The following is a 56,037-nucleotide window of genomic DNA, read 5'->3' on the forward strand; positions in this document are numbered from 1 at the left end:
CCTATACCAATAACTCTTTTGGTCGTATCCAGTTGGGTGCCGTCAAGGGTGATGCCATCCACAGCGGCATTCCCTCTGCTGGTGCGCCAGTGATCGATATGGACGGCAAGATTTTTGAAATTCGCTCCAGCAGCGATTTTATTAGTTATGCAGCCCCCATTGGCCCAGTGATTTTTGTTTACAAAATCTCTGAGTCCTCCAAGGGCCTTGGCCTCGGCGTAGGCTCCGCTGGAGCAGCTGGCACCGTGGTAGGTCAACGCACCAGCGATTTGGCTTTGGTGTATTCTTCTGGCCCCGTGAAGTTAGTCGGCGCATACCGCTCCTACGACAATCGCAACCCCACAACCATTGCTAATGGGGAAGGCCTCACCAAAGACAACGTGGTTTCTTTCCAAGCTGGTTATGACGCAGGTTTTGCCAACTTCGGCTTTGGCTACAACGTTGCTACCGCTTCGATTGGCCCCAAGGTGGATGACATGTTGATTGGCGTGTCTGTTCCTGCCGGCGCTTGGACATTTGGTGCAACCTTTGGCATGGCGAAGGCCTCTGGTGTCGCTGACGCGCAATCCACTGCCTTTCCAGGTGCCAATGCCAATCAACAGCAAGGTTTCAAGGATTTGATGAAACTTGCAGACGGAACCGCAAACAGCGTGAGTGTTGGAGCCAAGTATGACTTCAGCAAGCGCACTAACCTGTCGGTCAAGTACGCTACCTGGACGCGCAGTGGCTACGAGCAGTTTGAAGCTTGGGGTGCCCGTGTTGCCGCCGGAACCGCCGCTCAAAATGCGCTAAATGAATTCGGCTACACCGACAAGGCCAGCCAAACCAGCATTCTGCTGGCACATTCCTTCTAAATTGCCACTGGCTTAGGCCAGTGCGTTGGAATGATCCAAAAGCCGCTTGGTGCAAACCAAGTGGCTTTTTTCACGCGTAGCGCTTGCTGCGCAGGTTGTTCTTCATCTCCTGCAGCAAGGGCTGCAGCTTGCCACCACCAATGCGCAGCGCGACACACGTGGCAAGGATGTCGATGATCATCAGGTGAAGCAGGCGGGAGACCATGGGGCTGTAGCGGTCGAAACCTTCGGGGTGGTCGGCGCTCAGGTGGATGTGGCCGGCGCTGGCCAGAGGTGAGCCGCTGGCGGTGATGACGATGGTGGTGGCACCGTTTTTACGGGCAATGTCACAAGCGTCCATGAGGTCACGGGTACGGCCTGAGTTGCTGATGACGATGACGCAGTCGCCCGGCCCAAGGATGGACGCGCTCATGACCTGCATGTGGCCGTCGCTGTAGGCGGTGGTGTTGATGCCCAGGCGGAAAAATTTGTGCTGCGCATCCTGCGCCACGATGCCGGAATTGCCCACGCCAAAGAACTGAATCTGCTTGCCTGATTTGTAGGCTGCGACCAGAGCCAGAACGGCGCGCTCGATGGCTGCATTCGAGGCTTCGTTGCGGTATTTCAAGAAGGCGGCCACCGTGTTGTCAATGACCTTAACCATGACATCGCCGGTTTTGTCGTCGGCATCCACGCTGCGGTGAATAAAAGGTACGCCTTCATTAACCGTGCCAGCCAGTTTGAGCTTGAAATCCGACAGTCCGTCATACCCAACGCTGCGGCAAAACCGCACTACTGTGGGCTTGCTGACGTGCGCACGGTCTGCCAGTTCAGTCACCGGCAGCTTGGCAAAGGCACGTGGATCGGCCAGGCAGAGCTTGGCAACCCGTTGTTCGGCAGGGGCCAGCGAGGGCAGGGATGCCTGGATGCGGTCAAGCATAAACAGGTGCCCGCCCTGTTCCACAGCCGTTCAGGCTGAGCTTGTCGAAGCCTTGCGAGCCCTTGGACAGGCTCAGGGGGAACGGTATGTGTTGTGTCATGTTTCCAGTTCAGTGACTAGTTCACGATTCTTCAGACCAGCAGAATCCGTCGCGCGCAATCATCGCGCTGGAAGCACTGGGCCCCCAGGTGCCTGAGGCGTAAGCGCGTGGGCCTTGGGTATCTGTGGCCCAGAAGTCCAGAATCGGTTCCACCCAGCGCCAGGCCTCTTCTTGCTCATCGCTGCGCACAAACAGGTTTAGGCGGCCGTCAATCACGTCCAGCAGCAAGCGCTCGTACGCGCCCACACGCTCGGAGCCGAAACGCTTGTCGAAGTCCAAGTCCAACTGCACGGGGGCCAGTGCCTGCGCCGCCGAGCTGCGTGACTGGCGGTTGTTTTGGCCCTGCGCCAGCAAATGCAATTCCAGCCCATCCTTGGGTTGCAGGTTGATGACCAGGCTGTTGGTCATGGCGCTGTGGGTGTTGAAAATCGCATGCGGGGTCGGGCGGAAATTGATGACGATGCGCGCATCACGTCCGGCCAGGCGTTTGCCGGTGCGGATGTAAAACGGCACGCCGGCCCAGCGCCAGTTTTCAATCTCGGTGCGCAGTGCCACAAAGGTTTCGGTGTGGCTGTTGGGGTTGACGCCGGTCTCCTCACGGTAGCCCGGAACCTTGCCGCCACCGCTGGTGCCGCTGGCGTATTGGCCGCGCACGACATCCTGCGACAAAGACTCTTGCGTCCAGGGTTTGAGCGAGCGCAATACCTTGAGTTTTTCGTCGCGGATGGCATCGGCGTGCGAGTTGATGGGTGGCTCCATGCCGATGGCGCACAGCAATTGCAGTGCGTGGTTTTGCACCATGTCGCGCAGTGCGCCGGTTGTTTCGTAAAACGCGCCGCGGCTTTCCACGCCCAAATCCTCAGCGATGGTGATCTGGATGTTGGCGATGTGTTCACGGCGCCACAGCGGCTCAAACAGAGCATTGCCAAAACGCAGTGCAAACAGATTTTGTACCGCAGGCTTGCCCAGGTAATGGTCAATACGAAAGACCTGTTTCTCTTCGAAGAAACGGCGCACGGTGTGGTTGATCGCGCGGTTGGACGCGAGGTCATGGCCCAGCGGTTTCTCCAGCACCACGCGGGTGTGTGGCGTGTTCAGTCCGGCGGCAGCCAACTGCTCGCAGACGGTGGTGAACAGTGATGGAGCGGTGGCCACATACATGACGACAGTCTCTGCATTGCGTGCCTGCAACGTGGCTGCGAGCGTGGCGTAGTCGTCTGGCTTGGACAGGTCCATGCGCACAAATTCGAGGAGGGCGGCGAAGCGGGCAAACTCTTCGGCGCTGGGGCGTTTGGCCAGGTCCACCTTGTCAAAGCGCGACCGGATCAGTGCGCGGTACTGGTCGTGGCTCAGGTCATCACGGCCCACGCCGATGATGCGGCCGCCTTCGGGCAAAGTGCCGTGGCGAAACGCCTGAAACAGGGCGGGCATCAGCTTGCGCCATGTCAAATCGCCAGTGCCGCCAAACAAGACCAGATCAAAGCTCATGATTTCAAGTTACATAAATAATGACGTTGTAATGTAACTTTGTTTCAAAGATAATTCAAGCATGAACCAACTCGACGCACTCAAACAATTCACCACGGTTGTCGCTGACACCGGCGATTTCAAACAGCTCAGCGCTTACTTGCCGACCGATGCCACGACCAACCCGTCGTTGATCCTGAAGGCCGTGCAAAAGCCCGATTACGCGCCTTTGCTACAGGACACTGTGAACCAGTTTCGCGGCCGCGCGCTTGACGAAATCATGGACCGGTTGCTGGTGCGTTTTGGCTGCGAAATCCTCTCCATCATTCCTGGCCGTGTGTCCACCGAAGTCGATGCGCGCCTGAGTTTTGACACCAATGCCACCGTGGCGCGTGGTGAACGTCTGATCGAGCTGTACCAGGCGCAGGGCATCCATATCGACCGCGTGCTGATCAAGGTGGCGGCGACGTGGGAAGGCATTCAGGCAGCGCAACAACTCGAGCGCAAAGGCATTCACACCAACCTGACGTTGCTGTTCTCCTTCTGCCAAGCCGTGGCGTGTGGCCAGGCCAAAGTGCAATTGATTTCGCCTTTTGTCGGCCGCATTTACGACTGGTACAAAAAGTCGGCGGGCGCGGCGTGGGTGGAGGCGGACATGACTGGTGCGAACGACCCTGGCGTCCAATCGGTCAAGCACATCTTCAACTACTACAAGAAGTTTGGCATTGCCACCGAGGTGATGGGCGCGAGCTTTCGCAATGTGGGCCAGATCACCGCTTTGGCCGGTTGTGATCTGCTAACCATCAGCCCCGATTTGCTGGCCACCTTGACTGCCACCGATGCGCCGCTGACCCAAGCGCTGAATGCCGACGCTGCCAAGGCCGCATCTATCGAACACGTGAGCTACGACGAGGCGACTTTCCGCCTGGCCTTGAACGAAGATGCCATGGCGACCGAGAAGCTCGCCGAAGGCATACGCGCTTTCTGCGTCGACGCCGTCAAGCTCGAAAAACTGCTGCTGGCCGCATAAAGGGGCGTTCTCATGGCACGTACCCGTTGTGATCGCACGCCTGCCTGGGCCCAATTGCAGGCGCATTACCAAAGCCACGGTAAGCAGCTGGACCTGCGCGATGCGTTTGCGCAGGACGCACAGCGTTTTGCGCGCTTCAGCCAGGAAGCGCCTTATGTGTTTGCCGACCTGTCGAAGAACCGCATAGACGCCACGACGGAGGCGTTGCTGCTGGATCTGGCGCGCCAAAGCGGCGTGCAGGAGCACCGCGATGCGATGTTTGCGGGTGAGAAGATCAACAACACCGAGCAGCGCGAGGTGTTGCACGTTTTATTGCGAAATCCGGCTGCAGTTCAATCAGGGATTGCGCAAGAAGCTACACTTTTTATAGCAACCGAGCAGGCAAAGGTACATACCACGCTGGACGCCATGTTGGCCTATGCCGAGAAAGTGCGTGCTGACAAGGCGATCACGGATGTGGTGAACATCGGCATCGGCGGCTCCGACCTGGGCCCGCAAATGGCGGTGCTGGCGCTGGACGCGTTTGCCACCACCGGTAAGCGTCTGCACTTTGTGAGCAACGTGGACGGCCACGAACTCGCCGCCAAGTTGCCGCATCTAAAAGCCGAGAGCACGGTCTTCCTGATTGCCAGCAAGACCTTCACCACCATCGAGACCATGACCAACGCCGCCTCGGCCAAGGCCTGGTTCGAGGCGCAGGGCGGTACCGACATTGCGCGTCACTTTGCCGCGCTGACCACCAACGTGCCCGCGGCGAATGCCTTTGGCATCACCACCACCTTTGGTTTCTGGGACTGGGTGGGTGGGCGTTATTCGATGTGGTCGGCGATTGGCCTGCCCTTGGCGATTGCCATTGGCGCTGCGGGCTTCCGCGAATTCCTGGCCGGCGCGCATGCGATGGACGAACACTTCCGCACTGCACCGCTGGAAAGCAATCTGCCGGTGCGCCTAGGTCTGTTGGATGTCTGGTACCGCAACTTCCATGGCTTCACCAGCCGCAGCATTGCGCCGTACCACAGCGCGCTGCGCCGTGTGCCGGCTTACCTGCAGCAGTTGGAGATGGAGAGCAATGGCAAGCGCGTGGATGCTTCGGGAGAGGCACTGCCTTTTGGTACATCGCCCGTGTTGTGGGGCGAGCCCGGCACCAACGGCCAGCACGCTTATTTTCAGATGTTGCACCAGGGCACGGACGTGGTGCCGGTCGAATTCATCGCCGTTAAAAAAGCGCGCCATGATTTGAAGGGCCACCACCCCATGCTGTTGGCCAATGTGCTGGCGCAGGCGCAGGCCTTGATGGTGGGCAAGAGCGACGCGGGCGGGCACAAGCATTTCACCGGCAACCGGCCCAGCACATTCCTGTTGCTGGAAGATCTGACGCCGGCCTCCTTGGGTGCGCTGATTGCGCTGCAGGAGCACCGTGTGTTTGTCAGTGGCTCGCTGTGGGGCATCAACAGTTTTGACCAGTGGGGTGTGGAGCTGGGCAAGGTGTTGGCCAAAGACATTGAGCCACGGCTTGCGTCGGGTGACGCGACGGGGCTGGATGGTTCGACTGCGGGTTTGTTGGCCCGGTTGCGGGGTTGATGGTGTTGTTTTGGGTGGGGCGAAGCGCGAGGCCGTTGCGGCGGGCTCATGGTGCCAAACGCGCACAAATCGCCCGCCACAACGGCCACGCACTCCGCTTCGCGTGCGATTGAATGGCTAAAGCCACGTCACTTACGTTGGCGCAGGCGCGGTTGTTGCACCTTGCTGCGCAGGGCTTACTTACTCGGCCCGAAAAAACGGCGACACGTGCCGCTCTGCGCCAGAGCATTGCCCGCATGCAACTGCTGCAAATCGACACCATCCACGTGGTGTCGCGCAGCCCGTACCTGGTACTGCATTCCCGGTTGGGGCACTACCCGCGCGAATGGCTGGAGGAGACGCTGGCTGCGGGCCATGTGTTTGAGACCTGGGCGCATGAGGCCTGCTTTGCGCCCATGCCGGACCTGCATTTGCACCGCACCTACAACGCCGCCACACGCCGGCACTGGGGCCTGGCAAATGCTGAGCGCCATGCCAAATCACACCGCAAGCAGTTGGACCAGTTGTTGGCCCATGTGCGTGATAACGGGCCGGTGAAGTCGTCAGACTTTGAGCGCACCGATGGCGGTGGCGGCGCATGGTGGGGATGGAAGGATGAGAAGCGCTGGCTGGAGACGCTGTTCGCGCAGGGCGAGTTGATGGTGGTACGGCGGGAGAATTTTCACCGCGTGTATGACATTGCCGAGCGGGTGGCGCCGCAACTGGCGCAGGCCAGCAGTGCTTGGGCTGCGGAAACGGTGCACACCCACTTTATCGAGAAGGCAATCGCCGCGCTGGGTGTGACGCAAGCCCGCTGGATCAATGACTACTTCCGCCAGAAGCCGAGGCTGAAAGATGCCGATCTGGACGCCTTGGTGGCGTCGGGTGCCGTCGTACGTGTGCAGGTGGAGGGCTGGGATGCGCCCGCCTATGTGCATGCCAGCAACAAGGCGCTGTTGGGCAAAGCACGCACCAACAAGCTGGAAGCCAGCCACACCTGTTTGCTCTCGCCGTTTGACCCCGTGGTGTGGGACCGCGAGCGTGGCTCGACGCTGTTTGACTTTGACTACCGGTTGGAGTGTTACACGCCCGAAGAGAAGCGCATCTACGGCTACTTTGTGTTGCCCATCCTGTGCCGCGGTGAACTGATTGGCCGCCTCGACGCCAAGGCACACCGGGCCGATGGCGTGTTTGAAGTGCGCGCACTGCATGCCCAGCCCGGCACCGTGTGGAGCGAAGGGCAGATCATGGACGTGGCGCAGGCCATTGTGCAAAGCGCCGTCTGGCACGGTACGCCCAGCGTGCGCATCACGCGCACCCAACCCGCCAAACTGGCCGCCCCATTGCGGCGCGCCATCAAGACATTTCAACTGGAAGGAAGTTCGCTGTGAACGTGGTGTTTGACTTTGGCGCGGTGCTCTTCACCTGGCGCCCTGTGGATCTGATAACCGAATGTTTCCCCGCACGCGCGGGCACGCCTGCACAGGCCGGCCACTTGGCGCATGAAGTGTTTGGCCATGCCGACTGGCAGGCATTTGACGCAGGTCTGATGGCCATGGATGTGGTGGTGGCGCGCACCGCAGCGCGTCTGGACCTGGATGCCCAAGTGTTGGGCGACCTGGTCGGCAGCATCGACGACCGGCTGGAGCCCATGGCCCCATCCGTCGCGCTACTGGAGCAACTGCACGGCCTGCCAGACGTGCACTTGTACTTCCTCTCCAACATGCCCGAGCCCTATGCGCGTGCACTGGAGCAGCGCCACAGCTTTCTGGACCGCTTCAACGGCGGCATTTTTTCCGGAGACGTGGGCCTCGCCAAACCCGACCCCGCCATCTACCAGTTGCTGCAAACCCGCCACGCGCTGGTGCCCGCGCAAACCGTGTTCATCGATGACCTGCTGGGCAATATCGAGGCCGCACAAACGCAAGGCTGGCACGGCATCCACTTCAAGAGCGCTGCGCAAGTTACCCAGGCGCTGCAAGCGTTGGGCGTGGCCGTCTAGGCAGGACCTCGGTCAGGCACGCAGAGGGCCTGGCATGGTCTGGCGGACCATCAGGCGTCCTTGAACAGGGCCGCCATCATGGTGCGCAGCCACATGTGCCCAGGGTCGCGTTGCATGCGTTCATGCCATTGCTGCCGCACCTGGTAGCCGGGAATTTCCACGGGCAAGGCCAGCACGTGCGTATTCGAACCCTGGCACAGGATGTGCGCGGCACGGCTGGGCAGCGTTGCAATCAGGTCTGTGCTGCCGACGACGGTGGCCATGCCAATGAAGCTGGGAATCTGTGCGCCGATCTGTCGAACCAGGCCCTTGCGTGCAAGGTGCCTCTCGATGATGACGTGGCCGGTTCCGGATGTCTCGACCACCACATGCTGCTCGTCTTGGTATTGCCGTGCGGAAAGGGTGTTGGTGATGCGCGGGTGTCCCTGCCGGACCAGACACGCAAAGGTCTCCTTGAAGATTGTCTGCTGGACAAATCGACCCTCCAGATCGGGCAGGAAACCCAACGCGATGTCCAGCGCTCCCTGTTGCAGATGGTCTGCAGTATCCGCAGAGACCTGGCTGATATCCACCCGGATGTGGGGCGCACTCTGGGCGAGTGTGTTGAGCAGCCGGGGCAGGATGACGATCTGGCCGACATCGGTCATGGCGATGCGGAAGTTACGCTGATCGCGCGCGGGATCGAAAGAAGGCTGGAACGCCAACAGGGCTTCGAGCATCGCGATGGCATGGACTGCCTGGGGGTGCAGTGCCGCTGCCATGGGCGTGGGCTCCATGGTGCCGCCCACCCGCACAAACAACGGGTCTCCAAAATGCAGGCGCAGGCGCCCCAACGCCAGACTGACAGCGGGTTGTGTCAGCCCCACGAGTTCGGCTGCCTTGGAGAGGTTGCGCAGCCGGTACACATGGTCAAAAAGTTGCAGCAGCTTCAGGTCCAGATTGTGCAGCTTTGCCATTAATAGTGCTTATCAAAACTATAAAAATCATTATATTGATTAAGTTTCATGGCCTTGGAAGAATCATGGTGTGAGCAAGCCCCATGCGTTTATTCCCCTGCACCGACCAGCGGTCAGGTCTTTCCAAGGACACACCACAATGCAATTCAATCTGGATGGCTTCCGGCCTGGCGATCCGCACGTCGCGCCTCTCTCCCCTGTGGCCGCGCGGCATGAAGACACGGCTCCGGCGCAGGTGGATGTGCTGATCGTTGGCTGCGGCCCCGCGGGGCTGACTCTGGCGGCGCAGTTGGCGGCGTTTCCCGACATTCACACCTGCATCGTGGAGCAGAAGGACGGGCCGCTGCAGCTGGGGCAGGCCGACGGCATCGCGTGCCGGACCATGGAGATGTTTGAGGCCTTTAACTTCAGCGAGCGTGTGCTCAAGGAGGCCTGCTGGATCAACGAGGTGACCTTCTGGAAACCCGACGAGCAGCAGCCCCAGAACATCGTTCGCCATGGCCGGGTGCAGGACACCGAAGACGGCCTTTCCGAATTTCCCCATGTGGTGCTGAACCAGGCACGGGTGCACGACTTTTATCTGGAGTTGATGCGCCAGTCGCCCAGCCAACTGGAGCCGCACTATGCACGCAAGCTGTTGGATGTGGCGGTGGACCATGCAGCGGTGGACTTTCCGGTGACAGTCCGTATGGAGCGTACCGATGCGGGCCACGTGGGCCAGGTGGAAACGGTCCGTGCACGTTACGTCGTGGGCTGCGACGGTGCGCGCAGTGCGGTGCGCAAATCCATCGGTCTGCAACTGGTGGGTGATTCGGCCAACCAGGCCTGGGGTGTGATGGATGTGCTGGCGGTGACGGACTTTCCGGACATCCGCCACAAGGTGGCAGTGCAGTCCGCCAATGGTGGCAACCTGATCGTGATTCCGCGCGAGGGGGGCTATCTGTTCCGCATGTATGTGGCCATGGACAAGCTGGGCGAAGACGAGCGCGTGGCCAACCGCAATATCTCGCAGGACCAACTCATCGCTGCGGCACAGCGCATCCTGCACCCCTACACACTGGATGTGAAGGAGGTGCCCTGGTGGTCGGTCTACGAGATCGGCCAGCGCATCTGCGATAGCTACGACGACGTGCCGACGGCAGAGGTGGGAACACGCCAGCCACGCGTTTTTATTGCCGGTGACGCCTGCCATACCCACAGCCCCAAGGCGGGACAAGGCATGAACTTCTCCATGCAGGACACCTTCAACCTGGGCTGGAAGCTGGCCTCCGTGCTGCGCAAGCAATGTGATCCGCAATTGCTGAACACCTACACGGTCGAGCGCCAGTCCATGGGGCAAGCCTTAATCGACTTTGACCGCGAATGGTCCAAGATGATCAGCGACCGTCCTAGCCAAGGCGGGGGGGAGGGCGGCGTGGACCCCAAGGAGTTTCAGACTTATTTTGAGCGCCACGGCCGCTTCACCGCGGGCATGGGCACGCAGTACCAACCGTCCACCCTGTGTGGTCCCGCCACGCACCAGCACCTGGCGACAGGGTTTGTGGTCGGCACCCGATTCCATTCGGCGCCCGTGGTGCGCATCACGGATGCCAAGCCCCTGCATCTGGGCCATGTGGGCAAGGCCGACGGGCGCTGGCGACTCTATGCGTTTGCCGGGGCCAACGACGCTGCAGACGCCACACGGGGCGTGCGTGCGCTGTGCCAGTTTCTGCAAGAGTCGCCCGACTCCCCAGTGCGCAAATACACCCGGCCGGGGCAGGACATAGACGCCGTGTTTGACGTGCGCGCCATCTTCCAGCCGCACTGGCGCGAGCTGGCCATTGAGTCCATGCCCGACTTGCTGCGGCCCTGCAAAGGACGTTTGGGTTTGCGCGACTACGAAAAAGTCTTCTGCCCAGACATCAAAAACGGCCCGGACATCTTTGACCTGCGCGGCATTGATCGCACGCAAGGGGCGCTGGTGGTGGTACGCCCGGACCAGTACATCGCCCATGTCCTGCCGCTGGAAGCCCATGCGGCACTGGCAGATTTCTTTGCGGGTTTCATGCTACCCAACGCGTGAAGACAAACCGCAAAAATTTAAGCCAAATAGGCCCCTAGCCCTCGCAGATATTGCGCAAGCAGCTATCAAAAGCATAGTGATTCGCCCAAAGAAAAACCCCGCAAGGCAAGCCTTGCGGGGTTTTTCTTTAGGTTTCCAGTCGAGAGCAATAACGCTACTCGACGCAGCATGAGGGTGCAGGGCAAGGCGCAAACGCGCTGACAGTACCGACTGGTACGGCAAGTGTTTGCAACGCCGCCATGCGCCCTCAGGCAAGGAGCAGATTACATGCCCATGCCGCCCATGCCGCCCATTCCACCCATATCAGGCATACCGCCGCCAGCAGCGTCATCCTTCGGCGCTTCAGCAACCATGCACTCGGTCGTCAGCATCAGGGATGCCACGGATGCTGCGTTCTGCAGGGCAGTGCGTGTCACCTTGGTGGGGTCCAGGATACCCATTTCGATCATGTCGCCGTAAGTTTCGTTGGCAGCGTTGTAGCCGTAGTTGCCCTTACCGGCCAACACAGCTGCTACCACCACGGAAGCTTCGCCGCCGCCGTTGAACACGATCTCGCGCAGGGGCGCTTCGATGGCCTTCAACACCAGCTTGATACCGGCTTCCTGGTCAGCGTTGTCGCCCTTGATGGCGCCAGCAGCTTGCTTGGCGCGCAGCAGAGCCACGCCACCACCAGCCACAATGCCTTCTTCCACAGCAGCGCGGGTAGCGTGCAGGGCATCTTCCACGCGGGCTTTCTTTTCTTTCATTTCGACTTCGGTGGCAGCGCCAACCTTGATCACGGCAACACCGCCGGCCAGCTTGGCCACGCGCTCTTGCAGTTTTTCACGGTCGTAGTCGGACGTGGCTTCTTCGATTTGCACGCGGACTTGCTTCACGCGGGCTTCGATGTCAGCAGCAGCGCCAGCACCGTCGATGATGATGGTGTTTTCCTTGCCCACTTCGATGCGCTTGGCGGAGCCGAGGTCAGCCAGGGTCACTTTTTCCAGCGACAGGCCGATTTCTTCAGCGATGACCTTGCCACCGGTCAGGATGGCGATGTCTTCCAGCATGGCCTTGCGGCGATCGCCGAAACCAGGAGCCTTCACAGCCACAACCTTCAGGATGCCGCGGATGGTGTTCACCACCAGAGTTGCCAGGGCTTCGCCTTCGACATCTTCAGCAATGATCAACAGAGGACGGCCAGCCTTGGCGACTTGTTCCAGGGTAGGCAGCAGGTCACGGATGTTGCTGATCTTCTTGTCGAACAACAGCACGAAGGGGTTGTCCAGCAAGGCGGCTTGCTTTTCGGGGTTGTTGATGAAGTAAGGGGACAGGTAGCCGCGGTCGAATTGCATGCCTTCAACGACATCCAGTTCGTTTTGCAGGGACTTGCCGTCTTCCACGGTGATCACGCCTTCTTTGCCCACTTTGTCCATCGCGTTGGCGATGATTTCGCCGATGCTGGAGTCAGAGTTGGCGGAGATGGAACCGACTTGGGCGATCTCTTTGGAAGTGGTGGTGGCCTTGGAAGCCTTCTTCAGCTCTTCGATCAGGGCAGTCACTGCCTTGTCGATACCGCGCTTCAGGTCCATGGGGTTCATGCCGGCGGCAACGTACTTCATGCCTTCGCGCACGATGGCTTGTGCCAGCACGGTAGCGGTAGTTGTACCGTCACCAGCGTTGTCAGAAGTCTTGGAAGCAACTTCCTTGACCATCTGCGCGCCCATGTTTTGCAGCTTGTCTTTGAGTTCGATTTCCTTGGCCACGGACACACCGTCCTTGGTCACGGTAGGGGCGCCGAAAGAACGCTCCAGAACCACGTTACGGCCTTTAGGGCCCAGGGTCACTTTGACCGCGTTGGCCAAAATGTTCACGCCTTCAACCATGCGTGCGCGGGCTTCGCCGCCGAAAATTACGTCTTTTGCTGCCATGTTATGACTCCAATAATTTCAAAAAAATGAGGGATTTGTGGTGGGGGAAGAAAGCGTAGCGAGCAGGTGTCAGGCTAGGCGGACGGAGCGGAGGAGCCGGAACGCACTTCTGTACGTGAGGATTCCGAGCACCGCCCAACGACGCGTGGCGCCTGCGCAGTAGCTTTATTTCTCCACTACGGCAAACAGGTCGTCTTCCTTCATGACCAGCAGCTCGTCGCCGTCGACCTTGACGGTCTGGCCGCTGTACTTGCCGAACAAAACGCGGTCACCGACCTTGACGTTCATGGCGATCAGATCACCCTTGTCGTTCTTCTTGCCAGGGCCCACGGCCAGCACTTCGCCTTGGTCCGGCTTTTCAGCCGTGTTGCCGGGCAGCACGATGCCGCTGGCGGTCTTTTCTTCTGCTTCGAGGCGTTTAACAATTACGCGGTCTGCCAAAGGGCGCAGTTTCATGAGGAATCTCCTAGGGTTTGAAACGAGGGTAAACAAAGGCCAACCCAAACAAGTTGGCGCTCATTAACTTGTGCAGTGGGTGCTGTTAGCACTCAACTACTACGAGTGCTAATGATAAGGCCATTTCAGGCCATTTCAAGTCTGGGATAACTAGAAGTCGACGGCGGGGCGGAGTGCCGCCGTTTTGACAAAACGCCACTGCCCTACGGTACAGGCGACGATGGCCGCCACCAATCCGGCTGCAGCCACGTGCAGCAGAGGCTCACCCCAGGCGCCTCCGTACGCCCCAAACAGGGTGGCCTTGAGCGCCCGCACCTCCCAGGTCAATGGCAACCAGGGGCTGAGGTTGATGAACCACTTCCCGCTGAGTTCGATCGGCAACACCCCGCCCGAGGAGGTCAGTTGAATGGCCAGAAACAGCATGGCCAGTCCCTTGCCCGCATCGCCCAGTGCACGTGTCAGTGCAAAAACGATGAGCAGGAATGTCAGGGATGCCGTCACCAGGGTGAGTAGGAAGGCCGGCAGATGAAGTATGTGGATGTTGAGCGCAAAACGCACCGTCAGCAGTACCAGCAACGCTTGCACCACCACCACCAAAGCAGGTATCAGCATCTTGCCCAGCAGTTGTGCCAGGGCAGAAAAGAAGCGCGCCTGCCGTGGCATGGCCCGCACATTGAACAAAAAGGCCACGATGCCTGCACCCAGCCACAGCGCTGCGGGGATGACATTAGGGGCAAAGCTGCTGCCATTGTTTTGCACCGGGGCCTCAACCTCCATTTGGGGCCGCACGGAATTGGCCAGTCCTTGGGCACTTCCCTCCAGTCTGCTGACGGATGCAGGGAGCGCGTCGGCCAGCAGGTCCATGCCCGCAGTGAGGCGTTGCGATCCGCTTTTGACTTTTTGCGTGCCTTCGGCCAGCGCGGCCGTGCCTTCGGCAAGGTCCACCGCGCCATTGCCCAGCGCATCCAGCTGGCGGTCTTCCGGCAGCTTGCCCACCGCGGTACGCAAGCCAGCATTCAGCGCACGCAGGCCGTTGGTCAACTCCCCTACGCCCGCGCTCAGGCGGTTGGCACCGTCCGCCAACTGCTGTTCTGCGCTGCGGGCGCTTTGCAGGCCGGTGTCGAGCTGGGTCACCCCTTCCGCGAGTTGATCCAAACCCTCGGTCACCTGGGCGCTGACCAGCAGGCTGTTCTTGGCTTCATCGCGGTACTGGTTCACGCCCGTGCGCAGCTTTTGGCTGCCGGTTTGCAGTTCGACCAGTCCCTTGCCCATCTCCGCATGGCCGTTGGCCAGGGCCTCGGCCCCGGTCTGCAGGCGGGCCAGGTCGGAATTGCGGGGGCGCTTGGCGTCCATGGTGCGCAGGCCTTCGCCCAATTGCTTGAAACCGCTGCTGAGTTGCCCCACACCTTCGCTGAGCTGGTTGGCGCCGGTGTGCACGGTTTTGGCACCAGACGCCACTGCATTGGCTCCGCCACTGAGTTCTTTGGCACCTTGCTGCAATTCGTGCACACCTTCGCGCAGGCGCTCCACACTGCGCTGGGAGCCTGCCGCATTGGCCAGCACCAGCGCCCAACGCCGCTCGTTCAGGCGTTCATTGACCTGGTGCCCCAGCTCTTCCGCGAAATGGCGTGCCAGTGCCGCACTTTGGTAGTTGTTGCCTTCGGAGGTAAACACCACCAGCTTGCCCCCGCCGGGTTCGGCGCCTGGGAGTGCGTTGGAGCTGAAGTCTTCAGGAATGATCAAGGCAAAGGCGACCGTACCCTCGCGCACCATGCGACGGGCGTCTTCCGCGTCCAGCACGCTGCGGTAGCCGAACCGGTTGCTGGTGCGCAGGTTGGCCAGTACTTCCCAGCCGATGTTGAAATTGCTGTCGTGGTATTCAACCCCGCGGTCCAGATTTACCAAGGCCACCGGCAGTGCGCCGGTTTTGGCGGCTGGGTCCCAGACGCTGGACAGGTAAATGACCGCATACAGCGCGGGTATCAGGGCGACCACCAGGCTAGCCACCAGCATGCGCGGGAACCGTATCAGAAAACGCGCCTCAATCTGCGCGATAAACAAGATGTGGGCGATCTGCTTTCTGAAGCCCCCCTTTCGGGTGGCGACCAACGGGTGGGTCATAGAGCGGTTCTCCCTGATGCCTTGGTTTTTCGGTGGTATCCAGCTGGAATTTACTCCAGTACGGTTGCTCGGCGGCGCCGTTGCCGCTCCAGGGTGAAAGAAAAAGACACAGACCGCCACTGGGCCATTGCCGCGCACGTGCGCGTGTTGACCTATGGAGCACGGGCGCCGATACTTTCTGCCCATGAGCACACTGACCGAAGACCAAGCCCGCGCCTACATGCACAAACTGCTGGCTGCCATGCGCCAGGCGGGGGGCTCCGACCTCTTTATCTCGCACGACTTTCCACCCAGCATGAAGGCCAACGGCAGCATGCAGCCGCTGTCGGGCCAGAAACTCAATGGCGAGGTGACGCGCACCTGCGCCCAGTCGCTGATGAACGAGCGCCAGCGCGAGGAGTTCGCCAAGGAGATGGAATGCAACTTCGCCATCTCCATTCCCGGCATCTCCCGGTTTCGGGTGAATGTGTATATGCAGCAGCAAAACGTGGCCATGGTGGTGCGCACCATTGCTTCGGAAATCCCCAATTTCGAGAAACTGGAACTGCCGCCCGTCCTGAAAGACGTGATCATGAACAAGCGCGGGCTGGTGCTGGTAGTGGGCGGCACGGGGTCGGGCAAATCGACCTCGCTGGCGGCCATGATCGACTACCGCAACAGCAGTTCGGCCGGCCACATCATCACCGTGGAAGACCCGGTGGAGTACGTGCATATCTCCAAAAAATCACTCATCAGCCACCGCGAAGTGGGCGTGGACACCCACTCCTGGCACCACGCGCTGAAGAACACGCTGCGCCAGGCGCCAGACGTCATCCTGATTGGCGAAATACGCGACCCCGAGACCATGGAGCACGCGATTGCCTTTGCCGAAACCGGCCACCTGTGCCTGGGCACGCTGCACGCCAACAACGCGAATCAGGCAATCGACCGCATCATCAGCTTCTTCCCCGAAGAGCGGCGCAACCAGTTGCTGATGGACCTGTCGGCCAACCTGCGCTCCATCGTGTCGCAGCGCCTGGTACGCACCGAAGACGGCAAGGGCCGCAAGGCCGCCATCGAGATTCTGCTGAACACCCCCACCATCGCCGAGCGCATCTTCAAGGGCTCGTTTGGTGACATCAAGGGCATCATGGAAAAGTCGCGCGAACTGGGCATGCGCACGTTTGACTGGGCGCTGTTTGAGTTGTACGACGCAGGACACATCGGCTTTGAAGAGGCCATCCGCAATGCCGACTCTGCCAACGAATTGCGCCTGGCCATCAAGCTCAAGAGCAAACGCGGTGAGCCAGCCGGCGCCTCCGGCCCTACGCTGTCGTTCGACAAGGAGCCGACCGCCGAAGAGCTGGAAGCCCTGCGTGAGGAAGAGCAGCGCAAACAGGCGCAGCGCAGGCGCGAGCTGGAAGACGCGGAGCTGGAGCGCAAGATGAAAGAAAAAGGCATGGACAGCCGCTTTGGCGACAGCCAGATGCGGACTGGCTGATAGGGGCGATCCGCGCTCCAGAGGGCTTCTTGCTGTCGAACTGGGATACTCGCAAATCCTCTTTCATCTGAAAACGCCATGAATGCCCCAGTGTCCCCTTCCGGGTTGTCGACCGAACCCCGCCTGACCTCGTTGTCGCATGGCGGCGGCTGTGGCTGCAAGATCGCGCCCGGCGTGTTGTCGGAGATTCTCAAGACCACCACCGCCATGCCCTTGCCCCCCGAGTTGCTGGTGGGCATAGAGACAGCAGACGACGCCGCGGTCTACCGGCTCAACGACAGCCAGGCGCTGATCGCCACCACCGACTTTTTCATGCCCATCGTCGACGACCCGTACGACTTTGGCCGCATTGCCGCGACCAACGCCATCTCCGATGTGTATGCCATGGGCGGCACACCCATCATGGCGCTGGCGCTGGTGGGCATGCCGATCAACGTGTTGTCCACCGAAACCATTGGCAAGATCCTGGCCGGTGGTGCGGCAGTGTGCAAGGCGGCTGGCATTCCGATTGCCGGTGGCCACACCATCGACTCGGTCGAACCGATCTATGGCCTGGTCGCGCTGGGACTGGTGCACCCGGACCGCGTCAAGCGCAATGCCGATGCGCGGGCGGGCGACTGCCTGGTACTGGGCAAGCCGCTGGGCGTGGGCATCCTGTCCGCCGCGCTCAAGAAAGAAAAACTGGACGCGGCAGGCTATGCCCGCATGATTGCCGTGACCACGCAGCTCAACACGCCGGGGCCGGATCTGGCGGCGCTCGATGGCGTGCACGCCATCACCGATGTGACCGGCTTTGGCCTGGCTGGGCACGCGCTGGAAATGGCGCGCGGCTCAGGCTGCACGGTAGAACTGGACTGGTCGCGTGTGCCGCTGATTGAGGGTGTGCGTGCGTTGGCGGAGCAGGGTATGGTTACCGGCGCGTCGGGGCGCAACTGGGCGGCTTATGGGACGCAGGTTGCTTTGCCGGAAGGCTTCTCTTCCGTTGACCAGGCTTTGTTGAGTGATCCGCAGACCAGTGGGGGGTTGCTGGTGAGTTGTGCGCCTGAGGCTGTTGATGACGTGTTGGCGGTTTTTGCGCGGCATGGGTTTGGGGGGGCGGTGGAGATGGGGCGTGTTGTTTCTGCTGACGGCATGCCCGGTTTGTTAGTGCGTTGATAGGATTACTTCTTTTGTGACAAGCCGGGTCTCGCCCCGGCGGGCGACTCACTTTCTCTTGCTTCGCCAAGAGAAAGTAAGCAAAGAGAAGGCGACCCTACTGTCTGCGTCCCTCCGCTGCGCTACGGGCAACCTGCGGTGCTCGAAGCCGGTGGGGTGCGCGCAAACTCGCTTCGCTCAAACATGCACGCCCCTTGATCCACCGCCTTCTGCGCTCCTCGGCGCAGCCAGAAGGGATGAGGGCGACTTACGGGCCGTCGCTACGCTCGGCCCAGTTAGATGAATATCCGTCCGCGCTACGCGCGGACGAAGTTCGGTATTTGGTATCCGGCTGTTGGATTGGCGGTAGCGCCGTAATGAGGAAGCGAGTAGCGCAGGTTTGGGCGGATCAGGGCTGGCGATTGTTTGAGCCGAAGGCGAGTTCGAGCCAGACCCCGCCCAAACCGAGCAACGCAGCGTGCCCGTAGCGAAGCGAAGGGCCGACGAATCCGGCTCGCCTTCTTTTGCTTACTTTTCTTGGCGAAGCAAGAAAAGTGAGGCGGCCGCCGGGCCGAAACCCGGCTTGCCAAAAAAACAAACCATTCCGCCGAAAGCAAAACCCGACTAAGGCAAGCAATTGCTCTTAAGGCAACTTTGTATATTGCGCTACAAACCGCCGATCAATCCAGTTCTTCAACCACCACACCCAACGCCCCTGCGCGCTGTAGTTCCCCCAACTGGCTACGGCGTAACGCTTGCCGCAGGACAGCAAGCTGAGGGTGAACATCGGTGGTTCGTGGGACTCGGGCTCGCGTCCGGCCACCGCAGCACCGAGATTGCGCGCCAGTGCCGGGCCAGCGCGCACGGCGTAGACCCCGCTGCGCGCCAGGTTGCGGTCGATGCGCGTGCTGACGTCGCCCGCGGCAAACACCTGGTGGTGGTTGGTGGAACGCTGGTATTTGTCCACTGCAATGAAGCCCTGCTCGTCCAGACGCAGGCCGCTGTCCGCCAGCCAGTCGGGTGGCTGGGTGCCGGTGGCAATCAGGGGCACGTCGCAGGCCAGTCCGGCGCCGCAGGCCAGGCGCACTTCATCGGCCTGTATGCCCACGGCCACGTCCTGCAGCACGGTGATCTTGTGCTTCTTCAGCAGCACCAGCAGGCGCTTTTGCACCGCTTCGGGGTAGTTGGCTGCCACCGGTGTGGTGCCGGTGACCAGGGTGACCGCCGCGGTGGGCAGGCGGTGGCGCACGGCAAAGGCCAGCTCAATGCCCCCGGCGCCAGCGCCAATGATGGCCACGCGCAGCGCGCGTGTGGCTCCCATGTCGACCACCTTGGGCCACAGCGCGGCAAAGGCTTCCACGGGGCGCACAAACAGGCCGTGCTCGCGGATGCCGGGCATGCTGCGTTCCAGTTGGGTGCGGCTTTGTACCGGGCCGGTGTTGACCGAGAGCCAGTCGTAATGCAGCGTGCTGCCGTCGTCCAGCGTCACGGTTTGTGCGCTGGCGTCCAACGCCTTGACGCTGCGTTGCAGCCAACGGATGCCGCCGCGGCGCACCAGTGGCTCCAGTGGAATCACGCAGTCATCCAGCCCGTAATGCCCCGCCACGTAACCGGGCACCATGCCCGAATACATTTGCAGCGGGTGCGGCGTCACCAGCGTGATGCGCACGCCGGGCGGGTTGGCCGCCAGCGCCTTGAGTACATGGACATGGGCATGCCCGGCGCCCAGCAGCACCATCTGGCGGGGCTGGTAACCATGGCTGGGACCGAAGTGGCTGGGTTCGGCAAAGTTGGGCGCGGCGGCGTCAGTCATGCGCCTATTGTTCCATGGTGCGATGTTTCAACCGCGCCGCCAGGTGTGGAACTTGCGGACCCACTCCAGCAGCGCATGCGGCTGGTGCGCGCGTTTCCATTCGCCGGCCGCGTATTTGTTGGCCTCGGACAGCGTGGGGTAGGTGTGGATGGTGCCCAGAATCTTGTTGAGTCCCAGGCCGTGGCGCATGGCCAGCACGTATTCGGCCAGCAGCTCGGCCGCATGGCTGCCGACGATGGTCACGCCCAGAATCTTGTCCTTGCCGGGCACGGTGAGCACTTTCACAAACCCGTGCGCCTCGCTGTCGGCAATGGCGCGGTCCAGGTCGTCAATGCCGTATTTCGTCACCTCATAGGCAACCCCTTGTTCCTTCGCATCCTGCTCATTCAGTCCCACACGTGCCACCTCGGGGTCGATGAAGGTGGCCCAGGGGATGACCGAGTAGTCGGCCTTGAACTTTTTGAAGTCGCCAAACAATGCGTTCACCGCGGCATACCAGGCCTGGTGGGATGCCGTGTGGGTGAACTGGAACGGCCCGGCCACATCCCCTGCTGCATAGATGTTGGGGTAAATGGTTTGCAGGTACTCGTTGGTCTGCACGGTCTTGTGGGTGGGGATGCCCAGCTCTTCCAGCCCGTAGCCGGTGAGGCGCGCGCTGCGGCCCACGGCGCACAGCAACTGGTCAAACGCGATGCTTTTTTCCGCGCCACCGTGTTCCACCACCAGGACCTTCTCGCCACCAGTGCGCTCGCAACGCAAAGCCTTGTGGCCAGTGAGCACCTGTACGCCGTCTTTTTGCAGCGCCTCGGTGGCCAGTGCGGACACTTCAACGTCTTCGCGCAGCATGATGCGCGGCGCCATCTCGACTTGCGTGACCTGTGCGCCCAATCGTGCAAAGGCCTGTGCCAGTTCACACCCAATCGGACCACCGCCCAGCACCACCAGCCGTTTTGGAATCTCATCCAGCTTGGCAAAGGCGTCCCACAGCGTGTCGCTGGTGACATAACCCACGTCATCCAGCCCAGGAAGTGGCGGCACAAAGGGGCGGGCACCTGCAGCGATGACGATGCTGCGGGTGGTCAACACCTGCTTGCCGCCGCCGTTGAGCGCAATCTCTACTGTCCACGGGTTGACGATCTTCGCGTAACCCTGCAGCACTTCCACACCCAGGCCGGTGTAGCGCTCCACACTGTCGTGCGGCTCGATGGCGGCAATGATGGCGTGGATGCGCTGCATCACCGCCTTGAAACTGAAGGTCGGCTCTGCGTTGTGCAGGCCGTAGGTCTTGCCGTTGCGCATCTGCTGCGCCAGCTTGGCGCTTTTGATCAGTGCCTTGCTCGGCACACAGCCGTAGTTCAGGCAGTCGCCGCCCATCTTGTGCGCTTCCACCAGCGTCACCTTGGCCTTGACCACGGCGGCGATGTAGGCGGACACCAGCCCGCCCGCGCCGCCGCCGATGACGATGAGATTGCGGTCAAAGGTCTTGGGGCGCACGGCGTTCCAGCGTGCATACACGCGGCGTTTTTGCACAGCATTCAGTACCCAACGCGCCAGCAGCGGAAAGAGGCCCAGCAGTACAAAAGAGCCCAGCAGCGCCGGGCTCACGACGTCCCGCAGGCTTTGGATGCTGGCCAGTTGGGTGCCCGCATTCACATACACCGCCGTGCCTGCCAGCATGCCCAACTGGCTCGCCCAGTAAAACGTCCGGGTGCGCATGGCAGTCAGCCCCATGGCCAGGTTGATCACAAAGAAGGGCACCAGCGGTACCAGCCGCAGGCTCAGCAGGTAAAACACGCCTTCGCGCTCCACGCCCTTGTTGATCTCCTCCAGCCGCGTGGAAAAGCGGGCCTGCACCACGTCACGCAATACAAAACGCGCTATCAGGAACGACAACGTGGCCCCGATGCTGGACGCAAACGACACCAGCAGCAGCCCCCAGCCCAGGCCAAACAGGGCACCTCCCGCCAGCGTCAGGATGACGGCGCCTGGCAACGACAGCGACGTCACCGCGACGTACAGCAGAAAGTAGGTCGCGCGCACCGTCCAGGGCGACTCTGCATAACCCTGGGCCAGGCGGTCCTGGCTGGCCTGCAGGGCGTCCAGGCTCAGGTACTGGTTCAGTCCCAGCGCAAAAAACAAGACCACGCCTGCGAGCAGCAGGCCCAGCACGCCGAGTTTTTTCAGGTTCATGGCAAACGTCCTGTCAGGAAAAAGCGCGCCAACCCCATACGATGCGGGTGGCGATGGTGATGCCGCACAGGCCGGCGAAGGCATAGGCGAGCAGCGCAAAGTGTTGCGGCCACAGGCACATGGCGGCAAAGAAGGCCAGCGTCTCGGTGGCCTCGGTCAGGCCACCCAAAAAGTAAAAGGACTTGTCGGGGTAATCGGTGTTGGTCAGGCCCCGCTTGGCGGCCAGCACCGCAAACGCCAGAAAGCTGCTGCTGGTGCCAATGAAGGCCGCCAGCAGTACGGCCGCGGCCAGCGCGTTGTCAGCAGGGCTGGCAAAGGCAAAGGCCAGCGGAATGCTCGCGTAAAACAGGAAGTCCAGCGCGATGTCCAGAAAGCCACCCGCATCGCTGGGGCGCGTCTCACGTGCCACCGCACCGTCCAATGCATCGCAAATTCTTGAGAGAAAAATAGCCACAGCCCCCGCCAAATATGCGTGAGCAGCTATCAAAATTGCAGCAATCAGCCCGATGGCGAAGCCCACCAGCGTGATGCTATTGGCCCCTACCCGTGCGCGCACCAGCACCCGCGCAGTGGCGGTGACGGCGGGGCGGATCAGGGCGGTGGCGAAGCGGTCGAGCATGGGGTGTGGCGGTGAGTGTTACACAAGCGGCACGCGGCATGTTGGCATGTGCGCTGCTCTGTGGAGTTGGGTTTGCTTTGTTCATTGTTTTTGCCGGCGGCGCACCTCGCTTTCCCCCCTATCCCCCCGCCCTTTCCACCCCGCCGGGCGGAAAGGGAGCCTTAACAGCCGATCTTGCTTCTGCGTTCCGGCGACGGAATGATTGGGGGAGGTTGCCACCGTCTGTGTATGCCACGGCCAGAGCTTGCGGTTGTAGTGATTTCCATCGGGTGGGCTCTGAGCTGCTGGCGGCTGCGCCTGCCAGTGACGAGTCATAAGTTGGCCGCGTTCATATACCCGTTCGGGCTGAGCCTGTCGAAGCCCCACCCACCCATAAGCCCTGTCTCGCCGCTGGCGCGCAGCGGCCAGCCGGCTCCGAGCCAACCCGTTTGATACACCTACAACCGCATGCACTGGCCGTGGCGGACAGTAGCGGTGGCAACCTCACCCCGTGAACCCCTTTCCAAAACGAAACAACCAAATCGGCTGTTAAGGCTCCCTTTCCGCCCGGCGGGGTGGAAAGGGCGGGAAGCGAGGTGTGCCGCAGGTAAGAATAAAGTCGAAGAAAAGGGTCCCTCAGACAATCACTGTCTGGTCAAGCAGACCCAAAACCCTTCAGCTCGCGCTGCAAGCGCTAGGACGATGCGAGCTGCGTCAGATGCGCCGCATCAGCCACATCCCCCACATCGTGCGTCACCAGCAGCGCCGGAATATTGCGCGCCTTCACCAGCCCAAACACCAGCGCACGCATGCGGTCTTTCAGCGCGGCGTCGAGTTTGGAGAACGGTTCGTCCAACAACAACGCATGGGGCTGTGCCAGCAGCGCGCGCGCCAGTGCGATGCGGGTGCGCTGGCCGCCAGACAGGGTGGCGGGGTTGGCGTGGGTGGTGCCGGTCATTTCTACATCTGCCAATGCCTGCGCTACCTGCGCATCGCGTGCGGCGCGCGGGCCGGCGGGCACGGCAAACAGCAGGTTCTCCCCCACGGTCATGTGGGCAAACAGCAGGTCTTCCTGAAACAGGATGCCTACGCGGCGTGCCTGTGTTGGCAGTGTGTCGATGCGCGTGCCTTCCAGTTGCACCTCGCCGTCAAACCGCAGGCCTTCGGGCAGCGTCCCGCACACTGCGGCCAGCAGGCTGGACTTGCCCGAACCGCTGGGCCCCATCAGCGTGTGTACCGTGCCGGGCGCTATCTGCAGATGCAGCCCACGGACCAGCGTCGTAGCGGGCGTGGACAGGTGGTGCACATGGATTTGCAGGCTCATGGAGTGGGTGCGTCCTGGGCGATGCGGATATGGCCTTGCGCGTCGACCTCCAGCGGAATCGGCAGCAGCGATTCGCCCTCGCAGTCACCGGAGGTACACAGGCCATCGCTCCAGCGGTATTGGGCGTAGTGCACATTGCAGCTCACGCTGGTGTGCGGGGTGTAGATCAGGTGTTGCTGCTTTTCTGCCAGCGGCACGCCAAAGTGGGCACAGCGGTTCACATAGGCCTTGACCTCCGGGCCGCTGCGCAGCAACAGCAGTTTGAAGGTCTGCACGGTATGCATGCAGGCCGCGCCGTCCACCAGGGTGTCGCGCAGGCCCAGCAGCGTGCCGGGCGCGGGCGCGCCTGGCACGTCAAACCAGTGTTGGGGCGGTGGCAGGTCGCTCATGGGGGCTGTGCGTCAAGTGGGTCCGGTGGATGCGGCATTGTGCCCAATGCCCTGTGCGGTCTGCACAAAGCGCCGCGGCTGCGCCCATGCCGCCGCCAGCGCAAACACCAGCACCGGCAGCAGCCACTGCAGCCAGGCAAACGCGGCGGTGAGCGAGCGCTGGCCACCGGCGGCCAGGTTCACGGCTTCGGTGGTCACGGTGGCAAAGCGGCCCGCGCCCACGTACAAGGTGGGCAGATACTGCGCCACGCTGACCGCAAAACCAATCGCCACACTGGCCGCCAGCGCACTGCGCAACAGCGGCCATTTCACCCGCAGCAAAAACACGGCGTGGCGGTGGCCCAGGCTGGCACTCACGTGGCGAAGGCGTGGGTCAAACCCCTGGTAAGGCCCTTGCAGCGCAATCAGCACATACGGCAGCACGGCCAGCGTGTGCGCCAGCCACAGGCCGGTTCCCGTGGTGTCCAGGCCCCAGGCGAGGCTGAGCCGGTGCAGGCCAACGACCCACAACACCGCAGGCAGCACCAGCGGCAGCATCAGCACAGGGCGGGCGCGCAACTGCCAGCGCGCAGGCGCCCACTCCAGCCAGGCCACGGCCCACAGCAGCGCCGCCCCGCTGCTGGCCAGGGCTAGCCACACGGTCGTCCACAGGGTGTCGCTGCTGCGCGCCACGCCTTGCCACGCCGCCCAGGTGAGGGCATCGGGCCAAAGCTGCGGAAACGGCCAGGGCCCGATGACGCTGCCCAGCAGCAATGCCAGCATCACCGCGCCGTACACCGCTACCAGCCATGCTAGCGCTGTGGGCCTGCCTACCGTCTGCGCGCGGCCTGCATGCTTGGCGGCGCCACGCGTCCAGCGCTTGCGCCACGTGGTGCCGTGCAGCAGCGCCCAGGTCAGCGCGGCGCACAAGGCCAGCACCGCCGCCAGCAGCCAGGCTGCGGCAACGCCTTGCGCGTTCATCGCCGGGTCGGCGTCTTGCAGCCACTGCCAGGCCAGCACTGCCAGCGTGGGCGGTGTGCCGGGGCCAACGAGCAGCGCCACGTCCACCACGGTGAGCCCATAGGCCAGAACTGCCAGCAAAGGCGCCGCCAGGCGCGGCAGCAGTTGCGGCCAGCCCACGCGCCACCAGGCGGCCGCTGCGCTGTAGCCCAACGTGTGCGCCAGGCGCAGCTCCTGCTGCAGGCGCTGCGCCACATCGGGCCGCTGCAGGTGGGCCAGGGACGCCCACAGCAAAAACGGAATTTCCTTGCACACCAGCACCGCGATCAGGCCCAAGCCCCAGGGGTCTTGTGTGGTGGGCCAGGGCGGGGGCGCCGTCAGCCCGGTGGCCCAGGGCGAGAACAGGCGCAGCAGCCAACCGCTGGGCGCCAGCAGCGCCAACAGCCCAATGGCAAAAGCAGCGTGCGGCACCGCCAGCAGGGGCGAGAGCAGGCGGGTAAGCCGAGTGCTCTGAGCAGTGCTGTGCAACTGCCCCACCGTGGCCGCCAGGATCCACGCCGTGGCGGCGGTGGCCAGGAGCGTGGAGGCCACACCGGTCCACACACTGGTGCCCAGTGCCGCAGCGGTGTGCGGCGCATGCGCCAGAGCGGTCCAGCCTGCAGCATCCAGCCCGGCCGCCACGGCGCCCCACAGGCTCCAGCCCAGCGGCAGCAGCACCGCCGCCAGCAGCGCAAACGCTACGGGGTGGCTGTGGGTGGGGTGGCTGTGTTGCATCGATAAATAGTAGTCAAACTGGCCTCTAGCCCTCATGGAGTATGCGCAAGCAGCTATGAAATATGTAGCGTTTAGGCATCTCGTGCAGGCACTTCTTTTGCGCTGCGTCAATGCGCGGTAGCCCCCAGTTGAACACCATAGAAGCTCTCATTGTCGGATCGTTCCCATAGATCGTGAACAGGCGCTTACACACTTCAGGAGAAAACCATGCGTTTACAAGGAAAGACTATTTTGGTCACCGGGGGTGCCAGTGGCATTGGTCTGGCCACTGTGGAGCGCTGTTTGCAAGAGGGCGCCAACGTGGCAATGGCCGACCTGGCCAGTTCCAAGGGCGCCAAGCTGGCGGAGGCGCTGGCGCACCAGCACGGCGGGCGCTGCCGCTTCCTGGCGGCCGACATGGCGTCTACCGCGCAAGTGGACCAACTCATCACCGACACCGTGGCCGCCTTTGGCCGCCTGGACGGTGTGTTCAACAACGCGGGCATTGGTGGCTTGAGCCCCGCAGATGCGTACACCGACGAAGACTTCACGCGCATCATCGACATCAATCTGGTGGGCGTGTTCCGCGTGGCGCGCGCTGCGCTGCGCCAGATGTACGCACAGGGCAGCGGCAGCATCGTCAACTGCGCGTCCATCCTCGGGGTGTTTGGCCAAAGCATGACGGCCGCCTATTCCGCTGCCAAGGGCGGCGTCGTGAACATGACGCGCACCCTGGCCCTGGAGGCGGCAGCCAAAGGCGTGCGTGTGAACTCGGTGGGCCCCGGCTACATCGAGACGCCTTTGCTCGCTGGGCTGGAGCCCGCCATGAAACAAGGGCTGATTGCCCTGCACCCCATAGGGCGCCTGGGGCGGCCTGAAGAGGTGGCGAACCCGGTGCTGTTTTTGCTGAGCGACGAGGCCAGCTTCATCACCGGCGCCAACCTGTTGGTGGATGGCGGCTTTACGGCCGGCAAGTCCTAGGCCGCACGCCGCCGCGCTCCCCGCCGGGCGAGCGCATTCTGGGGCTGGCGGACTGGCCTTAAAAACCATGCTGAACGACAACCTCCGTTCGGGCTGAGCTTGTCGAAGCCTCCAGCAAGTCCTCGGTTTGGTAAGGGCGGCGTTTCGACCCCTTCGACAGGCTCAGGACAGGCCGCTCAACGCGAACGGACGCAAAGTCGGGAGCATCTACGGCCCGCCACCACCAAACAGGTCATCCCATGATTTGGCGCTGCCGGCCGCTGGCGGTGCGGCCATCGGCGTCGCCTTGGGGTATTCCTCGGCGATGCGGTCTTCCCAGTAGGTGGCGGGCGTGGGTGCATTGCACAGCCGGCGGTAGACCTCTGCCGGCACCTGTTTGTAGGCCAGCACGGTCTTGTTGTCCCAATGCAGTTCGAGCTGCTGCGAAGCCGTGTCGTAATCGGCGCGCCGGAGGCGGCCACTGGTGAATGTTTTGCTGGGCATGGTGGGGGTGGGCGGGTTGGCAGCGCAATATACTGCCCAAAAATCAAGTGAACACTATGGCTTGCTGCAAGAGTGGCCTGCACTGTGACAGCAGATCTATTCTGGTTAGCGTTTCTGCGATGTAAATCGCGTTAAGTATCAACATGTCTCACCCTACTGCCTACCACCAACTGGGCCAGTTTATTGTGGCGTTTCAACACCTTGAAGGCGCTGTGAACGATTTGTTCGAGTTGCTCGCCGGAGGCGATTGCGAAGCAACACGAATCTTGGTGAACGACTTAGAGTACGGCAAGCGTCTGAATACTGCTGACGTTCTGTTCGCGCGATTCGTGGATATTCGCACGAACACGGATCCAGCTGCGAAGACAGAATTTCACAATCTGATGGTCGAACTCCGGGCGCTAGGAGAGCGGCGGAATGACATGGTTCACTCGCGATACCACCGCTGGATAGACGCTGGTGGTAGCGAAGGACTTCTCCGTCAGAATTCCAAGCTGCGAGGAAAGGCCGGCGAGCGCGAGGAGTCTGAAGAGGAACTGCAGCCAGCCGCTTTCGACGCTGACTTGGAACGATTGGCACAGTCAGCCGCAAAGCTTGAACGCTTTCGCTTGAAGGTTATTGATTGGCTCTACCCGGGTGTGGACGTTTAACACGCCAACCAATACGGACCAGCAACAGCAGAAGGCGGCTTCGCCGCCAAGTGCTGTGGAATGGTCATTTCCACTTTAAGTCGCACGATGCAGACACGGGAAGGTTCACTGGAAGAAGCCATCGCATTGCTTTGTGATATTCCAGAACTCCAGCAGGGCGAAGCACTGAGTTACTACGCGGCCAGAGTGGCGGACCACCCCCACATTGTTCTGATCGCCGAAATCGATGGTCAGCCAGCGGGTTTCAAGGTCGGGTACGCTTTGTCCTGCGACCATTTCTATAGTTGGGTCGGCGGGGTGCTTCCTGCGTACCGCAAGCGGGGTATCGCGCAGTTTCTTCTTGCGGCGCAAGAAGAGTGGGTCTGGGCCAACGGCTACCAGCGGATTACCGTCAAAACATCACACCAGTTTCCGGCCATGGTCGCGATGCTGGAGAAAAATGCGTACAGCCGTCTGCCGGATCAGCGGGAGAAGCTGGTTTATTGCAAGACGAAAACTGCCTCTGGTCTCCTATCTAGCCGTATCAACGGGTAAGCGCACCGACGGGGCATCGTCCGCAGGGTCCGGGTCTTTCGGGTTCGCTGCGGCTCCCGCGGCAGCCCCACCCAGTGCGCCAGCAACGGCCCCTGCGGTGACTCCGACCACCACGCCCACCGGGCCACCCACCGCCACACCGATGGTAGCGCCTGTGGCTGCACCGGCGACCGCGCCGCCACCGATCAAGACCGACTTGGCCTCGCGTTGTGCGTCGTGTGGATTGAGCGCCACCTGGGCCGAAGCATCTGGGTCTTGCGACGGAATGCCATGGCCGGGGAGGGCCTGGTCGGCAAGGTCTTTGTCTGTGGCCGTGGGGTTGCGCGGCTGGGCGGCGAATCGGGTCATGGGCTTCTCCTGGCTGTGTAGGCGATGGAGTGACCGTAGTGCGCGGCGGTCGGCCTGTCTGTGGGACAGCGTACGGTCGCAGCCCCTGGTGCGCCGACGCGATAGCATCCTGACCATGATCCGCTTCGAATTTGGCCTCCATATCTCCTCTCTGGAATACCTCCCGTACTACCGCGGTGAAGTGCGCAATGTGCTGGCCCGGTGTGCGGACGGGCGCAAGGTGCAGTTTCCCGCAACGCTGCTGCAACCGTTTGTGACCAGCGCAGGTATTCGCGGCAGCTTTGTGTTGACGTGTGACGACGACGGCAAAGGGGCGCAGCTGCAACGCAGCTAAGGCGTGGGAACCGGCGCGTGTGAGGGCCATCGCCGCCTTCACATTTGTTTACAACCCAGGCGTTCTTTTTTACGCGCCTTTTGCCCAACTGCAAACGCAGCTTTACGCGCCGCCGCGACCATGAAGGTCCCTTAACTCGGATCTTCTCCATGAAAAAATTGCTTCTGACGACTGTCGCTTTGGGCGCCTTTGCAGCCTCTTCTGCTTTTGCGGCGGGCCCGGCAGATCTCTCTGGTTTGAGCATCGGCGCCAACGCTGAATTCTCTGCGGGGTCTTCCAGTGCGACGGATGGAACGTCTGATACAGGAAAGAGCACGGCCCTCGGTTTGCAGGGCCGTTATGACTGGGCACTGGCCCCCAATTTCGCCATCGGCCTGGGTGCTTCCTACAGCTCGGGTAACCACCAGACGGGCACCTACGCCAACGGCACCGCGGCCAATATCAACAACCGGTATTCGATTGACGTCATCCCCACCATCGCGCTGTCCAATGACTTTCAGCTCTACGGCAAGCTGTCTTCCATTTACGGATCTGCCGCGTCCAATGACGGCAGCAGCTCTGCCGATGTGCAGGGCGTGGGCTACGGCATTGGTGTGCGCCAGATGCTGGACAAAAACATGTACTGGCAAGCGGGTTACGACCTGAACCAGTTCAAGGATGTGACCTTCGGAACGGGCACCACATCGAGCCTGCGTGAGAACGTCTTCTCGCTGGGCGTTGGCTACAAGTTCTGATGTAGTCGCCCTATGGGCCGTGCACAAGCCCCCTGGAGCTCGCTTCAGGGGGCTTGTGTCTGCCTCCCGTGCTGTCTGGTAGGGCGCATACTCCCTAAAATCTTCAGGAGAGGCCATGCGCCCAAAATCTTCAGGCTATTACGACCTTGCGAGTCGTGCTTTCCACTGGATCACCGCTGTTGCAGTGACTGCCGCCTTCATCCTGGGGCCCGGCGGGTTTGGCCGCCTGATGCGCAACGGCGTGGACCCGGCGACGCACAGCGACATCGTGTGGCACGAGTCTCTGGGGCTGCTGGTGTTCGCATTAACGGTGCTGCGTCTGCTGTGGGTGGCGTTGCGTCCTGCCGTGCCTCAATTTTCCATGGCACCGTGGATGCGTCTGGCATCCAAAGGGACGCATTTGGCGCTGTGGGCTCTGATGCTTGCCTTGCCGGTGACGGCGATTGTGGCTTTGGGCAGCGAAGGGCACCCTCTCACGCTGCTGGGCGGTATCCGTATCGACCAGATGCCCCTGATTGCCGAGTCCCCCATCGCCGGCCTTGCCGATTGGGGCGATGTGCACGGACTGCTGGGCGACGCCATCATGTGGATCGCCGGCCTGCACGCTGCTGCAGCCATCTTCCACCATGTTCTCCTCCGGGACGGTGTGCTGGCCGCCATGCTGCCTTTCCTGCGTCGTCGCTAGCTTCTGCGCTAGATCTACGCATGAAATAGGCCTCTAGCCCGCATGCAGCATGCGCAGGCAGCTACCAAAACAGTAGCAATTTAGAACTGCTGTACCGCCCCGGCCCAGGCCAGTCCTGCGGCCACACCACCAAACCGGTTGCCCTCCACCAGCGTGGCCTGGGGCATGGCCTGGCGCAGCGCGGCTATCAGGGTGCGCAGGGCAGACGAGCCGCCGGTCAAATACACGGCATCCACCGCTTGCAGGCCCGCAGCCGCCACGCAGTCTTGCGCGCACCGCACCACCTGGGCGATGGACGTGTGCAGGGCCAGCTCCATGCTTTGCGCGTCAATGTGGGGCGTGAGTGTGCGGTCCAGAAAATCCAGATCCACCACGGCGCTGTCGCCGCTGATGGAGCAGGCGATTTTGGCGGCCTCCACACCCGCCAGCATGCGGTGGCCGTGTTGGCCTTCCAGCGCATCCATCAGGCGCGTGTGCAGCGCCGGGTCGGTGTAGGCGGTCCATAACTCGCGGGCAAAGTGCATGGACTTGCGTGTGTAGGCCTGGTGGATCAGGTGCCAGGTGCTCAGGTCAAAAAACACACTGTTGGGCACAATGCGCCCGCCCGTGCCCACATGTTTGTAGCCCAAGAGTGGCATCACGGTGGCGAGGTCCAGCAGGCGGTCAAAGTCGGTGCCGCCGATGTGTACGCCGGTGGTGGCCAGGATGTCGGCGGTGCGGTCGCTCTGCGTGCTTCGCGCCGGGTTCAGGCGGATGACGGTGAAGTCGGATGTACCGCCGCCAATGTCCACCACCAGCGCGCTGGTTTCTTGCGCCACGCGCTGCTCATAGTCCAGCGCGGCGGCAATCGGCTCCAACTGGTAGGCGATGTGGGTGAAGCCGGCTTCCTGCGCGGCTTTGCCCAGCGTTTCCTGCGCGAGCAGGTCGCGGTCGGCGTCGTCGTCTACAAAGTGCACCGGGCGGCCCAGCATGGCGTGGGTCAGCGCATGGCCTGCGTGGGCTTCGCAGCGGCGTTTGAGCTCTTTGAAGAACAACACCACGATGTCGAAGTAGCGAATGCTTTTGTCACCCACTGCGGTGTATTCGTCCATCAGCCTGCTCCCCAGCAGGCTCTTGAGGGAGCGCAGCAGCCGCCCCTCGGTGCCCGCCAGATAGGCCTGCATGGCCTCGGAGCCAAACAACACGGTGTGGGTTTCGCTGGCGAAGAACAGCGCGGTGGGCATCTCGCTGCGTGCGCCGTCCAGTGGAACGACCTGCAGTGTGCCGTCGGCCGCGATCAGCGCGGCGGCGGAGTTGGAAGTGCCAAAGTCAATGCCCAGTACCACCGGGCGTGTGGTGGTGTCCCCGCTCACGCTGCGCTGGATGTCAGGACCTGTTTCAGAAAGACCGCAATGTCGGCAATCTCGCTCGGATGCACGCTGTGCTGCATGGGGTAGGTGTGCCATTGCACCGGGTGGCCCATTGCGGCCAGCGCGTCGCGCGAATCTTCACCGCGTTTCAGAATGACCACTGGGTCGGCCGTGCCGTGCGCCATGAAGACGGGCGTCTTGGCATTGGCGGCGTGGCGCTCCGAGGGGAAGCGGTCGGCCAGCGGCAGGTAACCCGACAGCGCCATGATGCCTGCGAGTTTGTGCGGCAGGCGCAGGCCGGTGTGCAGCGCCATGGCGCAGCCCTGGCTGAAGCCGGCGAGCACGATGCGCTCGTACGGGATGCCACGCGCGACTTCGTTCTCAATCAGCGCGGTGATCGCCCATTCGGATTTCTGGATACCGCGGTCGTCCTGCCGGTCCACCAGGTTCGCACCCAGGATGTCGTACCAGGCGGGCATGACGTAACCGCCATTGATGGTGACCGGAATCTTGGGCGCGTGCGGGAACACAAAACGGATGGGCGGGCAGCCATCCAGATCCAGTTCGGGCACCAGCCCGGCAAAGTCATTGCCATCCGCTCCCAGGCCGTGCAGCCAGATGACGGCGGCAGTGGGGTTGGGGGCGGATTCGAGTTCGATGCGGGGGAGGAGGGCAGTCATGGCGGGTGCAAAAGGTCGTTGCTATTGACCCGCCATTGTCCGCGAAAGCAGGGGCGCTACTTATTCGGCAACCAACCCAAGCCATGCGCGTGCAGGCTTTGCACATACAGCCGGTCTTTGGTTTCGGTGATGGCCGTGGTTTCTGGGTAAGCACCCGTGGGGTCCTGCAGGTCGGCGACGACCTTGCCGTCTTCGGTGAAGGCAAACACGTGGCCATAAGCCTTGGGGATGGGCCACAGCGCACGCGGCAGGCGCAGCGTCAGGCTGCGCATCCAGGGTTTGGCAGCGAGCTTGTCGATGGTGGGGTTGCGCGGCTTGGCCAGGCCCACCCAGATCTTGCCGTCCAGCCCGCGCATCAGGTTGTCCGGGTAGCCGGGCAGGTTGTCCAGCAGCACGCTGGCTTGCGGGTTGGGCTGGGTCACATCGAGGTTGTTGGCTGCCACAGCGATTTTCCAGACGCGGTATTTGCCGGTTTCGTTCACAAACAGGGTTTGTTCGTCCTGGCTCAGTGCCACGCCGTTGGCAAAGGCCAGGCCTTTGGCGACGATGCGGGTGGCCTGGGTGGCGGGGTCGTATTCCAGAATGCGGCCGGTAGAGGCCTGCTCCAGGATATCGAGCACGCTGGCCTCAAAGGTGCCGCCCCAGTCCTTGGGCGCGAAGCGGGTGGAGGCTTCGCTCAAATACATCTTGCCGTTCTTCGCCACCACCACGCCATCGGCGTAACGGATGGGGTCACTGCCCACCTTGTCGGTCAGCACGGTGATGGTTTTGCCATCGGGGTCGATAGACAGCAGACCCTTGACGGCATCGGCAGCGATCAAATTACCTTTGGCGTCAAAGTCAAAACCCAGTACACGCCCGCCGGTGTTGGCGAACACCTCCTGCCCGCCGCCATCGGCGTTCATGCGCAGGATGTTGCCGCTGGCCACTGTGGTGTAGAGCTTGCCGTCGGCACCAAACAGGATGTGTTCGGGGCCGACCTCGCCCTTGAGGTCAATGATCTGCAGGTTGGCCAACTTGGTGTTGACCGCGTGCGGGCCCACGTAACCGGGCGCCGCGGGCGCGGCCCACACCACGGGCTGGATGGGCACGGGCCATAGGAACAAATAGGCCACCAGCAGCACGACGATTCCCAGCAATCCCAAAAGCACTTTTTTCACTGTCTCTCTCCTTGGTATTTTTATCCGTTAGATGCTGGCGCTCAGGTGTTTCACACCCCGTAGCGCCGCGCCCATTCTTTTTCCAGCAGGTCCACCCACGAACCGTGTGGCTCGGGGATGGCGGGGGCGCTAATATCCACCTGGCCCGGCAGGGGCTTGGCGGCAAAACGTGCGCGTTCAGCAGGCGGCAGCTTGTGCAGTGCCAGCACGGTGGGGTCGCCCCAGACCGCAATGTCAGCCTTGCGTGCCTGTGCGGCGGGGCTTAGCAGGAAGTTGGCAAACACCTGGGCGCCAGCGGCGGCGCGGGCGTTCACCGGGATCGCCAGAAAGTGTGTGTTGCCAATCGTACCGCTACTGAATTGGTAGCTGACCACGCTGTCTGCAAGTCGCTTGGCGGCAATTTCATTGGCCGCGTCGTTGGGGTTGAAGGTGAGTGCCAGCAGCAGCTCACCGTCGGCCATCATCTGGCGCACGGCGGCTGCGTTTTGCGGGAATTGCTTGCCTGCGCGCCACAGGTGCGGGTGCAGCGCATCCAGCGCAGTCCAGAGCGGTGCGGTGGCTTTGGCAAACGCTTCGGGTGTCACCGGCTTGTACAGCGTGGCCCGGTCTGCATTCACATCCAGCAGCACCTGCTTGACGAACGTGGTGCCGTGGAAATCGGGCGGACGTGGGTAGGTGACACGGCCCGGGTTGGCCTTGGCAAAGGCCAGCAGCTCGGTCAGGCTTTTGGGCGGGGACGGCACGCGTTTGCTGTCGGCCATGAAGGTGAGCTGTGCCATGCCCCACGGGGCTTCCATGCCGTCCACCGGCTCGGAGAAATCAAAACGTGTGGTGGGCTTGCCTTGTGTGTCTACATAGGCGTAGGACGGCAGCTTTTCAGCGAAGGGGCCGAACAGCAGGCCCTCGCGTTTCATGGCCAGAAAGTTCTCGCCATTGATCCACACCAGATCTACCGTGCCATCCTTCTTGCCCGCGGCCTTTTCGTTGCGCACGCGTTTGACCACGTCAGCGGTGTCCGTCACCTTCACATGCTCCACCTTCACGCCATGGCTTTGCTGCACCTGGGCGGCCGCCCACTGGATGTAGGCGTTGATGTTTTCCGCGCCGCCCCAGGCGTTGAAGTACACGGTCTGCCCGCGTGCGGTGCGCTCCACCTGGCTCCATGCGGCGTTGTTCTGCGCAAAGGCGGGTGCAGTGAGGGCGGCGCCGGTCAAGGCGAGAACGTGGCGGCGTGTGGGGTGGGTCATGGTGGTCTTGAGGGCTTTTAAGTGATCAGGGCCTGCGCAAATTCGCGCGCATTGAAGGTTTCCAGTTCGTCGAGTTGTTCACCCACACCGATGAAGTACACCGGGATGGGTCGCTCGCGTGCAATGGCGGCCAGCACACCACCCTTGGCGGTGCCGTCGAGCTTGGTGACGATCAGGCCGGTCAGGCCCAGCGCGTCGTCAAACGCCTTCACTTGCGCTACGGCGTTTTGCCCCGTGTTGCCGTCGATGACCAGCAGCACCTCATGTGGTGCGGAGGCTTCGGCCTTCTGAATCACGCGTTTGATCTTCTTGAGCTCTTCCATCAGGTGCAGTTGCGTGGGCAGGCGTCCGGCGGTGTCGATCAGCACCACGTCTTTGCCGCGTGCGCGTCCGGCGCTCACCGCGTCAAAGCTCACGGCGGCGGGGTCGCCACCTTCCTGGCTGACGATTTCCACCGTATTGCGGTCGGCCCAGACGGTGAGCTGTTCGCGCGCCGCGGCGCGGAAGGTGTCAGCCGCGGCCAGCAAAACGCTTGCGCCGCTGTCGCTCAAGTGTTTGGTGAGTTTGCCAATCGACGTGGTCTTGCCCGCGCCATTCACGCCAGCCACCATGATGACGGTGGGCGTGTGCTGGCCGATGACCAGCGGTTTTTCCAGCGGCTTGAGCAAATCGGTCAGCGTGGCGATCAGGATGTTCTTGAGTGCTACCGGGTGCGTGACGCCGCTGGCAGCGACTTTGCGGCGCAGCTCGGCCAGCACGGTCTCCGTTGCGGCCACACCGGCGTCAGACATCAGCAGCGCGCCTTCGAGGTCTTCGTACAGCGCTTCGTCGATGACGTTGCCACCGAACACACCCGAGATGCTGGACGCCGTCTTGCCCAGGCCGGCCTTGAGCTTGTCCAGCCACTTTTGCCGCTCGGGCGGGGGGGCGGCGGGGTCGGGGATATCGATGGGGATGACCAGCGCGCTGCCGATCAGGGAGCCCCCGGCCGGTAGCGCGGGCGCATCCGCAGCAAGGGGGGCGGGAGGTGGGGGAGTTTTTTTCTTGAAAAAGCTGAACATTTGGTGCGTTCTTAGAATCACACCATTCTATGAAACACCCACCCCACCGGTTCTCTCTCCCCCTCTTGTCCCTTTGGGCCCCCACTTCCTTGGTCATAAGCTTGTGCCTGGCACCGCTGGTGGCGCAGGCGGAGGCACCTCCCAGCGTGCAGCAATTCACCCTGTCCAACGGCATGACGCTGATCGTCAAACCCGACCACCGCGCGCCCACGGCGGTGCAGATGTTGTGGGTGCGCGTGGGTTCCATGGACGAGGTGGACGGCACCAGCGGCGTGGCCCACGTGCTGGAACACATGATGTTCAAGGGCACGCCCAAGGTGCCTGCAGGTGACTTCTCGCGCCGTGTGGCGGCGCTGGGCGGGCGTGAAAACGCTTTTACCGCCAAGGACTACACGGGCTACTACCAGCAGATTCCGGCCAACCGTCTGCAGGAGGTGATGCAGCTCGAAGCCGACCGCTTTGCCAACAACCAGTGGAGCAACGAGGTGTTTGTCAAGGAGCTGGAGGTGGTGAAAGAAGAGCGCCGCCTGCGCACCGACGACAACCCCCACGCCCGCCTGTTCGAGGCCATGACGGCGCAGGTCTACCAAGCCCACCCCTACCGCCGCCCCATCGTGGGCTGGATGAGTGATCTGGACGCGATGACGCCCGACGATGCCCGCGCCTTTCACCAACGCTGGTACACGCCCGCCAATGCGGCGCTGGTGATTGCCGGCGATGTGGATGTGGCCCAGGTCCGAACCTGGGCGCAGCAGTACTACGGCGGCATTGCCAGCCACGCATTGCCCGTGCGCAAGCCGCGTGAAGAGCCCGCACAAAGCGGACTGCGCCGCATGGACTTCAAGGCCCCGGCCGATCAGGCGTATGTGGCGCTGGCGTTCAAGGTGCCGGGGCTGGCTGCCAATGCACTCAATGACGGCGTGCAGGACGCCGCCAGTGACGAAGCCTTCGCGCTCACCGTGCTGTCCGCCGTTCTCGACGGTTACGAGGGTGCACGCCTGGACCGTGCGCTGACGCAGCCTGCCGACCGCGTGGCCGACAACGCCGGTTCGCACTATGGGTTAAGCGCGCGCGGACCGGTGCTTTTCATGCTCTCGGGTGTTCCTGCTGCTGGAAAAACGGCGGCCGAGCTGGAACAGGCCCTGCGCGCGCAGGTGGCCACAATCGCCAAGGACGGTGTCCAGGAGTCCGAGCTGGAACGCGTCAAGACCCAGTGGGTCGCGGGTGAAATCTACAAACAGGACAGCGTATTCAACCAGGCACGTACGCTGGGTGCGAACTGGGCCACCGGTTTTGCGCTGGACGCGGACCAGCGCGTGATCGCGCGCCTGCGCAAGGTGACCGCACAGCAGGTGCAGGCCGTGGCGGCCAAATACTTCGGCGACGACGCCCTCACCGTGGCCACGCTGTGGCCACAGCCCATCGACAAAACCCGCAAGCCCCGCGCCCCCGTGGCCGGCCTGCGCGACTGAGCACCCGCTTCATGATTACTATCAAAACAGGAGCTGCTCGCGCACTATTGGCGGGGGCTACAGGCCTTTTTCTTATGAATTCTGGCTGGGCGGCCATTCCTATCCAACAGTGGACCCAGCCCTCGGGCGCGAAGGTATTCCTGGTGGAAAGCCCGGGCATTCCCATGGTGGATGTGCAGATTGACCTGGACGCTGGCGGACGCCGCGACACGGCGGACAAGGTGGGTCTGGCCAGCCTCACCGCATCAGGCACCGGCAATGGCGTGCGCGCTGTGGGCAAGGAGCCCGCACTGGATGAAAACGGCCTGAGCGAAGCCTGGGCCGATCTGGGCGCTTCGTTTGGCGGTAGTGCAGGATCCGACCGTATGAGTTTTGGCCTGCGCAGCCTGACCTACCCCGACATCCTGGCCCGTGCCACCGCGCTGGCCGCGCGCCAACTGGCCGAGCCGTCCTACCCGGAATCGGTCTGGCTGCGCGACCGCGCCAAACTTATCGCGTCCATCAAGGAAGCCAACACACGTCCCGCCACGCTCGCTGGCCGCGCCTATACCCAGGCGGTGTACGGCACGCACCCTTATGGTTTTGAAACCACCGAGGCCACGCTGAACCGCATCACCGTGCAGGACATGCGCGCCCTGCACACGCGCGTGGTGCGGCCCTGTGGGGCCAAGGTCAGCATCGTGGGCGCGCTCACGCGCGTGCAGGCCGATGCGCTGGTGACGCAACTCTTCGCCCGTCTGCCCGCCGGTACCTGTGCCGCGCAGGCCGCTGTGCCCGAAGTGCAGCCCTTGCAGGCCGCTACAGACCAGCGCATCGCCTTCGCATCTGCCCAGGCCCATGTGCTGGTGGGGCAGCCCGGTTATGCGCGCAGTTCGCCCGATCACTTTGCGTTGTTTGTCGGCAACCACATCCTGGGCGGCGGTGGCTTCACCTCGCGCTTGATGACCGAAGTGCGCGAAAAACGTGGCCTGACCTACGGCGTGTCCAGCAGCTTCTCACCGGGCCTGCACGCAGGTGCGTTCAGCATTGGTTTGCAAACCCGCCCCGACCAGGCCGAACAGGCACTGCAACTGGTGCGTGAGGTGTTGGCAAAGTTTGTGACAGAAGGCCCCACCGAAGCCGAATTACAAGCCGCCAAGGACAACCTGATCGGTGGCTTCGCGCTGCGCATCGATAGCAACCGCAAGCTGCTCGACAACGTGGCCAACATCGCCTGGGTCGGCCTGCCGCTGGACTACCTGGACACCTGGGCCCAGCGGGTTGAGAAGCTCACCGTGGACGACATCCGCGCCGCGTTTGCGCGGGTACTGCAGCCCGGGAAGATGGTGACGGTGGTCTTGGGCGCGCAGGACGCTGCGAAGTAGTTCCTTGGTGCACGCATGCAAGCCGCTGCGGGAGAGGTGACCTAGCGGTTTGCCTGAAGTTGGAGTTCCAGCGGACACGACAATTTAACCATTGCTCACCGGCTTCAGTATTGCGGCACTCACTGGAATTCAACGAGAGCTAGTTTGTTTTTGAGTTTCCAATGCGGCATATAACTTATCGAGAATTCCGCATAAAGATTTCAAGCTATTTTCAGGAGATTTCGATGGGCGGTATTTTGAGAAAATTTCGCTTTATGCGATGTACTGAATTGCGAGAGATCCAACAACGATGACGTTCGGCTTTGAACACAGTATGGCGTGGGTTGCCTTGATCCTCGGTATTGGCACGTTCGTTGTCGGCCTTAGTCGCCGCGCTAAATTCAAGAGTCAATTCAATTGGACGCTTGTGCCTGGTGTGATCGTGACTTCAGAAGTTAAATGGGAGAGTGGTCTCTATATTCCCACGGTAACTTATCGATATGAAGACGCTGGCCGGAAATTCACAGGAAATACTGTTGTATCCGGTCTGATTTCCTTTAGCTCCCGGGCAGAAGCAGACCGTGTTTGCGCAAAGTACCCAGTAAATGCCGAGGTTCCGGTGTATATCGCTCCGAGCCAACCGTCACATGCAGTGCTGGAAGTTGGAGGGGATCGCGCCTACTTTCCTTTTATGTGCTGTCTTGGGTTCATCTCCATATCTTTTGGAATTTTGTTGCTGGCACATTGACTGGGCTTCATTAACCAACAATACATTGCACGATGGTTGATGCTGTTTGAATGCGCTTTCGGTAATGAATGACTAACGTAACTCCATCAACCCGGAGGCCTTGCAGTCGTACATGCCCTGGTCTGCGACGTGCAGCAGGTCGTCCAGGTTGGTCCCATGGTGCGGGAATAGCCCGAAGCCCACGCTAGCACCCACGTTCACGGTGTTATCACCCGGTAGCGCGATGTCTTCCGAGATGGTGGCTATCAGCTTGCGGCCTATATACACCAGTTCGTCGGGGTCTTCAAACAACTCGATGAGCAAAACAAACTCATCCCCTCCGATGCGGGCCACGGTGTCCGAAGCGCGCACCGCTGCCAGCAGGCGCACGGCCACGGTGCGCAGCACCAGATCGCCAGCCGCATGGCCATGTTGGTCGTTGATGGCCTTGAAACCATTGAGGTCCACCATCAACAGCGCAAACTCCAGCCGGTTGCGCTTGGAGCGTTCCAGCGCGAGCTGAAAACGGTCGGCCAGCAGCAAGCGGTTCGCCAGGCCGGTCAAGCTGTCCGTGAAAGCCTGGTTCCTGAGACGCTGCGCGTTGCGCTCCAGCGTGGCAATTTCATGGCGCAACACGGACTGCTGGCGCAGCGCAAGGCGCAACCGCATGCCCAGACGACCTAACGCCAGGGCCAGAGGCAGCAGGGCGAGATAGGGAGAGACCAGCAGACACAACCCCGCCGCCAGCAGGGCCAGCGCCTCAAAACGGAAGTGGGCGAGCAGGGACTTCATCTGCTGCCCATTCTGCGGGGCGGCTCCGGCTTGTGTCCCGGGTAATTTGTTACCAAGTATGTCGATCGGCGCGTCCGTAGCCATGCGGTAAGCTGCTTGCATGAAAGCCAAAGCCCCGACCCCAAACGCCGCCAAGCGTCCACCCCGCCCCCGCGCCCCCCAGTCCCATGAAATCCGCATCATCGGCGGGCAGTGGAAACGCACCAAACTCAAGGTGGCCGACAAACCCGGGCTACGCCCTACGCCGGACCGCGTTCGCGAGACGCTGTTCAACTGGCTCGGCCAGGACCTGAGCGGCTGGCGCTGCATGGACGTGTTTGCGGGCACGGGCGTGTTGGGTTTTGAAGCCGCTTCGCGGGGCGCTACCGAGGTGTTGCTCGTAGAGCAGGACGGCGCACTGGTGGCCCAGCTCAAGCAGACGCAAATCGCCTTGCAGGCCGATGCCATCCAGATCACACGCGGTGACGGTGTGGCGGCCTTGCGTACCGTGGCGCCAGCCAGCCGCGATCTGATTTTTCTGGACCCGCCATTTGATGCGCCGCTGTTTGAACCCGCGGTGACCGCGGCGGCTCGTGCCGTGTCTGCGCAGGGGTTTATTTATCTGGAAGCGCCGGTGGCGTGGACGGCCGAACAACTGGAGCCATTGGGGCTGGTGCTGTACCGCCATCTCAAGGCGGGTGCGGTGCACGCACACCTGTTGCGCCTGGCTACCGCCGCTGCATAATGGTTTGAGCCAAGGAAGTCCTCCATGTCCAACCCTGTAATTGCCGTCTACCCCGGCACCTTCGATCCCATCACCCTGGGTCATCTCGACATCATTCGCCGCGGTGCGCGCCTGTTTGGCACGGTGGTCGTGGCCGTGGCTGCCGCCCACCACAAGAAGACCATGTTCAGCCTGGATGAGCGTCTGGATGCGGTGCGCGAAGCGGTCCAGCTACTGGGCAATGTGCGTGTGGAAAGCTTCAGCGGTCTGGTGCGTGACTTTGCGGTGGCGCAGGGCGCCGGTGCCATGTTGCGCGGCGTGCGCTCGGTGACGGACTTTGATTACGAGACCCAGCTCGCCGGCATGAACCGCGCGCTGGCACCCGATGTGGACACTGTGTTCCTCACGCCCGATTCGCGTTACCAGTACATCTCCAGCACCCTGGTGCGTGAGATTGCCACGCTCAAGGGGGATGTGGCCCAGTTTGTAACGCCCGAGGTCCATGCCCGCCTGCTGGCGAAGCTACAAACCCCTTAGAAGGAGAGCAGCATGAAGATTCTCTTGCCCGTGGACGGTTCGGAGCTGTCACTGGAGGCAGTGCGTTTTGTGCTGCGCATGGCCCAGGACGGCCTGCAGATCAACGTGGTTCTGGCCAATGTGCAGGAGCCGGCCAATCTGTATGAAGTGCTGGTGGCCCACGATCCGGAGCTGATCAACCGGGTCAGTGCGCAGGCCGGCCTGCACGCGCTGACGGCAGCCAAGGAATTGCTGGATGCGGCCAAGATCAGCTATGAGCGTGAAGTGGCCAAGGGCGACCCGGCGCACACCATCGTCGACATTGCAGAGCGCTTTGAATGCGAGTTGATCGTGATGGGTGCACGCGGCGCGAGCGCGCTGCGCAGCGCCATGTTGGGTTCGGTATCCAACGAGGTGCTGCACGCATCCGGTGTGCCGGTGATCATCGTCAAACCACCGGAAGAAGTCCTCGCCGAATAGGCGATCTCGGTTCAGGCAACAGGCGGCTCCGGCCACGGGCGTTGCGCTTCGCGCAGCCGTTCAAACGCGCGGCTGACCTGCAACACCCCCAGATCATCAAACCGTTTACCTGCAATTTGTAGGCCGATAGGCAGACCGGCCTCACTGTAGCCACAGTTGATGCTGGCGGCCGGTTGCTCCGACATGTTGTAAGGCACGGTGAACGCAATGTGCTCTAGCGGGCGCAATGGGTCGTGGGTGGGGGAGGGCAGTGCAGCATCAAACGCAACGATGGGTGCCGTGGGCGAGATCACATAGTCAAACGCATTGCAGGCGTTCACCGTGGCCACGCGCGTGGCGTGGAACTGGCTGAACGCTGCAAAGGCCTCGGGCCCCGACATTCCTTGCGCGCTGTCGGCCCAGTCGCGGATGTAGGGCAACACGGCGTTGCGTTTGTCGGGCGGCAGCGCGGCCAGGTCCACATGCGAGCGCAGGCGCCAACTGTGGTCCATGCCGTCCAGCATCTGGCGCGTGAAGAAGGGCAACATGGGCTCGACCATAGCGCCCGCGTCTTCAAAAATCTGGGCTGCGCGCAGTATGGCGTCGCGCACCTCCGGCTCCACGTCCAGACCACAGCCCGCATCCATCAACAGGCCGATGCGCAGGCCGCGCAGCTTCTCGGCCGGTGCGTCCCATTCACTCCACGCAATCGCCTGTGCAGGCAGGCTCATGCTGTCGCGTGCATCGGGCTGGCTCAGCACCTGCATCATGAGCGCGGCGTCGGCCACGCTGCGGGTCATGGGGCCGGCGGCGCGCCCGGTGTATGCCGGGTCAATCGGCACACGGCCCAGGCTGGGTTTCAAGCTGTAGATGCCGCACCAACTGGCGGGCAGACGCAGCGAACCTCCAATGTCGGTGCCGATGTGCAGTGGGCCGTAGCCCGCTGCGGCAGCGGCCCCGCCACCAGCGCTGGAGCCGCCCGGTGTTTTGCGCAGGTCCCACGGGTTGCGCGTGAGCGGGTGGAAGGTGGAAACACCCGAGGACAACATGCCGTAGTCGGGCATGGTGGTTTTGCAGACCATCACGGCCCCGGCCTCACGCAGGCGCGCTGCAGGGGGCGCATCACGCTGGGCGGGCGTGGCGTCAGTAGCCAGCGTGCCCAGAGGCACGGGGTCGCCCTGGGTGGCTATGTTTTCCTTGATGGTGACCGGCACGCCGTCCAGCGGACCGCAGGGCGTGCCCTGGTGCCAGCGCGCTTCCGACGCCTGGGCCTGTGCCAGGGCCAGCTCGGGGCGCAACAGGTAGCTGGCAGAAATATGCCGTTCCCAGCGGGCCATATGGTCCAGCACGGCGTAGGTCACCTCCACCGGGCTGAGCGTACGCGCCCGGTAGGCCTGCAGCAGGGCCTGCGCGCTCCAGGCGTGCAGCGGCAGCGTAGGTGTGGCGGGTGTGGACATGGCGGCAGTAGTGGTATGGCAGCGGGGAGGCGGCCATTATGGGGCGGGCAGCGATAATCGGGGCATGGAGTTTCTACCGCCATGGCGCTGATCATTACCGACGAGTGCATCAACTGCGATGTGTGCGAGCCCGAGTGCCCGAACGAGGCGATTTACCTGGGTGAGCAGATCTACGAGATTGACTCGCACAAGTGCACCGAGTGTGTGGGCCATTTTGACGAACCGCAGTGTGTGCAGGTGTGCCCGGTGGCGTGTATCCCGGTGAACCCGCAGTTCATCGAGGACAAGGAAACCCTGTGGCAAAAATACCGCCGCCTGCAACTGGTGGCCGCCAAGCCTGACGCGGCAACCTGAGACCGGGCGAGCCCGGCCTGGTTACTTCTTGGTGCCGTCGGCCTTGGGGTCTGGGGCCGATTTGGCGGTGAAGAACTCGGGTTCTTTGCTCTTGGCCTTTTTCTTCTTCAATTCATCTTCTGTCTTGGTGTCGGCCTTGGCGCTGCTTTTGGCGCCCTTGGTTTTGTCAGCCGTCTTGCCCGCAATCTTGTTCTGGGCCAGGGCCTGCGCTTCTTCCTTTAGTCGGGCCTTTTCCATCGCGTCCGCTGCCTTGGCGTCCTGTTTGGTTTGCTTGTCCGCCTCGACCTTCTGCGCCTTGCTGCGCGCATCACCGGTATCTACGGTGACCGCGTCTGCGCAGGGGATCTGGCTGTAGCTGCTCCCGCATTTATAGACTTTTTGGCTCCAGGCCCCCGTAGGTATTGCGCAAGCAGCTATAAAAAGAGTAGCAAATGCGAGAGAATTCTTCATGGTTCCACCTTGGACTCTGTGGTTGCGGGGGCCAGGACTGGGGACTCGGGAGGCGTTGCGACGGGCTTGGGTGGCTTGGGGCGTGGCGGTTTGCTGGTGTGTACCAGCATGGTGGCCTTGTCCATTTCGCCCGTCAGGAAGTGGGGCACCGCCTTGAGGCAGCGGTCTATGCTTTGCTCAATGGCAATGCGGTGGTCGGGCGAAGGCTTTTTAAGGACCCAGTTCACCACTTCGGATTTCACACCGGGGTGACCGACCCCCAGGCGCAGGCGCCAGTAGTCACCGGTGCCCAGTTGGGCGTGGATGTCGCGCAACCCGTTGTGGCCGGCGTGGCCACCGCTCAGTTTGAGTTTGACCTCGCCAGGCACGATGTCCATCTCGTCGTGCGCCACCAGAATTTCCTGTGGCGCAATTTTGAAGAAACGGGCCAGCGCGGCCACCGATTTGCCCGACACGTTCATGTAGGTCTGCGGTTCCAGCAGCCACACGTTCTGGCCGTTGATGCTGGTGCGTGCCACCAGGCCGTGGTAACCCTTGTCCATCTGCAGCGGTGCCTTTAATTGGCGTGACAAGGCATCAATCCACCAAAAACCGGCGTTGTGGCGTGTCCCCTCGTATTCGGGGCCGGGGTTGCCCAGGCCCACAAAAAGCTTGATCATTTTTGGAGTTTAACGGTAGACGCAGAAATGAAAACGGCCCACCGAAGTGGGCCGTTTTAGCAGTCAGCAGACGCTGATTACTTCTTGGCGGCTGGTGCCTTGGCAGCAGCAGGTGCCTTGGCAGCGGGAGCGGCCTTGCCACCCTTGGCGGGCGCAGCAGGTGCGGCAGCCGCGTCGGCAGCAGGTGCTGGCTCAGCGCTGGCAATTTGCACGACCGAAACGATCACGGGGTTGTTCTTGCCGTGGGTCACAGCGCTCACGCCCTTGGGCAGAACGAGGTCAGCCAGGTGCAGGGACTTGCCCTTCTTCAGGCCGGACAGGTCCACAGCGATGAACTCGGGCAGGTCCTTGGGCAGGCACAGCACTTCGATTTCAGTCACAACGTGGTTGGCGATGCAACCATCGGTCTTGACGGCTGGGGACAGCTCGTCGCCGCTGAAGTGCAGTGGCACCTTCATGTGCAGCTTGGTGTTTTCGTCCACGCGCTGAAAGTCAATGTGCAGGATCAATTGCTTGAAGGGGTGCATTTGCACGTCGCGCAACAGAACCTTGTGTTCCTTGCCAGCGAGTTCCATGTCGAGCACGGAAGCGTGGAAAGCTTCCTTCTTGATGGCGTGCCACAGCGCGTTGTGATCGATTTCGATCAGTGTGGTGTCTGTGCTGCCACCGTAGACGATGCCAGGTGTACGACCGGTATTGCGGAGACGGCGGCTCGCACCCGTGCCCTGCTTAGCGCGCTCAAAAGCGACAAATTTCATAACTTACTCCAGTAAGAGTCCACCGCGACCAGTGTGACTCCGATTAAAAAAGACGCCTCAAACCCGTATTGGCAAGGCGCCTGCTTTTTGTCCCGTCCCCAACCTCCGCAGAGGTTGTACAGACACCTCAGAAGAGGTTGTCCTGGTCCGAGAACAAACTCATGACCGACTCGCCCTTGGCAATGCGCTGTATCGTTTCGGCGATCAGCGGTGCCACGGTGAGTTGGCGAATTTTCTGGCACTGCGAAGCCGCAGCGCTCAGAGGGATGGTGTTGGTCACCACCACTTCATCGAGCGCGCCGCCATTGGCAATACGCTCGATCGCGGGACCCGAGAAAATCGGGTGTGTGCAATAGGCATACACCTTCTTGGCACCGCGCTCTTTCAATACTTCTGCGGCCTTGACCAGCGTGCCGGCTGTGTCAATCATGTCGTCCATGATCACACAGTTGCGGCCTTCGATCTCGCCGATGACGTGCATCACTTCGGACACATTGGCCTTGGGGCGGCGTTTGTCGATGATGGCCAGATCGCAGCCCAGTTGTTTGGCCAGCGCACGGGCACGCACCACACCACCCACGTCGGGCGAGACCACGATCAGGTCTTCGTAATTCTTTTGGCGCAAATCGCCCAGCAACACGGGGGACGCATAAATGTTGTCCACCGGGATGTCGAAAAAGCCCTGGATCTGGTCAGCATGCAGATCCATGGTCAGCACGCGGTTCACGCCCACGGCTTGCAACATGTTGGCCACCACCTTGGCCGTGATCGGCACGCGGCTGGAGCGGGGGCGGCGGTCTTGCCGCGCATAACCAAAATAGGGGATCACGGCGCTGATGCGTTCGGCCGATGCACGCTTGAGCGCATCCACCATGATCAGCAATTCCATCAAATTCTCGTTAGTGGGTGCACAGGTGCTTTGCACCACGAACACGTCACGCGCACGCACGTTCTGGTTGATTTCGACGGTGACTTCACCATCCGAGAAACGCCCCACGGTCGCGGCACCCAGAGAAATGCCCAGGTGCTTGGCGATATCCGCAGCCATGCCAGGATTGGCATTGCCGGTAAAAACCATGAAATCAGGGGTATTGGGTGCCTGCATGTGGGTTCCAGCGAAGAATTTGGTGTGATGCCTGTACGCCGTGAGATCCGCTTCCGGACCACTCCGGGTAGCATATTTGGCAGGGGAAGAAGGATTCGAACCTTCGCATGCTGGAATCAAAATCCAGTGCCTTAACCAACTTGGCGACTCCCCTACACAGGTTGGCAGCTAAAAGCTACCCACCGCTAAAACCGTCGTTTTGCGACATTTTGCCGTCGCTGGATGCCCATCCCAATAAGGGGTGAACTTCCAAACCGCTGCATAACCGGACTTGAAGCGATTCCGGTGGTGTCACCAGATTCAGATCCAACCCACTATCTTGCAGCAAGTGCGCAAACACCGCGCTTCCAGAGCCTGTCATCCGACCCCTCAAACCTTGGTCCGCAAGCCAGTCGAGGGCTTGGGTTACACCAGAGCAGAGCTTTTGGGCAACGGCTTGCAAGTCGTTCCGGCCGAAATTGAATATGCGACCGTCTGTATTTGCAGCGAAGCCTGAGATTATAGCAGTCTCTGAGTCGCGTTTTAAAGTCGGGTCAGAGAAAATTTGTCTGGTTTCCAGTCCGGCCTCGGGTTTCACCACGACGAGACGTGTGGCGGGCAGTTCCAGCGGGGTGATTTTCTCACCTATGCCTTCAACCCAGGCATTGCGCCCGCCCAAAAAGAAAGGCACATCGGCACCCAGCGCCAGGCCGATACGCGACAAGGCTTCCACCGACAAATTCAGTTTCCACAAGCGGTTGAGCGCGAGCAACGTAGATGCGGCATCCGACGATCCGCCGCCCATGCCGGCCTGTGCTGGCACCGATTTGGCGACACCTATATGCGCACCCAGCGGGCATTGCGTGGCCTGCTGCAGTGCGCGGGCCGCGCGCACGCTCAGGTCATCCTCTGGCAATGCCCAGGTCAGGTCTTCACGCGTGATCTTGCCGTCATTGCGCAGCTCGAAATGCAGGGTGTCGCACCAGTCGATCAGCATGAAGACCGACTGCAACAGGTGGTAACCGTCCGCTCGGCGGCCGGTGATGTGCAAAAACAGGTTGAGTTTTGCGGGAGCTGAGATGTCGTAGAGCGACTGCATGGGCGGCATTATCTCTGTGGTGTGAAGGGCAACCCGCCGCCGGGCTACCCCAGGTAGGGTCAGCCACTGCTGGGTATTACTTGTCCAGGATGATTTTCAGCTCGGCAGGTACTTCTGGCGCCAGTCGACGGGCGTTCAGGCGACCTTCCGGCAAAGCACTGAGGTCCGCCTCCCAGCCGGCTGCGTTGGCGGGTTCGCCCTGTAGCCAGGCGAACAGGGCGACCACTGGCAATTCCGCGCCGGTGGCGTGGCGGGTCAGTGCGTCCAGCGATTCAAAATTCTGCGGCGCACCGGTGGTGACCAGTTGGGCCGAACGTGCATCCCATTGCAGGCGCGCCAGTGTGTTGCCCAGAGGCGAGGTAAAAGACAGCACGCCGGCTTGCGCATCCCCCAGCAATTCAAAACTGGCCGCGAAAGACTGCACGGGCGTGGTCTGCACTTTCAGGGACAGACGCCCTTGCCAGGATCTTTCAGGAGGAAATTCGGCTCTATCCCTTATGGGAGTTGCGCAACCAGCTATAAAAATAATAGCTAAAGAGGCGGCCAGCCAGGCGCACAGGCGTTGCACCACATTCACGGTTTGGGGCCGTAGCGGCGCAGGGTTTCGAGCAGGGTTTCGTTTTCAGGGTTCAGGCCTTTGCCTTCGTTCCATATGGCGCGCGCCTGGTCCTGCCGGCCCATGCTCCACAACACTTCACCCATATGGGCGGCGATTTCTGCATCGGGGCGTGCCTGGTAGGCGCTTTGCAGCAGGCGCAAAGCTTCCTCTGCATTACCGCTACGGAATTCCAGCCAGCCCATGCTGTCCACGATATAGGGGTCGTTGGGCGCAAACTGCAGCGCTTTACTGATGAGTTGGCGCGCCTCAGGCAGACGCTGGTTGCGGTCTGCCAGCGAATAACCCAGCGCGTTGTACGCGTGGTGGTAGTCCGGTTTGGCCGCAATCACGCGGCGCAGGAGCTGTTCCATGTCGTCAATTTTCTGCACCTTCTCCGCCACCATGGCCTGGTCGTACACCAGATCGATGTCCTGCGGGAAACGCTGGACGGCGGTACCGAGCAGTTCATAGGCGGCCGCGTACTGCTTGTTGTCGCGCAGCAGTTGCACTTCGGCGCTGACCTTGGCGCGTGCGTCTTCTTCCTTGATCTCTGGTGTGTTGCGTATCAGCGCGCGGCCTTCTTCGATCTTGCCCTGGCGGGCCAGGATCATGGCGCGGTGGCTTTGTACGCGCAGCGCGTCCTGCGGGCTGTTGATGCGCTGCAGGTAGGCCTGTGCCTCGTCAAACTTCTGGTTTTGCTCGGCAATCTGCGCCAGCAGCAAATAGGCCTGCACCAGGCCGCGGTCCATCTCTGCGTCATCCGCGGCAGGCGGGATCAGCTTGGCATAGGTTTTCAGGGAAGCCTCGGCCGCCGTGAATTGTTTTTCCTGAAACTCCAGTGAGCCACGCACCAGCCAGGCTTCTGCATAGTCTTTCTTCTCGGTGGTCAGCACCTGCATTTGCACCAGCGCTTCGGGGTAGCGCTGGGCGTCCAGCAGCTTGCGCGCATACGCCATGCGCAGCTCTGGCAGCGGCTTGCCGTCCAGATACTTGCGCAAAATGGCTTCGGCGGCGGGGTTTTTGGTATCCATCAGCCCCAGCGCCAGCAGGATGGGCTCTTCGGCTTTGGCGTTCAGGGCGGCTCCGCGGCGTGTGGCCTCGATAGCACCGTCGATGTCGCTTGCCAGATAGCGCAGCGTGCCGATGGCGGACCAGGCGACGGGGCCGGTTGCGGTGCTGGCCAGTTCGCCGGCCAGTGCCTGTTCCACGACAGTGGCCGCCAGCTTCCTGTCCGTGGCGCGTGCAAAGTAGCGGGGCAGCAACGCAATGGCAGAAGGCCGGTCTTTGGGCGCCATGCCAGCCAGGTCGCGGCGGATGGGCTCCAGCGTCTCGGGGATTTTGTTCAGGCCAATGAGGATCTGCAGCAAATAGCGGTTGGCATCTTGTGACGCCGGATACGCCCTGACCCAGGCCTGTGCTGCCAGCAGGGCGGAATCGCCACTGCGCGCTTGCAGGGCGACTTCCACCGTGCGTTCGTACAAACGCTCCGAACCGGTTTTGCGGGCGGCGTCCAGCAGCAGGCCGTATGCGCTGGCGGCGTCGCCATTGCGTGCGCTCATTTCGCCTACCAGCAACTGGTAAAAGAGCTCGCTGTTCAGGCCTGAGTTGGCTGGCTCCGCAGCGTCGGCAGGCGGCGCAGCCCAAACGCCACTACAGGCAAGGACGGTGAGCAGGGTCAGGGCAATGCGGCGCTTGGGTCGTGTCATCAGACCATAATAATCCAAGCTGAAGAAGCTTGTACCCCACTTGGACACCCATGCCTGAATTGCCCGAAGTTGAAGTCACGCGCCTGAGCTTTGCCGACCGCATTGCCGGGGCGCAAATCCGCGATGTACAGATGGGCAAGGCCTTGCGTTGGCCGCTGGGGATTGAACCGAAAATCTTGATTGACCGGCGCGTGCGGGGTGTGCGCCGCCGTGGCAAATACCTGCTGCTGGACCTGGACGACGGCTTGTTGCTGCTGCACCTGGGTATGTCGGGCAGTGTGGCGTTTGACCGCCAATTGCCGGCGCCGGGTGTGCACGACCATTTCGACATGCAAACCACCCACGGCACGTTGCGCCTGAACGATCCGCGGCGTTTTGGCGCCGTGGTCTATGCCGCCAGTGAGCAAGACCCGGTGGCCGTCAAACTGCTGGGCCGCCTGGGTGTGGAGCCGCTGGGCGATGGGTTTGACCTGAAGCAATTCCAGCAGGGCCTGAAGCTGCGCAAGGGGCCCATCAAACAGGTGCTGCTGGCCGGTGAGGTGGTAGTGGGCGTGGGCAATATTTATGCGTCTGAAGCGTTGTTTCTGGCCGGCATACGCCCCACCACCAAGGCCAACAAGATCAGCGGCCCCCGCGCGGCCCGCTTGCACGCAGCCGTGCGCGATGTGCTGGCGCGTGCCGTGGAGAAGGGCGGTAGCACGTTGCGGGACTTTTCCAATGCGCAGGGCGAGAGTGGTTATTTCCAACTGGAGGCCATGGTCTATGGGCGCGAGGGCGAGGCCTGCCGGGTTTGCTCTACTCCGATTAAGTCAATCCGCCAGGGCCAGCGCTCGACGTTTTTCTGCCCCATTTGCCAGAAATGAACCCCACGCTCCACCACTTCGCGGGTCGCTGCCCCCCCGAGGGGGCCTTCGCGCCTTGGGGCGGCCCGGCGGCGCTCAAAGCTGCTTTTCCTGCGTGTCGAGCTGCGCGCGGTGCTATATTGAAAGATTCACGGGGGACTCTTGGCTACTTCATTCAACGAACAATTTGACCAGCACGGTACCTGGCGGCGCGAATTTGCGCTGCGCCTGAAGCTGCTGGGCGAGTGGATGAAGGACCACGAGCTGCTGGACGCCGCCGTCGAAGAACGCCTGCGCCGCCTGGAGACCCAGGTGCGCTCCGACAAGGTCATGGTCGCCTTCGTTGCCGAGTTCTCGCGCGGCAAGTCCGAAATGATCAACGCGGTGTTCTTCGCCGGTTACGGTCGCCGCATCATGCCCGCCAGCGCCGGCCGCACCACCATGTGCCCCACAGAGATGGGGTATGACGCCGACGTGCCGCCTTGCCTGCGCCTGCTGCCCATCGAGACACGCCTGCAACCCCAGGCCCTGATGGAATGGCGCATGGCGCCCGAGAAGTGGACACGCATCGACCTCGATGTGAACAACCCCCAGCAACTGGCCGCCGCGCTCGAAAAAGTGGCCGAAACCCGCAAGGTCACGCAAGACGAAGCCCGGGCCTTGGGCTTTTGGCACAACCAGGCACCCGAAGACAACCCCATGGTCGACGCGCAAGGCATGGTCGAAGTGCCCAAGTGGCGCCACGCGCTGATCAATATCGCCCACCCTTTGCTCAAGCAGGGGCTGGTGATTCTGGACACCCCGGGCCTTAACGCCATTGGCGCCGAGCCTGAGTTGACCGTGAGCCTGATTCCGCAGGCGCATGCGGTGGTGTTTATCTTGGGTGCCGACACTGGTGTCACCAAGTCTGACTTGTCCATCTGGCGCGAACACCTGATCACTGAATCCAGCGATACCGATGCGCGCCTGGTGGTGCTCAACAAGATCGACACGCTGTGGGATGCGCTGAGCACGCCCGCCCAGATCCAGGCCCAGATTGACCGCCAGAAGGCCAGCACCGCGGAAATCCTGGGCATCCCCAAAGACCAGGTGATTGCGGTCTCCGCACAAAAAGGCCTGGTCGCCAAGGTCACTGACGACGACGCGCTGCTCAAACAAAGCTGCCTGCCCGTGCTCGAAGACGCGTTGGGCCGCGGCATGATGGGAAAACGCCAAAAAATTCTCGCGTCGGCCATGAACGGCGGTATTTCCGAGCTGCGGCTGGAAACCGGCCGTGTCATCAATATCCGCAAGCGCGACCTGACCGAGCAGATGATGGAGCTCAAGGGCCTGCAGGGCAAAAACGCCTCCGTCATCAAACACATGCGCTCGCGCATTTCGCAAGAGCAGGCCGAGTTTGATGTGGGCGGCGCCAAGATCCACGCCGTGCGTTCGGTGCACCTCAAGCTGTTGCGCGAAGTGTTCAGCATTCTGGGCTCCAAGGCACTCAAGGCCGAGATGGCCCAGCTGACCGGCGCGCTGATGCAAAAGGGCCTCAAGCTGGGTGTCAAGAAAGCCTATGGCGAGACTTTTGACCGCCTGCGCGGCAACCTGCAAAAAGTGCAGTCGCTCACCGGCGAAATCCACACCATGCTGGCCGCCACCTTTCGCCAACTCAACGGCGAATATGGCTTCTCGCTGCAGGCCCCGACCGAGCCGCAGTTTGCTGGTTTTGTGAATGACCTGAACCTGGTGGAGCGCAGCCATCTGCAGTACCTTGGCATTGGCAACGCCTTCAAGCTGGCGCAACCCGAGTTCTCCGACCGCCTGGTGCGCGCGCTGTCCACGCGCCTGCGTGGCATCCATGAGCACGCGCTGGCCGACGTGGAGCTGTGGAGCAAATCCGCCGCGGCCCAGTTGGACGCACAACTGCGCGAGCGCCGCCGCAACTTTGCCCGCCGCATCGAAGCGATTGACCGCATCCAGCAGGCTGCCGGTGGACTGGAAGACCGGATCCAGGAAATCGAACAACAAGGCACGGCGCTGAATCAGCTGGACGTGAAGCTGTCCGAGCTCACCAACTACCTCATCACCGCCAACGAACCCGCTGCGCTGACCGAAGTGGACGTGGAGCTCGCCTGAAAATGTGGCCCCCACGTTCCGCCGCTACGCGGGTCGCTGCCCCCCGAGGGGGCGCGGCCTTGCTTGGGGCGGCCCGGCGCGGCGGCCATTGCATGTGAAGCGTCCCGGAGGTGACTTCGCCACCCAGGTGGTGAAGTGGCAAAAGCAGCACGGTCGCAACGACCTCCCCTGGCAGAACACCCAGGACCCGTACCGGGTCTGGCTGTCTGAAATCATGCTGCAGCAAACCCAGGTGGTCACCGTGCGTGGCTACTTCGCACGTTTTCTCGACAAATTCCCTGACGTTGCTTCCTTGGCCGCTGCTTCACAAGATGAGGTCATGGGCCTGTGGAGTGGTCTGGGCTATTACAGCCGCGCACGCAACCTGCACCGCTGCGCGCAGGATGTGGTGGCGTTGCATGGCGGCCAGTTCCCACGCGACGCGGCCACACTGACCACACTGACCGGTATTGGCCGTTCCACCGCGTCAGCCATCAGCTCGCTGTGTTTTGGCGAGCGCGTGGCGATTCTCGATGCCAATGTGAAACGGGTGGTGACACGTGTGCTGGGCTTTGATGCGGATCTGGCGCAGTCCGCCAACGAACGCGCCTTGTGGGACGCCGCGACGACGTTGATACCCAAGCGCAGCCAGGACATGGCGCGGTATACCCAGGGCATGATGGATCTGGGCGCCACGGTGTGTCTGCCCAAGAAACCGAACTGTGCGGCGTGTCCGGTGCAGGCTTCATGTGTTGCCAGGAAGGCGGGTAACCCGGAGCGCTTTCCGGTGCGCACACGCAAGCTCAAGCGTTCGAGCCAGTCGATTTGGTTGTTGTGGTTGCAGCGCGAGGATGGTGCGGTGTGGTTGTCGAAGCGGCCTACGCCGGGGGTGTGGGCTGGATTGCAGTGTTTCCCGCTGTTTGACAGTGAGGATGCCTTGCGTGCGGCACTGTCTGCTCGCTTGCTGCGGGGGCTGGAGATGTTGCCGGTGTTTACCCATGTACTTACGCACAAAGACCTTTTTCTGCATCCAGCCCGCGTGGAGGTTGCGCAGGAAGCTATGGATTTAGGAGCGGGGGAGTGGTTTTCTCCGGCGCAGTGGGAGGCTGCGGGGTTGCCGGCGCCTATTCGGAAGTTGTTGGTTTCCGCTGGGGCTTAGCTTTTTTCTACTGAGAAGGTTTGATTGTTTGGCATGTCGGGATGTGCGCCCGACAGCGCACTTACTTTCTTTGCTTCGCCAAAGAAAGTAAGCAAAGAAAGGCGAGCCGGATTCGTCGGCCCTTCGCTTCGCTACGGGCACGCTGCGTTGCTCGGTTTGGGCGGGGTCTGGCTCGAACTCGCTGCGCTCAAACAATCGCCAGCCCTGATCCGCCCAAACCTGCGCTACTCGCCTCCTCATTACGGCGTGGAGTCCAAATACAGACAGCCGGATACCAAAGTCCGAACTTCGTCCGCGCTGCGCGCGGACGGGTATTCATCTCTCTTGGCCGAGCGCAGCGATGGCCTGTGCTCCCCCAATCCCTTCTGTATGCGCCGAGGAGCGCAGGGGGCGACGGATCAGGACTGGCGATTGTTTGAGCCGAAGGCGAGTTCGAGCCAGGCCCCGTCGACACCGAGCACCGCAGGTTGCCCCGAAGCGCAGCGTAGGGGACGCAGACAGCAGGGTCGCCTTTCTTTTGGTGACTTTTCTTTGGCGAAGCAAAGAAAAGTTACTGCGCTGTCGGGCGCACAACCCGACATGCCAAAACATCAAATCATCCCGCCGAAGCGAATTTAGCTGGCAAGAAACCGAAAAATGCTATGAAATAAATAGCTACCTGCGCACATTCCAAAAGGGCTAGGGCCACTTTTGGCACATAAAACTCACCGCGCGTCCATCTCCCGATGCCGCTTCAGCGTGATCCACTCCGGCCCAAACCGCTGCGCCAGTTTCTCCACCAGATAAACCGACCGGTGCTGCCCCCCGGTGCAACCAATCGCCACCGTCACATAACTGCGGTGATCCCGCGCCAGTGCGTCCAGCCAGTTCTCCAGGAAATGGATGATGTGGTGCAGCATCAAGTCCACATCGGGCTGTGCCTGCAAAAAGTCGATCACCGGCTGGTCACGCCCGGTCAGGTGTTTGAGTTCGGGGTCGTAGTGCGGGTTGGGCAGCATGCGCACGTCGAATACGTAGTCTGCGTCTGACGGCACACCGCGCTTGAAGGCGAAGGACTCGAATACCAGTGTGAGTTGCCCGCCTGGTGCGGCAATCAGTGTCTTCACGTAGCCCTGCAGTTGCGCGGGGCGGATGATGCTGGAGTCGATGACGTGGGCCTGCTCGCGCAGTGCGGCCAGCAGCTCGCGTTCCAGCTCAATCGCGTCCACCAGCGCGCGGCGTTCGTCCTGGACGCCGTGGTCCGAGCTGTTTTGCGACAGCGGGTGTTTGCGCCGGGTTTCGGAATAACGGCGCACCAGCGTGTCGGTGGTGGCGTCCAAGAAAAGTGACTTGACGACGATGCCTTGGGCGCGCAAAGCCTGGAGTTGCTGCGGCACCTGTGGCAGCGAAGTGGCGCTGCGCACGTCCATGGCGATGGCCAGGCGGTGGGCTTGGTGCTTTTGCTCCAGCTCGACAA

53 protein-coding genes and 1 tRNA gene (2 of these 54 cut by a window edge) are annotated in these 56,037 nt (G+C 61.9%); 24 read left to right on the plus strand and 30 right to left on the minus strand.

Annotation, left to right across the window (positions count from 1 at the left end):
* Positions 1-854, plus strand: the 3' portion of a protein-coding gene (locus RS694_RS04070; RefSeq protein WP_029707072.1) for a porin. The gene continues 319 nt to the left of window position 1, outside the view; 854 of the gene's 1,173 nt are visible here — the last part of the coding sequence; its start codon lies off the left edge, out of view; it ends in the stop codon at positions 852-854.
* Between the two features lie 70 nt (positions 855-924).
* Here the strand turns inward: RS694_RS04070 and RS694_RS04075 are convergent, their stop codons facing one another.
* Positions 925-1,773 (minus strand): MurR/RpiR family transcriptional regulator, encoded by an 849-nt coding sequence (locus tag RS694_RS04075; RefSeq protein WP_029707073.1) that lies wholly within the window; start codon positions 1,771-1,773, stop codon positions 925-927.
* A 121-nt stretch (positions 1,774-1,894) separates the two neighbouring features.
* Positions 1,895-3,361, minus strand: a complete 1,467-nt coding sequence (gene zwf / locus RS694_RS04080) for a glucose-6-phosphate dehydrogenase (RefSeq protein WP_076069360.1) — start codon at positions 3,359-3,361, stop codon at positions 1,895-1,897.
* Positions 3,362-3,422: 61 nt separating this feature from the next.
* Here zwf and tal point away from each other — a divergent pair, with 61 nt between their 5' ends.
* The 4 genes from tal to RS694_RS04100 all read left to right on the plus strand — a co-directional run bounded on the left by tal (position 3,423) and on the right by RS694_RS04100 (position 7,932).
* Positions 3,423-4,370 carry a transaldolase gene (gene tal / locus RS694_RS04085; RefSeq protein ID WP_029707079.1) on the plus strand — a complete coding sequence of 316 codons (948 nt, stop codon included), beginning with the start codon at positions 3,423-3,425 and terminating at the stop codon, positions 4,368-4,370.
* A 12-nt stretch (positions 4,371-4,382) separates the two neighbouring features.
* Positions 4,383-5,951 (plus strand): glucose-6-phosphate isomerase, encoded by a 1,569-nt coding sequence (gene pgi, locus RS694_RS04090; protein WP_029707081.1) that lies wholly within the window; start codon positions 4,383-4,385, stop codon positions 5,949-5,951.
* A gap of 236 nt (positions 5,952-6,187) precedes the next feature.
* Positions 6,188-7,321 carry a winged helix-turn-helix domain-containing protein gene (locus RS694_RS04095; RefSeq protein ID WP_241463955.1) on the plus strand — a complete coding sequence of 378 codons (1,134 nt, stop codon included), beginning with the start codon at positions 6,188-6,190 and terminating at the stop codon, positions 7,319-7,321.
* Positions 7,318-7,932 carry an HAD family hydrolase gene (locus RS694_RS04100; RefSeq protein ID WP_029707084.1) on the plus strand — a complete coding sequence of 205 codons (615 nt, stop codon included), beginning with the start codon at positions 7,318-7,320 and terminating at the stop codon, positions 7,930-7,932. Before RS694_RS04095 ends, RS694_RS04100 begins: the two co-directional genes overlap by 4 nt.
* A gap of 50 nt (positions 7,933-7,982) precedes the next feature.
* Here RS694_RS04100 and RS694_RS04105 read toward each other — a convergent pair whose 3' ends face one another.
* Positions 7,983-8,888 (minus strand): LysR family transcriptional regulator, encoded by a 906-nt coding sequence (locus RS694_RS04105; protein ID WP_051391812.1) that lies wholly within the window; start codon positions 8,886-8,888, stop codon positions 7,983-7,985.
* A gap of 139 nt (positions 8,889-9,027) precedes the next feature.
* Between RS694_RS04105 and RS694_RS04110 the strand changes: the two genes are divergently transcribed.
* On the plus strand, positions 9,028-10,950 hold the full coding sequence (locus RS694_RS04110) for an FAD-binding monooxygenase (protein ID WP_029707087.1): 1,923 nt from the start codon (positions 9,028-9,030) through the stop codon (positions 10,948-10,950).
* 263 nt (positions 10,951-11,213) lie between these two features.
* Here the strand turns inward: RS694_RS04110 and groL are convergent, their stop codons facing one another.
* The 3 genes from groL to RS694_RS04125 all read right to left on the minus strand — a co-directional run bounded on the left by groL (position 11,214) and on the right by RS694_RS04125 (position 15,437).
* Positions 11,214-12,860: a chaperonin GroEL gene (gene groL / locus RS694_RS04115; protein ID WP_029707088.1), complete on the minus strand. Its 1,647-nt coding sequence runs from the start codon at positions 12,858-12,860 to the stop codon at positions 11,214-11,216.
* Positions 12,861-13,025: 165 nt separating this feature from the next.
* Complete coding sequence (gene groES / locus RS694_RS04120; RefSeq protein WP_029707090.1) at positions 13,026-13,316, minus strand: co-chaperone GroES; 291 nt, start codon at positions 13,314-13,316, stop codon at positions 13,026-13,028.
* 150 nt (positions 13,317-13,466) lie between these two features.
* Entirely contained in the window at positions 13,467-15,437 is a 1,971-nt protein-coding gene (locus tag RS694_RS04125) for a YhgE/Pip domain-containing protein (protein WP_076069362.1), read from the minus strand.
* 184 nt (positions 15,438-15,621) lie between these two features.
* Here RS694_RS04125 and RS694_RS04130 point away from each other — a divergent pair, with 184 nt between their 5' ends.
* Positions 15,622-16,917 carry a PilT/PilU family type 4a pilus ATPase gene (locus tag RS694_RS04130; RefSeq protein ID WP_051391814.1) on the plus strand — a complete coding sequence of 432 codons (1,296 nt, stop codon included), beginning with the start codon at positions 15,622-15,624 and terminating at the stop codon, positions 16,915-16,917.
* A gap of 78 nt (positions 16,918-16,995) precedes the next feature.
* Entirely contained in the window at positions 16,996-18,072 is a 1,077-nt protein-coding gene (selD, locus tag RS694_RS04135; protein WP_029707093.1) for a selenide, water dikinase SelD, read from the plus strand.
* A gap of 622 nt (positions 18,073-18,694) precedes the next feature.
* Here selD and RS694_RS04145 read toward each other — a convergent pair.
* The 6 genes from RS694_RS04145 to RS694_RS04170 form a co-directional block, all read right to left on the minus strand.
* Complete coding sequence (locus RS694_RS04145) at positions 18,695-19,864, minus strand: FAD-dependent oxidoreductase (protein ID WP_081708595.1); 1,170 nt, start codon at positions 19,862-19,864, stop codon at positions 18,695-18,697.
* Between the two features lie 27 nt (positions 19,865-19,891).
* Entirely contained in the window at positions 19,892-22,054 is a 2,163-nt protein-coding gene (locus tag RS694_RS04150) for an FAD-dependent oxidoreductase (RefSeq protein ID WP_076069365.1), read from the minus strand.
* A 13-nt stretch (positions 22,055-22,067) separates the two neighbouring features.
* Complete coding sequence (locus tag RS694_RS04155; RefSeq protein WP_076069367.1) at positions 22,068-22,673, minus strand: CDP-alcohol phosphatidyltransferase family protein; 606 nt, start codon at positions 22,671-22,673, stop codon at positions 22,068-22,070.
* A gap of 673 nt (positions 22,674-23,346) precedes the next feature.
* Positions 23,347-23,976: an ATP-binding cassette domain-containing protein gene (locus RS694_RS04160; protein WP_037248430.1), complete on the minus strand. Its 630-nt coding sequence runs from the start codon at positions 23,974-23,976 to the stop codon at positions 23,347-23,349.
* A complete protein-coding gene (locus RS694_RS04165; RefSeq protein ID WP_051392108.1) occupies positions 23,973-24,365 on the minus strand; it encodes a Rieske (2Fe-2S) protein in 393 nt (130 codons plus the stop codon). Before RS694_RS04165 ends, RS694_RS04160 begins: the two co-directional genes overlap by 4 nt.
* A gap of 12 nt (positions 24,366-24,377) precedes the next feature.
* Positions 24,378-26,078 carry an ABC transporter permease gene (locus tag RS694_RS04170; protein WP_152528898.1) on the minus strand — a complete coding sequence of 567 codons (1,701 nt, stop codon included), beginning with the start codon at positions 26,076-26,078 and terminating at the stop codon, positions 24,378-24,380.
* 207 nt (positions 26,079-26,285) lie between these two features.
* Here RS694_RS04170 and RS694_RS04175 point away from each other — a divergent pair, with 207 nt between their 5' ends.
* Positions 26,286-27,038: an SDR family NAD(P)-dependent oxidoreductase gene (locus tag RS694_RS04175; protein WP_029709495.1), complete on the plus strand. Its 753-nt coding sequence runs from the start codon at positions 26,286-26,288 to the stop codon at positions 27,036-27,038.
* 207 nt (positions 27,039-27,245) lie between these two features.
* Here the strand turns inward: RS694_RS04175 and RS694_RS04180 are convergent, their stop codons facing one another.
* Positions 27,246-27,521: a KTSC domain-containing protein gene (locus RS694_RS04180; protein ID WP_029709494.1), complete on the minus strand. Its 276-nt coding sequence runs from the start codon at positions 27,519-27,521 to the stop codon at positions 27,246-27,248.
* A 143-nt stretch (positions 27,522-27,664) separates the two neighbouring features.
* Here RS694_RS04180 and RS694_RS04185 point away from each other — a divergent pair, with 143 nt between their 5' ends.
* Both RS694_RS04185 and RS694_RS04190 read left to right on the plus strand, forming a co-directional pair.
* Positions 27,665-28,171 carry a hypothetical protein gene (locus RS694_RS04185; protein WP_029709493.1) on the plus strand — a complete coding sequence of 169 codons (507 nt, stop codon included), beginning with the start codon at positions 27,665-27,667 and terminating at the stop codon, positions 28,169-28,171.
* A 60-nt stretch (positions 28,172-28,231) separates the two neighbouring features.
* Positions 28,232-28,705 carry a GNAT family N-acetyltransferase gene (locus RS694_RS04190; protein WP_081708720.1) on the plus strand — a complete coding sequence of 158 codons (474 nt, stop codon included), beginning with the start codon at positions 28,232-28,234 and terminating at the stop codon, positions 28,703-28,705.
* Here the strand turns inward: RS694_RS04190 and RS694_RS04195 are convergent.
* Positions 28,682-29,053 carry a hypothetical protein gene (locus RS694_RS04195; RefSeq protein ID WP_051392106.1) on the minus strand — a complete coding sequence of 124 codons (372 nt, stop codon included), beginning with the start codon at positions 29,051-29,053 and terminating at the stop codon, positions 28,682-28,684. The genes RS694_RS04190 and RS694_RS04195 overlap by 24 nt on opposite strands.
* A gap of 115 nt (positions 29,054-29,168) precedes the next feature.
* On the opposite strand from RS694_RS04195, the gene RS694_RS04200 reads away from it, so the two are divergent.
* From RS694_RS04200 to RS694_RS04210, 3 genes are all read left to right on the plus strand, one after another.
* Positions 29,169-29,387, plus strand: coding sequence for a DUF2835 domain-containing protein (locus RS694_RS04200; RefSeq protein WP_029709490.1), 219 nt, complete (start codon positions 29,169-29,171; stop codon positions 29,385-29,387).
* Positions 29,388-29,536: 149 nt separating this feature from the next.
* On the plus strand, positions 29,537-30,121 hold the full coding sequence (locus tag RS694_RS04205) for an outer membrane protein (RefSeq protein ID WP_029709489.1): 585 nt from the start codon (positions 29,537-29,539) through the stop codon (positions 30,119-30,121).
* A 115-nt stretch (positions 30,122-30,236) separates the two neighbouring features.
* The gene (locus tag RS694_RS04210) at positions 30,237-30,806 is read left to right on the plus strand and encodes a cytochrome b (RefSeq protein ID WP_029709488.1); all 570 of its coding nucleotides are present in this window, start codon (positions 30,237-30,239) and stop codon (positions 30,804-30,806) included.
* An 80-nt stretch (positions 30,807-30,886) separates the two neighbouring features.
* Here the strand turns inward: RS694_RS04210 and RS694_RS04215 are convergent, their stop codons facing one another.
* Genes RS694_RS04215 through ftsY form a run of 5 tightly spaced genes read right to left on the minus strand, consistent with a single transcriptional unit; the run spans position 30,887 to position 36,303 of the window.
* The gene (locus RS694_RS04215) at positions 30,887-32,158 is read right to left on the minus strand and encodes an Hsp70 family protein (RefSeq protein ID WP_029709487.1); all 1,272 of its coding nucleotides are present in this window, start codon (positions 32,156-32,158) and stop codon (positions 30,887-30,889) included.
* Positions 32,155-32,835: an alpha/beta hydrolase gene (locus RS694_RS04220; RefSeq protein WP_029709486.1), complete on the minus strand. Its 681-nt coding sequence runs from the start codon at positions 32,833-32,835 to the stop codon at positions 32,155-32,157. The genes RS694_RS04215 and RS694_RS04220 overlap by 4 nt, the downstream gene beginning before the upstream one ends.
* A 56-nt stretch (positions 32,836-32,891) precedes the next feature.
* Positions 32,892-33,995 carry an SMP-30/gluconolactonase/LRE family protein gene (locus tag RS694_RS04225; RefSeq protein WP_241464199.1) on the minus strand — a complete coding sequence of 368 codons (1,104 nt, stop codon included), beginning with the start codon at positions 33,993-33,995 and terminating at the stop codon, positions 32,892-32,894.
* Between the two features lie 50 nt (positions 33,996-34,045).
* On the minus strand, positions 34,046-35,242 hold the full coding sequence (locus RS694_RS04230) for an ABC transporter substrate-binding protein (RefSeq protein WP_029709484.1): 1,197 nt from the start codon (positions 35,240-35,242) through the stop codon (positions 34,046-34,048).
* A 17-nt stretch (positions 35,243-35,259) separates the two neighbouring features.
* Positions 35,260-36,303, minus strand: a complete 1,044-nt coding sequence (ftsY, locus tag RS694_RS04235) for a signal recognition particle-docking protein FtsY (protein ID WP_076069370.1) — start codon at positions 36,301-36,303, stop codon at positions 35,260-35,262.
* 29 nt (positions 36,304-36,332) lie between these two features.
* On the opposite strand from ftsY, the gene RS694_RS04240 reads away from it, so the two are divergent.
* From RS694_RS04240 to RS694_RS04250, 3 genes are all read left to right on the plus strand, one after another.
* Entirely contained in the window at positions 36,333-37,775 is a 1,443-nt protein-coding gene (locus RS694_RS04240) for a M16 family metallopeptidase (protein ID WP_076069372.1), read from the plus strand.
* Between the two features lie 11 nt (positions 37,776-37,786).
* Positions 37,787-39,139, plus strand: a complete 1,353-nt coding sequence (locus tag RS694_RS04245) for a M16 family metallopeptidase (protein WP_029709828.1) — start codon at positions 37,787-37,789, stop codon at positions 39,137-39,139.
* Between the two features lie 289 nt (positions 39,140-39,428).
* The gene (locus RS694_RS04250; protein ID WP_076069374.1) at positions 39,429-39,866 is read left to right on the plus strand and encodes a DUF3592 domain-containing protein; all 438 of its coding nucleotides are present in this window, start codon (positions 39,429-39,431) and stop codon (positions 39,864-39,866) included.
* Positions 39,867-39,938: 72 nt separating this feature from the next.
* Here the strand turns inward: RS694_RS04250 and RS694_RS04255 are convergent, their stop codons facing one another.
* Positions 39,939-40,637 (minus strand): GGDEF domain-containing protein, encoded by a 699-nt coding sequence (locus RS694_RS04255; protein WP_152528919.1) that lies wholly within the window; start codon positions 40,635-40,637, stop codon positions 39,939-39,941.
* Positions 40,638-40,737: 100 nt separating this feature from the next.
* On the opposite strand from RS694_RS04255, the gene rsmD reads away from it, so the two are divergent.
* Genes rsmD through RS694_RS04270 form a run of 3 tightly spaced genes read left to right on the plus strand, consistent with a single transcriptional unit; the run spans position 40,738 to position 42,336 of the window.
* Positions 40,738-41,361: a 16S rRNA (guanine(966)-N(2))-methyltransferase RsmD gene (gene rsmD, locus RS694_RS04260; RefSeq protein WP_076069380.1), complete on the plus strand. Its 624-nt coding sequence runs from the start codon at positions 40,738-40,740 to the stop codon at positions 41,359-41,361.
* A 24-nt stretch (positions 41,362-41,385) separates the two neighbouring features.
* Positions 41,386-41,877, plus strand: a complete 492-nt coding sequence (coaD, locus tag RS694_RS04265; protein WP_029709629.1) for a pantetheine-phosphate adenylyltransferase — start codon at positions 41,386-41,388, stop codon at positions 41,875-41,877.
* Between the two features lie 12 nt (positions 41,878-41,889).
* The gene (locus tag RS694_RS04270) at positions 41,890-42,336 is read left to right on the plus strand and encodes a universal stress protein (protein WP_029709630.1); all 447 of its coding nucleotides are present in this window, start codon (positions 41,890-41,892) and stop codon (positions 42,334-42,336) included.
* An 11-nt stretch (positions 42,337-42,347) separates the two neighbouring features.
* Here RS694_RS04270 and RS694_RS04275 read toward each other — a convergent pair whose 3' ends face one another.
* Positions 42,348-43,772, minus strand: a complete 1,425-nt coding sequence (locus tag RS694_RS04275) for an amidase (protein ID WP_029709631.1) — start codon at positions 43,770-43,772, stop codon at positions 42,348-42,350.
* An 81-nt stretch (positions 43,773-43,853) separates the two neighbouring features.
* Here RS694_RS04275 and RS694_RS04280 point away from each other — a divergent pair, with 81 nt between their 5' ends.
* Positions 43,854-44,126 (plus strand): YfhL family 4Fe-4S dicluster ferredoxin, encoded by a 273-nt coding sequence (locus RS694_RS04280; RefSeq protein WP_029709632.1) that lies wholly within the window; start codon positions 43,854-43,856, stop codon positions 44,124-44,126.
* 21 nt (positions 44,127-44,147) lie between these two features.
* Here RS694_RS04280 and RS694_RS04285 read toward each other — a convergent pair whose 3' ends face one another.
* From RS694_RS04285 to RS694_RS04320, 8 genes are all read right to left on the minus strand, one after another.
* On the minus strand, positions 44,148-44,576 hold the full coding sequence (locus RS694_RS04285) for a hypothetical protein (protein ID WP_029709633.1): 429 nt from the start codon (positions 44,574-44,576) through the stop codon (positions 44,148-44,150).
* The gene (gene pth, locus RS694_RS04290; RefSeq protein WP_029709634.1) at positions 44,573-45,235 is read right to left on the minus strand and encodes an aminoacyl-tRNA hydrolase; all 663 of its coding nucleotides are present in this window, start codon (positions 45,233-45,235) and stop codon (positions 44,573-44,575) included. Before pth ends, RS694_RS04285 begins: the two co-directional genes overlap by 4 nt.
* Positions 45,236-45,312: 77 nt before the next feature.
* Entirely contained in the window at positions 45,313-45,993 is a 681-nt protein-coding gene (locus RS694_RS04295; RefSeq protein ID WP_029709635.1) for a 50S ribosomal protein L25/general stress protein Ctc, read from the minus strand.
* 127 nt (positions 45,994-46,120) lie between these two features.
* Positions 46,121-47,098, minus strand: a complete 978-nt coding sequence (locus tag RS694_RS04300) for a ribose-phosphate pyrophosphokinase (protein WP_029709636.1) — start codon at positions 47,096-47,098, stop codon at positions 46,121-46,123.
* 77 nt (positions 47,099-47,175) lie between these two features.
* Positions 47,176-47,252: transfer RNA gene (locus RS694_RS04305), tRNA-Gln, on the minus strand.
* Between the two features lie 21 nt (positions 47,253-47,273).
* The gene (gene ispE, locus RS694_RS04310) at positions 47,274-48,176 is read right to left on the minus strand and encodes a 4-(cytidine 5'-diphospho)-2-C-methyl-D-erythritol kinase (RefSeq protein WP_029709637.1); all 903 of its coding nucleotides are present in this window, start codon (positions 48,174-48,176) and stop codon (positions 47,274-47,276) included.
* Positions 48,177-48,252: 76 nt separating this feature from the next.
* Positions 48,253-48,753, minus strand: a complete 501-nt coding sequence (locus RS694_RS04315) for a lipoprotein insertase outer membrane protein LolB (RefSeq protein WP_029709638.1) — start codon at positions 48,751-48,753, stop codon at positions 48,253-48,255.
* Positions 48,750-50,480 (minus strand): tetratricopeptide repeat protein, encoded by a 1,731-nt coding sequence (locus RS694_RS04320; RefSeq protein WP_029709639.1) that lies wholly within the window; start codon positions 50,478-50,480, stop codon positions 48,750-48,752. The genes RS694_RS04315 and RS694_RS04320 overlap by 4 nt, the downstream gene beginning before the upstream one ends.
* 50 nt (positions 50,481-50,530) lie before the next feature.
* Between RS694_RS04320 and mutM the strand changes: the two genes are divergently transcribed.
* The 3 genes from mutM (at position 50,531) to mutY (ending at position 54,581) form a co-directional block, all read left to right on the plus strand.
* On the plus strand, positions 50,531-51,343 hold the full coding sequence (gene mutM / locus RS694_RS04325) for a bifunctional DNA-formamidopyrimidine glycosylase/DNA-(apurinic or apyrimidinic site) lyase (protein ID WP_029709640.1): 813 nt from the start codon (positions 50,531-50,533) through the stop codon (positions 51,341-51,343).
* Positions 51,344-51,484: 141 nt separating this feature from the next.
* The gene (locus tag RS694_RS04330; protein ID WP_029709641.1) at positions 51,485-53,443 is read left to right on the plus strand and encodes a dynamin family protein; all 1,959 of its coding nucleotides are present in this window, start codon (positions 51,485-51,487) and stop codon (positions 53,441-53,443) included.
* A gap of 94 nt (positions 53,444-53,537) precedes the next feature.
* Positions 53,538-54,581, plus strand: a complete 1,044-nt coding sequence (gene mutY, locus RS694_RS04335; protein WP_029709642.1) for an A/G-specific adenine glycosylase — start codon at positions 53,538-53,540, stop codon at positions 54,579-54,581.
* Between the two features lie 704 nt (positions 54,582-55,285).
* Here the strand turns inward: mutY and rapZ are convergent.
* Positions 55,286-56,037 carry the 3' portion of an RNase adapter RapZ gene (rapZ, locus tag RS694_RS04340; protein WP_037248555.1) on the minus strand. Its footprint extends 133 nt past the window's final position, so 752 of the gene's 885 nt are visible here — the last part of the coding sequence; its start codon lies beyond the right edge, outside the window; its stop codon occupies positions 55,286-55,288.

This window comes from Rhodoferax saidenbachensis (assembly GCF_001955715.1).
Classification (GTDB): domain Bacteria; phylum Pseudomonadota; class Gammaproteobacteria; order Burkholderiales; family Burkholderiaceae_C; genus Allorhodoferax; species Allorhodoferax saidenbachensis.

What these genes read in the sequence shown, in the direction of transcription:
- RS694_RS04240 (WP_076069372.1), top strand. Translation starts at nt 36,333, where the DNA reads ATGAAACACCCACCCCACCGGTTCTCTCTCCCCCTCTTGTCCCTTTGG.
- RS694_RS04320 (WP_029709639.1), bottom strand. Translation starts at nt 50,480, where the DNA reads ATGACACGACCCAAGCGCCGCATTGCCCTGACCCTGCTCACCGTCCTT.
- RS694_RS04250 (WP_076069374.1), top strand. Translation starts at nt 39,429, where the DNA reads ATGACGTTCGGCTTTGAACACAGTATGGCGTGGGTTGCCTTGATCCTC.
- RS694_RS04105 (WP_051391812.1), bottom strand. Translation starts at nt 8,888, where the DNA reads ATGGCAAAGCTGCACAATCTGGACCTGAAGCTGCTGCAACTTTTTGAC.
- RS694_RS04205 (WP_029709489.1), top strand. Translation starts at nt 29,537, where the DNA reads ATGAAAAAATTGCTTCTGACGACTGTCGCTTTGGGCGCCTTTGCAGCC.
- groES (WP_029707090.1), bottom strand. Translation starts at nt 13,316, where the DNA reads ATGAAACTGCGCCCTTTGGCAGACCGCGTAATTGTTAAACGCCTCGAA.
- RS694_RS04285 (WP_029709633.1), bottom strand. Translation starts at nt 44,576, where the DNA reads ATGAAGAATTCTCTCGCATTTGCTACTCTTTTTATAGCTGCTTGCGCA.
- RS694_RS04125 (WP_076069362.1), bottom strand. Translation starts at nt 15,437, where the DNA reads ATGACCCACCCGTTGGTCGCCACCCGAAAGGGGGGCTTCAGAAAGCAG.
- RS694_RS04300 (WP_029709636.1), bottom strand. Translation starts at nt 47,098, where the DNA reads ATGCAGGCACCCAATACCCCTGATTTCATGGTTTTTACCGGCAATGCC.
- coaD (WP_029709629.1), top strand. Translation starts at nt 41,386, where the DNA reads ATGTCCAACCCTGTAATTGCCGTCTACCCCGGCACCTTCGATCCCATC.
- RS694_RS04195 (WP_051392106.1), bottom strand. Translation starts at nt 29,053, where the DNA reads ATGACCCGATTCGCCGCCCAGCCGCGCAACCCCACGGCCACAGACAAA.
- RS694_RS04180 (WP_029709494.1), bottom strand. Translation starts at nt 27,521, where the DNA reads ATGCCCAGCAAAACATTCACCAGTGGCCGCCTCCGGCGCGCCGATTAC.
- RS694_RS04280 (WP_029709632.1), top strand. Translation starts at nt 43,854, where the DNA reads ATGGCGCTGATCATTACCGACGAGTGCATCAACTGCGATGTGTGCGAG.
- RS694_RS04185 (WP_029709493.1), top strand. Translation starts at nt 27,665, where the DNA reads ATGTCTCACCCTACTGCCTACCACCAACTGGGCCAGTTTATTGTGGCG.
- ftsY (WP_076069370.1), bottom strand. Translation starts at nt 36,303, where the DNA reads ATGTTCAGCTTTTTCAAGAAAAAAACTCCCCCACCTCCCGCCCCCCTT.
- RS694_RS04230 (WP_029709484.1), bottom strand. Translation starts at nt 35,242, where the DNA reads ATGACCCACCCCACACGCCGCCACGTTCTCGCCTTGACCGGCGCCGCC.
- RS694_RS04220 (WP_029709486.1), bottom strand. Translation starts at nt 32,835, where the DNA reads ATGACTGCCCTCCTCCCCCGCATCGAACTCGAATCCGCCCCCAACCCC.
- RS694_RS04255 (WP_152528919.1), bottom strand. Translation starts at nt 40,637, where the DNA reads ATGAAGTCCCTGCTCGCCCACTTCCGTTTTGAGGCGCTGGCCCTGCTG.
- tal (WP_029707079.1), top strand. Translation starts at nt 3,423, where the DNA reads ATGAACCAACTCGACGCACTCAAACAATTCACCACGGTTGTCGCTGAC.
- RS694_RS04165 (WP_051392108.1), bottom strand. Translation starts at nt 24,365, where the DNA reads ATGAGCGACCTGCCACCGCCCCAACACTGGTTTGACGTGCCAGGCGCG.
- RS694_RS04275 (WP_029709631.1), bottom strand. Translation starts at nt 43,772, where the DNA reads ATGTCCACACCCGCCACACCTACGCTGCCGCTGCACGCCTGGAGCGCG.
- RS694_RS04175 (WP_029709495.1), top strand. Translation starts at nt 26,286, where the DNA reads ATGCGTTTACAAGGAAAGACTATTTTGGTCACCGGGGGTGCCAGTGGC.
- pth (WP_029709634.1), bottom strand. Translation starts at nt 45,235, where the DNA reads ATGATCAAGCTTTTTGTGGGCCTGGGCAACCCCGGCCCCGAATACGAG.
- RS694_RS04295 (WP_029709635.1), bottom strand. Translation starts at nt 45,993, where the DNA reads ATGAAATTTGTCGCTTTTGAGCGCGCTAAGCAGGGCACGGGTGCGAGC.
- RS694_RS04170 (WP_152528898.1), bottom strand. Translation starts at nt 26,078, where the DNA reads ATGCAACACAGCCACCCCACCCACAGCCACCCCGTAGCGTTTGCGCTG.
- RS694_RS04155 (WP_076069367.1), bottom strand. Translation starts at nt 22,673, where the DNA reads ATGCTCGACCGCTTCGCCACCGCCCTGATCCGCCCCGCCGTCACCGCC.
- RS694_RS04145 (WP_081708595.1), bottom strand. Translation starts at nt 19,864, where the DNA reads ATGACTGACGCCGCCGCGCCCAACTTTGCCGAACCCAGCCACTTCGGT.
- rsmD (WP_076069380.1), top strand. Translation starts at nt 40,738, where the DNA reads ATGAAAGCCAAAGCCCCGACCCCAAACGCCGCCAAGCGTCCACCCCGC.
- RS694_RS04110 (WP_029707087.1), top strand. Translation starts at nt 9,028, where the DNA reads ATGCAATTCAATCTGGATGGCTTCCGGCCTGGCGATCCGCACGTCGCG.
- RS694_RS04270 (WP_029709630.1), top strand. Translation starts at nt 41,890, where the DNA reads ATGAAGATTCTCTTGCCCGTGGACGGTTCGGAGCTGTCACTGGAGGCA.
- RS694_RS04075 (WP_029707073.1), bottom strand. Translation starts at nt 1,773, where the DNA reads ATGCTTGACCGCATCCAGGCATCCCTGCCCTCGCTGGCCCCTGCCGAA.
- RS694_RS04150 (WP_076069365.1), bottom strand. Translation starts at nt 22,054, where the DNA reads ATGAACCTGAAAAAACTCGGCGTGCTGGGCCTGCTGCTCGCAGGCGTG.
- groL (WP_029707088.1), bottom strand. Translation starts at nt 12,860, where the DNA reads ATGGCAGCAAAAGACGTAATTTTCGGCGGCGAAGCCCGCGCACGCATG.
- RS694_RS04190 (WP_081708720.1), top strand. Translation starts at nt 28,232, where the DNA reads ATGGTCATTTCCACTTTAAGTCGCACGATGCAGACACGGGAAGGTTCA.
- zwf (WP_076069360.1), bottom strand. Translation starts at nt 3,361, where the DNA reads ATGAGCTTTGATCTGGTCTTGTTTGGCGGCACTGGCGATTTGACATGG.
- selD (WP_029707093.1), top strand. Translation starts at nt 16,996, where the DNA reads ATGAATGCCCCAGTGTCCCCTTCCGGGTTGTCGACCGAACCCCGCCTG.
- ispE (WP_029709637.1), bottom strand. Translation starts at nt 48,176, where the DNA reads ATGCAGTCGCTCTACGACATCTCAGCTCCCGCAAAACTCAACCTGTTT.
- pgi (WP_029707081.1), top strand. Translation starts at nt 4,383, where the DNA reads ATGGCACGTACCCGTTGTGATCGCACGCCTGCCTGGGCCCAATTGCAG.
- RS694_RS04210 (WP_029709488.1), top strand. Translation starts at nt 30,237, where the DNA reads ATGCGCCCAAAATCTTCAGGCTATTACGACCTTGCGAGTCGTGCTTTC.
- mutM (WP_029709640.1), top strand. Translation starts at nt 50,531, where the DNA reads ATGCCTGAATTGCCCGAAGTTGAAGTCACGCGCCTGAGCTTTGCCGAC.
- RS694_RS04245 (WP_029709828.1), top strand. Translation starts at nt 37,787, where the DNA reads ATGATTACTATCAAAACAGGAGCTGCTCGCGCACTATTGGCGGGGGCT.
- RS694_RS04095 (WP_241463955.1), top strand. Translation starts at nt 6,188, where the DNA reads ATGCAACTGCTGCAAATCGACACCATCCACGTGGTGTCGCGCAGCCCG.
- RS694_RS04200 (WP_029709490.1), top strand. Translation starts at nt 29,169, where the DNA reads ATGATCCGCTTCGAATTTGGCCTCCATATCTCCTCTCTGGAATACCTC.
- RS694_RS04160 (WP_037248430.1), bottom strand. Translation starts at nt 23,976, where the DNA reads ATGAGCCTGCAAATCCATGTGCACCACCTGTCCACGCCCGCTACGACG.
- RS694_RS04130 (WP_051391814.1), top strand. Translation starts at nt 15,622, where the DNA reads ATGAGCACACTGACCGAAGACCAAGCCCGCGCCTACATGCACAAACTG.